The organism is Aeromonas sp. Prich7-2, from assembly GCF_017939255.1.
GTDB classification, from domain to species: Bacteria; Pseudomonadota; Gammaproteobacteria; order Enterobacterales; family Aeromonadaceae; genus Aeromonas; species Aeromonas caviae.
Genome location: NZ_JAGKRI010000117.1, coordinates 1 through 57142, shown reverse-complemented (window position 1 = coordinate 57142; position 57142 = coordinate 1). Strand labels below are relative to the sequence as shown.

At 60.0% G+C, this 57142-nt stretch carries 55 protein-coding genes and 1 tRNA gene (1 of these 56 cut by a window edge); 45 read left to right on the top strand and 11 right to left on the bottom strand.

From position 1 onward, the window contains the following. From J9892_RS16200 to J9892_RS16190, 3 genes are all read left to right on the top strand, one after another. On the top strand, positions 1-705 hold the 3' portion of the coding sequence (locus tag J9892_RS16200) for a phosphoglycerate kinase (RefSeq protein ID WP_010675659.1). 459 nt of this gene lie to the left of the window's left edge; only the last 705 of its 1164 coding nucleotides appear in the window; the start codon falls outside the window, past its left edge; it ends in the stop codon at positions 703-705. A 115-nt stretch (positions 706-820) separates the two neighbouring features. Further along, positions 821-1900, top strand: coding sequence for a class II fructose-bisphosphate aldolase (gene fbaA, locus J9892_RS16195; RefSeq protein WP_161470279.1), 1080 nt, complete (start codon positions 821-823; stop codon positions 1898-1900). A gap of 153 nt (positions 1901-2053) precedes the next feature. After that, positions 2054-3355, top strand: coding sequence for an FAD-binding oxidoreductase (locus J9892_RS16190; protein WP_180907045.1), 1302 nt, complete (start codon positions 2054-2056; stop codon positions 3353-3355). An 18-nt stretch (positions 3356-3373) separates the two neighbouring features. On the opposite strand, the gene J9892_RS16185 is transcribed toward J9892_RS16190, so the two are convergent. From J9892_RS16185 to cutA, 3 genes are all read right to left on the bottom strand, one after another. Then, complete coding sequence (locus tag J9892_RS16185; RefSeq protein WP_124244255.1) at positions 3374-3799, bottom strand: hypothetical protein; 426 nt, start codon at positions 3797-3799, stop codon at positions 3374-3376. A 124-nt stretch (positions 3800-3923) separates the two neighbouring features. Continuing rightward, a complete protein-coding gene (locus J9892_RS16180; RefSeq protein WP_161470277.1) occupies positions 3924-5702 on the bottom strand; it encodes a protein-disulfide reductase DsbD in 1779 nt (592 codons plus the stop codon). Further along, positions 5699-6016, bottom strand: coding sequence for a divalent-cation tolerance protein CutA (cutA, locus tag J9892_RS16175; RefSeq protein ID WP_010675653.1), 318 nt, complete (start codon positions 6014-6016; stop codon positions 5699-5701). Before cutA ends, J9892_RS16180 begins: the two co-directional genes overlap by 4 nt. 183 nt (positions 6017-6199) lie before the next feature. Between cutA and J9892_RS16170 the strand changes: the two genes are divergently transcribed. Then, on the top strand, positions 6200-6541 hold the full coding sequence (locus tag J9892_RS16170; RefSeq protein ID WP_010675652.1) for a hypothetical protein: 342 nt from the start codon (positions 6200-6202) through the stop codon (positions 6539-6541). 70 nt (positions 6542-6611) lie between these two features. Here J9892_RS16170 and J9892_RS16165 read toward each other — a convergent pair whose 3' ends face one another. Further along, positions 6612-7049: a PACE efflux transporter gene (locus J9892_RS16165; RefSeq protein ID WP_210538589.1), complete on the bottom strand. Its 438-nt coding sequence runs from the start codon at positions 7047-7049 to the stop codon at positions 6612-6614. Positions 7050-7173: 124 nt separating this feature from the next. Between J9892_RS16165 and J9892_RS16160 the strand changes: the two genes are divergently transcribed. After that, positions 7174-8055 (top strand): LysR family transcriptional regulator, encoded by an 882-nt coding sequence (locus J9892_RS16160; protein WP_010675650.1) that lies wholly within the window; start codon positions 7174-7176, stop codon positions 8053-8055. A gap of 7 nt (positions 8056-8062) precedes the next feature. On the opposite strand, the gene ygfZ is transcribed toward J9892_RS16160, so the two are convergent. Next, a complete protein-coding gene (ygfZ, locus tag J9892_RS16155; RefSeq protein WP_052815669.1) occupies positions 8063-8974 on the bottom strand; it encodes a tRNA-modifying protein YgfZ in 912 nt (303 codons plus the stop codon). 113 nt (positions 8975-9087) lie between these two features. Between ygfZ and J9892_RS16150 the strand changes: the two genes are divergently transcribed. Both J9892_RS16150 and J9892_RS16145 read left to right on the top strand, forming a co-directional pair. Continuing rightward, positions 9088-9357 carry a succinate dehydrogenase assembly factor 2 gene (locus J9892_RS16150; RefSeq protein ID WP_041213909.1) on the top strand — a complete coding sequence of 90 codons (270 nt, stop codon included), beginning with the start codon at positions 9088-9090 and terminating at the stop codon, positions 9355-9357. Between the two features lie 58 nt (positions 9358-9415). Beyond that, positions 9416-9787, top strand: coding sequence for a protein YgfX (locus J9892_RS16145; RefSeq protein WP_043154867.1), 372 nt, complete (start codon positions 9416-9418; stop codon positions 9785-9787). Between the two features lie 120 nt (positions 9788-9907). Here the strand turns inward: J9892_RS16145 and nadB are convergent, their stop codons facing one another. After that, on the bottom strand, positions 9908-11515 hold the full coding sequence (nadB, locus tag J9892_RS16140; RefSeq protein WP_048208412.1) for an L-aspartate oxidase: 1608 nt from the start codon (positions 11513-11515) through the stop codon (positions 9908-9910). Positions 11516-11696: 181 nt separating this feature from the next. On the opposite strand from nadB, the gene rpoE reads away from it, so the two are divergent. The 10 genes from rpoE (at position 11697) to pdxJ (ending at position 20561) form a co-directional block, all read left to right on the top strand. Next, positions 11697-12278 (top strand): RNA polymerase sigma factor RpoE, encoded by a 582-nt coding sequence (rpoE, locus tag J9892_RS16135; RefSeq protein ID WP_171865323.1) that lies wholly within the window; start codon positions 11697-11699, stop codon positions 12276-12278. A 22-nt stretch (positions 12279-12300) separates the two neighbouring features. Then, positions 12301-12888, top strand: a complete 588-nt coding sequence (locus J9892_RS16130; protein WP_161470275.1) for an RseA family anti-sigma factor — start codon at positions 12301-12303, stop codon at positions 12886-12888. A 21-nt stretch (positions 12889-12909) separates the two neighbouring features. Further along, a complete protein-coding gene (locus J9892_RS16125; RefSeq protein WP_010675643.1) occupies positions 12910-13890 on the top strand; it encodes a MucB/RseB C-terminal domain-containing protein in 981 nt (326 codons plus the stop codon). Positions 13891-13980: 90 nt separating this feature from the next. Further along, entirely contained in the window at positions 13981-14442 is a 462-nt protein-coding gene (locus J9892_RS16120; RefSeq protein ID WP_200164965.1) for a SoxR reducing system RseC family protein, read from the top strand. 159 nt (positions 14443-14601) lie between these two features. Further along, positions 14602-16395, top strand: a complete 1794-nt coding sequence (gene lepA, locus J9892_RS16115; protein ID WP_042016225.1) for a translation elongation factor 4 — start codon at positions 14602-14604, stop codon at positions 16393-16395. Between the two features lie 3 nt (positions 16396-16398). Continuing rightward, on the top strand, positions 16399-17322 hold the full coding sequence (lepB, locus tag J9892_RS16110) for a signal peptidase I (protein WP_010675640.1): 924 nt from the start codon (positions 16399-16401) through the stop codon (positions 17320-17322). Next, positions 17323-17994, top strand: coding sequence for a ribonuclease III (gene rnc, locus J9892_RS16105; RefSeq protein ID WP_010675639.1), 672 nt, complete (start codon positions 17323-17325; stop codon positions 17992-17994). A 61-nt stretch (positions 17995-18055) separates the two neighbouring features. After that, positions 18056-18955, top strand: coding sequence for a GTPase Era (gene era, locus J9892_RS16100; RefSeq protein WP_041211854.1), 900 nt, complete (start codon positions 18056-18058; stop codon positions 18953-18955). Beyond that, positions 18956-19666 (top strand): DNA repair protein RecO, encoded by a 711-nt coding sequence (gene recO, locus J9892_RS16095; RefSeq protein ID WP_039040537.1) that lies wholly within the window; start codon positions 18956-18958, stop codon positions 19664-19666. 157 nt (positions 19667-19823) lie between these two features. After that, positions 19824-20561 carry a pyridoxine 5'-phosphate synthase gene (gene pdxJ, locus J9892_RS16090; RefSeq protein WP_010675636.1) on the top strand — a complete coding sequence of 246 codons (738 nt, stop codon included), beginning with the start codon at positions 19824-19826 and terminating at the stop codon, positions 20559-20561. Positions 20562-20702: 141 nt separating this feature from the next. Here the strand turns inward: pdxJ and J9892_RS16085 are convergent, their stop codons facing one another. From J9892_RS16085 to barA, 3 genes are all read right to left on the bottom strand, one after another. Then, positions 20703-21593, bottom strand: coding sequence for an N-acetylmuramoyl-L-alanine amidase (locus J9892_RS16085; RefSeq protein ID WP_161470273.1), 891 nt, complete (start codon positions 21591-21593; stop codon positions 20703-20705). A gap of 32 nt (positions 21594-21625) precedes the next feature. Continuing rightward, complete coding sequence (locus J9892_RS16080) at positions 21626-22111, bottom strand: DUF1456 family protein (protein ID WP_010675634.1); 486 nt, start codon at positions 22109-22111, stop codon at positions 21626-21628. A gap of 64 nt (positions 22112-22175) precedes the next feature. Beyond that, positions 22176-24896: a two-component sensor histidine kinase BarA gene (gene barA, locus J9892_RS16075; protein ID WP_210538588.1), complete on the bottom strand. Its 2721-nt coding sequence runs from the start codon at positions 24894-24896 to the stop codon at positions 22176-22178. Positions 24897-25165: 269 nt separating this feature from the next. Here barA and rlmD point away from each other — a divergent pair, with 269 nt between their 5' ends. The 14 genes from rlmD to rpoS all read left to right on the top strand — a co-directional run bounded on the left by rlmD (position 25166) and on the right by rpoS (position 40050). Then, positions 25166-26488: a 23S rRNA (uracil(1939)-C(5))-methyltransferase RlmD gene (rlmD, locus tag J9892_RS16070; protein ID WP_128296061.1), complete on the top strand. Its 1323-nt coding sequence runs from the start codon at positions 25166-25168 to the stop codon at positions 26486-26488. A gap of 349 nt (positions 26489-26837) precedes the next feature. After that, entirely contained in the window at positions 26838-29048 is a 2211-nt protein-coding gene (relA, locus tag J9892_RS16065; RefSeq protein ID WP_010675631.1) for a GTP diphosphokinase, read from the top strand. Between the two features lie 171 nt (positions 29049-29219). Then, on the top strand, positions 29220-30017 hold the full coding sequence (mazG, locus tag J9892_RS16060; RefSeq protein WP_161470272.1) for a nucleoside triphosphate pyrophosphohydrolase: 798 nt from the start codon (positions 29220-29222) through the stop codon (positions 30015-30017). Between the two features lie 141 nt (positions 30018-30158). Then, entirely contained in the window at positions 30159-31796 is a 1638-nt protein-coding gene (gene pyrG / locus J9892_RS16055; RefSeq protein ID WP_039041042.1) for a glutamine hydrolyzing CTP synthase, read from the top strand. An 89-nt stretch (positions 31797-31885) separates the two neighbouring features. Beyond that, complete coding sequence (eno, locus tag J9892_RS16050; RefSeq protein WP_043154803.1) at positions 31886-33187, top strand: phosphopyruvate hydratase; 1302 nt, start codon at positions 31886-31888, stop codon at positions 33185-33187. A 177-nt stretch (positions 33188-33364) separates the two neighbouring features. Further along, positions 33365-33682, top strand: coding sequence for a cell division protein FtsB (gene ftsB / locus J9892_RS16045; RefSeq protein WP_010675628.1), 318 nt, complete (start codon positions 33365-33367; stop codon positions 33680-33682). Continuing rightward, on the top strand, positions 33675-34406 hold the full coding sequence (gene ispD, locus J9892_RS16040; protein WP_048208397.1) for a 2-C-methyl-D-erythritol 4-phosphate cytidylyltransferase: 732 nt from the start codon (positions 33675-33677) through the stop codon (positions 34404-34406). Before ftsB ends, ispD begins: the two co-directional genes overlap by 8 nt. A gap of 58 nt (positions 34407-34464) precedes the next feature. Then, positions 34465-34947, top strand: coding sequence for a 2-C-methyl-D-erythritol 2,4-cyclodiphosphate synthase (gene ispF / locus J9892_RS16035; protein WP_143237093.1), 483 nt, complete (start codon positions 34465-34467; stop codon positions 34945-34947). Continuing rightward, positions 34940-35998, top strand: a complete 1059-nt coding sequence (truD, locus tag J9892_RS16030; protein ID WP_182721883.1) for a tRNA pseudouridine(13) synthase TruD — start codon at positions 34940-34942, stop codon at positions 35996-35998. Before ispF ends, truD begins: the two co-directional genes overlap by 8 nt. Next, positions 35979-36740: a 5'/3'-nucleotidase SurE gene (gene surE / locus J9892_RS16025; protein ID WP_041211067.1), complete on the top strand. Its 762-nt coding sequence runs from the start codon at positions 35979-35981 to the stop codon at positions 36738-36740. Before truD ends, surE begins: the two co-directional genes overlap by 20 nt. A 4-nt stretch (positions 36741-36744) precedes the next feature. Further along, positions 36745-37362 (top strand): protein-L-isoaspartate(D-aspartate) O-methyltransferase, encoded by a 618-nt coding sequence (locus J9892_RS16020; RefSeq protein ID WP_010675623.1) that lies wholly within the window; start codon positions 36745-36747, stop codon positions 37360-37362. After that, complete coding sequence (locus J9892_RS16015; RefSeq protein ID WP_010675622.1) at positions 37359-37940, top strand: YqaA family protein; 582 nt, start codon at positions 37359-37361, stop codon at positions 37938-37940. Before J9892_RS16020 ends, J9892_RS16015 begins: the two co-directional genes overlap by 4 nt. Positions 37941-37949: 9 nt before the next feature. After that, positions 37950-39020, top strand: a complete 1071-nt coding sequence (locus tag J9892_RS16010; protein ID WP_010675621.1) for a LysM peptidoglycan-binding domain-containing protein — start codon at positions 37950-37952, stop codon at positions 39018-39020. Between the two features lie 46 nt (positions 39021-39066). Continuing rightward, positions 39067-40050 (top strand): RNA polymerase sigma factor RpoS, encoded by a 984-nt coding sequence (gene rpoS, locus J9892_RS16005; RefSeq protein WP_010675620.1) that lies wholly within the window; start codon positions 39067-39069, stop codon positions 40048-40050. Between the two features lie 73 nt (positions 40051-40123). Here the strand turns inward: rpoS and tsaD are convergent, their stop codons facing one another. Continuing rightward, positions 40124-41137, bottom strand: coding sequence for a tRNA (adenosine(37)-N6)-threonylcarbamoyltransferase complex transferase subunit TsaD (tsaD, locus tag J9892_RS16000; RefSeq protein ID WP_041213897.1), 1014 nt, complete (start codon positions 41135-41137; stop codon positions 40124-40126). A 179-nt stretch (positions 41138-41316) separates the two neighbouring features. Between tsaD and rpsU the strand changes: the two genes are divergently transcribed. The 11 genes from rpsU to J9892_RS15945 all read left to right on the top strand — a co-directional run bounded on the left by rpsU (position 41317) and on the right by J9892_RS15945 (position 53186). After that, complete coding sequence (gene rpsU, locus J9892_RS15995; protein WP_005309452.1) at positions 41317-41532, top strand: 30S ribosomal protein S21; 216 nt, start codon at positions 41317-41319, stop codon at positions 41530-41532. A 15-nt stretch (positions 41533-41547) separates the two neighbouring features. After that, positions 41548-41991 carry a GatB/YqeY domain-containing protein gene (locus J9892_RS15990; RefSeq protein ID WP_010675618.1) on the top strand — a complete coding sequence of 148 codons (444 nt, stop codon included), beginning with the start codon at positions 41548-41550 and terminating at the stop codon, positions 41989-41991. An 89-nt stretch (positions 41992-42080) separates the two neighbouring features. Then, positions 42081-43868, top strand: a complete 1788-nt coding sequence (gene dnaG / locus J9892_RS15985; RefSeq protein ID WP_069784226.1) for a DNA primase — start codon at positions 42081-42083, stop codon at positions 43866-43868. A gap of 183 nt (positions 43869-44051) precedes the next feature. Further along, positions 44052-45947: an RNA polymerase sigma factor RpoD gene (gene rpoD, locus J9892_RS15980; protein WP_263639565.1), complete on the top strand. Its 1896-nt coding sequence runs from the start codon at positions 44052-44054 to the stop codon at positions 45945-45947. 194 nt (positions 45948-46141) lie between these two features. Then, positions 46142-46218: transfer RNA gene (locus J9892_RS15975), tRNA-Ile, on the top strand. A 174-nt stretch (positions 46219-46392) separates the two neighbouring features. Beyond that, entirely contained in the window at positions 46393-47664 is a 1272-nt protein-coding gene (locus tag J9892_RS15970; protein ID WP_201922354.1) for an integrase domain-containing protein, read from the top strand. 105 nt (positions 47665-47769) lie between these two features. Next, positions 47770-48654 (top strand): hypothetical protein, encoded by an 885-nt coding sequence (locus J9892_RS15965; RefSeq protein WP_200164214.1) that lies wholly within the window; start codon positions 47770-47772, stop codon positions 48652-48654. A gap of 99 nt (positions 48655-48753) precedes the next feature. Then, positions 48754-48981 (top strand): AlpA family transcriptional regulator, encoded by a 228-nt coding sequence (locus J9892_RS15960; protein WP_200164213.1) that lies wholly within the window; start codon positions 48754-48756, stop codon positions 48979-48981. Positions 48982-48992: 11 nt separating this feature from the next. After that, positions 48993-49337, top strand: coding sequence for a helix-turn-helix domain-containing protein (locus tag J9892_RS15955; protein WP_200164212.1), 345 nt, complete (start codon positions 48993-48995; stop codon positions 49335-49337). A gap of 166 nt (positions 49338-49503) precedes the next feature. After that, positions 49504-52290, top strand: a complete 2787-nt coding sequence (locus J9892_RS15950) for a DUF927 domain-containing protein (RefSeq protein ID WP_200164211.1) — start codon at positions 49504-49506, stop codon at positions 52288-52290. Positions 52291-52712: 422 nt separating this feature from the next. Further along, complete coding sequence (locus J9892_RS15945; protein WP_210538587.1) at positions 52713-53186, top strand: hypothetical protein; 474 nt, start codon at positions 52713-52715, stop codon at positions 53184-53186. Between the two features lie 80 nt (positions 53187-53266). Here the strand turns inward: J9892_RS15945 and J9892_RS15940 are convergent, their stop codons facing one another. Further along, positions 53267-53422, bottom strand: a complete 156-nt coding sequence (locus J9892_RS15940) for a hypothetical protein (RefSeq protein WP_210538586.1) — start codon at positions 53420-53422, stop codon at positions 53267-53269. Between the two features lie 709 nt (positions 53423-54131). Between J9892_RS15940 and J9892_RS15935 the strand changes: the two genes are divergently transcribed. The 3 genes from J9892_RS15935 (at position 54132) to J9892_RS15925 (ending at position 57051) form a co-directional block, all read left to right on the top strand. After that, a complete protein-coding gene (locus tag J9892_RS15935; RefSeq protein WP_234035417.1) occupies positions 54132-55586 on the top strand; it encodes a type I restriction-modification system subunit M in 1455 nt (484 codons plus the stop codon). After that, positions 55583-56767, top strand: a complete 1185-nt coding sequence (locus J9892_RS15930; protein ID WP_200163807.1) for a restriction endonuclease subunit S — start codon at positions 55583-55585, stop codon at positions 56765-56767. The genes J9892_RS15935 and J9892_RS15930 overlap by 4 nt, the downstream gene beginning before the upstream one ends. Before the next feature lie 95 nt (positions 56768-56862). Continuing rightward, a complete protein-coding gene (locus J9892_RS15925) occupies positions 56863-57051 on the top strand; it encodes a hypothetical protein (RefSeq protein WP_210538585.1) in 189 nt (62 codons plus the stop codon). The last annotated feature ends 91 nt before the right edge of the window (positions 57052-57142 follow it).

Here is a 57142-nt window from a genome sequence, read left to right as displayed (position 1 = left end):
GTGGCCCAGTTCGCGCCGGTTGCCTGTGCAGGCCCCCTGCTGGCCGGTGAACTGGAAGCCCTGGGCAAAGCCATGCTCAAGCCCGAGCGCCCCATGGTTGCCATCGTTGGCGGCTCCAAGGTATCCACCAAGCTGACCGTGCTGGAATCCCTCTCCAAGATCGCTGACCAGCTGGTGGTCGGTGGTGGCATCGCCAACACCTTCATCGCTGCTGCCGGTCACAACGTCGGCAAGTCCCTGTGCGAGCACGACCTGATCGACACCGCCAAGAAACTGGCTGCCGAAACCAACATCCCGGTGACCACCGACGTGGTTGTGGGTAGCGAATTCTCCGAATCCACCCCGGCCACCATCAAGTCCGTGTCCGACGTGACTGACGGCGACATGATCTTCGACATCGGTCCGGATTCCGCCAAGGCCCTAGCCGACATCATCATGAACGCCAAGACCATCCTGTGGAACGGCCCGGTCGGCGTGTTCGAGTTCGACCAGTTCGCTGAAGGCACCAAGGTGATCGCCGAAGCCATCGCCGCTTCCCCGGCCTTCTCCATCGCTGGCGGTGGTGACACCCTGGCTGCCATCGACAAGTTCGGCATCGCCGACAAGGTCTCCTACATCTCCACCGGCGGCGGCGCCTTCCTGGAGTTCGTAGAAGGCAAGGTACTGCCGGCTGTCGCGATTCTCGAAGAGCGCGCCAAAGCCTAATTGACCCGGGACGGGGGGCAAAAGCCTCCCGTTTCGTTTATCATGTGGCCGCTGTGCCGGTTCATGATGAACCCCCCACTTTTTATTAACGGCATACGAGACAGGACGATTAAACATGTCTAAGAAAATTTTCGACTTCGTAAAACCCGGCGTGATCACTGGTGATGACGTTCAGAAAGTGTTCGCCATCGCCAAGGAAAACGGCTTCGCTCTGCCGGCCGTCAACTGCGTCGGTACCGACTCCGTGAACGCCGTGCTGGAAGCTGCTGCCAAGGTCAAAGCCCCGGTTATCGTACAGTTCTCCAACGGTGGTGCCGTGTTCACCGCCGGCAAGGGTCTGAAGCTGGAAGGCCAGCAAGCTGCCATCCTGGGTGCCATCTCCGGTGCCAAGCACGTGCACTCCGTTGCCGAAGCCTACGGTGTGCCGGTGATCCTGCACACCGACCACGCCGCCAAGAAGCTGCTGCCGTGGATCGACGGTCTGCTGGACGCGGGCGAGAAGCACTTTGCCGAAACCGGCAAGCCGCTGTTCTCCTCCCACATGCTGGATCTGTCCGAAGAGTCTCTGGAAGAGAACATCGACATCTGCTGCGAGTACCTGACCCGCATGGCCAAGATGAACATGACTCTGGAGCTGGAACTGGGCTGCACCGGCGGTGAAGAAGACGGCGTGGACAACAGCCACCTGGACCAATCCTCCCTGTACACCCAGCCGGAAGACGTGGCCTACGCCTACGAGCGTCTGTCCAAGATCAGCCCGCGCTTCACCATCGCTGCCTCCTTCGGCAACGTGCACGGTGTGTACAAGCCGGGTAACGTCAAGCTGACTCCGAAGATCCTGGACAACTCCCAGAAGTACGTCTCCGAGAAGTTCGGTCTGCCTGCCAAGTCCCTGGACTTCGTGTTCCACGGTGGCTCCGGCTCTACCCTGGAAGAGATCCGCGAATCCATCTCCTACGGCGTGGTGAAGATGAACATCGACACCGACACCCAGTGGGCGACCTGGGAAGGCGTGCTGAACTTCTACAAGTCCAACGAAGCCTACCTGCAAGGCCAGCTGGGCAACCCAGAAGGTGCCGACAAGCCGAACAAGAAGTTCTACGATCCGCGCGTATGGCTGCGTGCCGGTCAGACTTCCATGATCGCGCGTCTGGAGAAGGCCTTCTCCGACCTGAATGCCATCGACGTACTGTAATTCGCAGCACCTTGATTGCATGAAAAGGCGCCCTTCGGGGCGCCTTTTGCATTTCTGTGATCCTGACGGGCTGGATTGGGGATGGGGGGCTGGGTATTATCGATGACACCCGTTTAATTTAGTAAACGAATGCAACCAGGCAGGATGCTGAGCATGCAGACAGGAAGACAGGGACATCAGGAACACACGGCCTCCTATTACGCGGCCACTCGCAACGACCATCGGCAGTGGCCCGAGCTCAGTGGTGAGCTGGATGCGGACGTCTGCGTCATTGGTGGCGGTTTCACCGGCCTCAACACCGCCATCAACCTGGCCGATGCCGGTTACAAGGTGGTGTTGCTGGAGGCCAACCGTATCGGCTGGGGAGCGTCGGGGCGCAACGGCGGCCAGCTGATCCGCGGCATCGGCCACGATACCAGCCAGTTCGCCCGCTGGATTGGCGAGGTGGGCGTGCGGGAGCTGGATCTGATGGGGATCGAAGCGGTGCAGCTGGTGCGCGAGCGGGTCGAGCGTTTCAATATCGAGTGCGATCTCACCTGGGGCTATTGCGATCTCGCCACCAAGGCGCGTCACCTGAAGGGGTTCGAGGAGGATGCCGAGCACCTGGCGAGCCTGGGTTATCGGCACGCACTGAAAATGGTGGCGCGGGAGGAGATGCACACCGTGGTCGGGTCGGATCGCTATATCGGCGGGATGATCGACATGGGCTCCGGTCACCTGCATCCTCTCAACCTTGCCCTCGGCGAAGCGCGTGCGGCAGCCAGTCTCGGGGTCTCCCTGTTCGAACACTCAAGGGTGATCCACATCGATTACGGCGAGCGGGTCGAGGTGACCACGGCCCACGGCCGGGTCAGCGCGGACTACCTGGTGATCGGCTGCAACGCTTACCTGGGCGACCTCCAGCCCGATCTCGGGGGCAAGGTGCTGCCGGCGGGCTCCTACATTCTCGCCACCCAGGTGCTGGAGAAGCGCCTGCGCCAACGCTTGCTGCCACAGAACATGGCGGTGTGCGATCAGAACGTGGCGCTCGACTACTATCGGCTGTCGGCGGACGGTCGCCTGCTGTTTGGCGGGGCCTGCAACTATTCGGGCCGTGACCCCCGCGATATCAAGGCCTTCATGCTGCCCAAGCTGCTGCGGGTCTTCCCCGAGCTCGCGGGTACCGCCATCGAGTTCCAGTGGGGGGGCATGATAGGCATAGGCGCCAACCGGCTGCCCCAGATAGGCCGCCTCGAGCAGCATCCCAACGTCTTCTATGCCCAGGCCTATTCGGGCCATGGCCTCAATGCCACCCACATGGCGGGCAAGCTGGTGGCGGAGGCGATCAAGGGGGAGAGCCGGGGCTTCGATCTCTTCAGCCGCGTCCCTCACATGACCTTCCCGGGTGGCCCGGCGTTGCGCTCTCCGTTGCTGGCGCTCGGGATGCTCTGGTATCGGCTGAAGGATCTGCTCTAAGGGGAGGGGGGCTCGGGATTATCCCTGCTGGGTCGCGTCTGGCTCGGCCAGGCGCCAGCCCTGCTCCGTCTTCATCATCCAGACCTGGGTCTCCTGCGCCAGGGCCTGGCCTGCCTCGAAGTCGCCATATTTGCGCTCGAGCTCCATCAGCCCCATCTCCTGCTGGAAGGGGCCGACCCTGTCATAGACGAGATCCTCGTCGTGCAGCACCTGCAACTGATCCAGTCCCTGCTTGAAGTGGAGCTGGTAGCTCACCTTGACCAGATAGACCCCCTCCATCCGCTCCTCCTTGCCGAGCACGGCGAAGTCGCTGATCTCGAACAGGGCGGGATCCGTGTCGGCCTGCAACCTGGCGGTGACCTGGCTCTGGATGGTCTCTTCACCGGGACCTGCGTTGCAGCCATAAAGCCAGAGGGCCAGCAGGGGGATGAACCACTTTTTCATCAAAACTCCGGACGAACGAGACGGGAAAGCGCAAATATTGCCACGGCGTCGGTCATATACAAGGGATTGCCGGAAAAATGGCGGTCAAACCGGGGGCCCACACGGTTGCACGGGCCACCCGGTATCAGGGCAGCTTGTCCAGCTGGCCGAGAAATTCGACAGGCCCCATGAAGCCGGTCACCCGCTGGCCGTTCACCTCGTTGCCATCGCGATCGAAGAAGATGAGGGTCGGCAATCCCAGCACGTTGAGGCCGTTGAGCAGATCCACGTCGGCGTCGTCGTTGGCGGTGACGTCCGCCTGCAGCAGCACCATCTCGCTGAAGCGCGCCTGCACATCGGGGTCGCTGAAGGTCTTGTGCTCGAACTCCTTGCAGGCCACGCACCAGTCGGCGTAGAGATCCAGCAGCACCGGCTTGCCGCGGGCGGCGGCAAGCTGCACCTTGAGATCGTCCAGGGTCTTGATGCGAATGAAGCGGGGGGCCTGGGTCTGGGCGGCGGCATTGGCCCCCTCGGGTGGCAGCAGCAGATCCTTGCCCACCACCACAAGGCCCATCATCGCCAGCAGCAGGACGAAGCCGCCGAGGCTCTTGCCCACCGAATGGGCGCGATGCTGGTTGTGGTGATAGAGATAACCGCACAGCACCAGCCCCCAGCCGAGCCAGAGCAGGGTGGCCATCTGATCGCTCAGGAGCCTTGAGAGCAGCAGGATGGGTACCGCCAGCAGCGCAAAACCGAAGAGTTGCTTGATCACATCCATCCAGGCGCCGGCCCTGGGCAGCAGCTTGCCGCCAGAGGTGCCGAGCAAGAGCAGCGGCAGCCCCATGCCCAAGGAGAGGGCATAGAGGGCCGCACCGCCGAGCCAGAGGTCGCCACTCTGGGCCACGTAGATAAGCGCCCCCGAGAGCGGCGCCGTGGTGCAGGGGGAGCAGACCAGTCCCGAGATCATGCCCATGATGGCGACGCCGGCCACGGATCCGCCCTGCTGGCGGTTGGAGAAGCCCGAGAGACGGGTTTGCAGGCTGCTCGGCAGTTGCAGGGTGTAGAGCCCGAACATGGAGAGGGCGAGCAGCACGAACATCACCGAGAGGCCGATGAGCACATAGGGGTGCTGAAGGGCCGCTTGGAATTGCAGGCCCGCCGAGGCGACGACGAGTCCGAGCAGGGTATAGGTGACCGCCATCCCCTGCACATAGACGAAGGAGAGCAGGAAGGCGCGACGGGTGGAGAGGCGATGCCCGGCCCCGGCGATGATCCCGGTCAGGATGGGATACATGGGGAAGACGCAGGGGGTGAAGGCGAGGCCGAGACCCAGGGCGAAGAAGGCGGCGACGCTGATCCAGAACCCCTGGCTGCCGAGGGCGGCCGCCAGCCTGTCCTGCTGGCTGCCCGGCACGTCGGTGCCCTGAAGGGGGGCCGCCGCTTCCGCCCGGGCGGGGGCGGCGAGGGGCTCGACGGCGATCCGCTTGTCGGTCGGTGGGTAGCAGAGTCCCTCGGTGCAGCCCTGGTAACTCAGGGTGAGGCTGGCCGCGTCCCCGACCCGGGTCAGCGCCACGGGGATCTGCACCTCCTGGTAATAGACCCGGCTCTTGCCGAAGAAGTCATCCTCGTGCTCGGTGCCGGGGGGCAGGACGGGCTCGTCAAAGGCGAGGTTCTCTCCCTTCACACGGATGCTGTGGCGATAGAGGTAGTAGCCGTCGGCGATGCGTATCCGGAGCAGCAGCCGATCACCCTGTTGTTCGCTCTCGAGGGCGAAGGCCTGATCCACCTTGAGGAATCTGGGCTGGGTCTCGATGCCGAGGCTGCCGAGCAGATCCTGGCTGCTGGCCCGGGCGGGGGCCGTCGTCAGGACGCAGAGCAGGCCCAGCAGCATCAGCAGGAAGGAGAGGGGGCGAGAGGCGGTCATGAGGTCTCCTGTGTCAACCAGTCGAGATAGGCAGGGTGGCCCTGGCTTGCCGGGAGCGCCAGGATCTCCGGTACCTCGTAGGGATGGTGGGCGAGAATGCACTGGCGCAGGGGCTCGAACAGAGCGGCCCGACTCTTGATGACGAGCTGGATCTCCCGGGTTCGTTCCGTCTTGCCCTGCCAGCGATAGACGGAGGTGACCCCGGGCAGCTGGTTGATGCAGGCGGCGAGGCGCTGGTCGAGCAGTTGCTCGCAGAGGCGGTCTGCACTGGTCTCGTCGGGGCAGGTGCAGAGCACCAGAATGGCGTCGGTCATAGGGATGGACGGTCTCGGCAACGGGGCGCACGGGCCCCCTGGATCAGCCGTTACTATACCGGGCCGGGGGGCAAATAGCACCCGGCCCCCCGCACCCGGAATAAGTCATGCGCCCGAGATGGACGCTGTGAAAAGGACAGGGCAGAATGAGCGGGCTTGTTCCAATTCTACGTAAGGAAATGTATGACCCAACAGAATGAGCAGCAGAGAAACCGCATGTTGAGCCTGTTGCGTGAAGGGGAGCGCCGCATGCTGGTGCAACTGGCCGGTCTGCTGCGTACCAGTGTCGACGAGATCAATGCGGAGCTGGAAAAAGAGGAGCTGTTGTCGGCGTTGGAGCAACCCATCACGGTGGAGTACCTCAACGGCGTGGTGCAGCATCATCTGTTCGAGCGCCTGCACAAGGGGGACATGGTGGCGGCCCAGCGCATGCTGAACCAGTACCAGAGCGACCTCGAAGCCATGATGCGCCAGGAAACTAGGCAGGATGACACCCCGCCGGAAGAGGTCAAGGCCCAGGCCTGACCCCGCGAGGCCCTCTTCAGCACCATCATGCCATCGCATGATGGTGCCTCGCCCTTACCCCTCGAATCGCTTATCCCAGCGCCTTCTGCACCTGTCCCATGGGAATGGGGAACACCTTGTCGTAGCTCCAGTTGTAGACGAAGGCATAGACCAGGTAGAAGAGCACGAAGCCCATATCCAGCACCAGCGCCTCCAGCAGGCCGATGTCGAGCCACCAGGACATCACCGGCAGGGCCACGATCAGCAGGCCCCCCTCGAACCCCAGGGTGTGCAGCACACGCTTCCACAGCGCCTTGTGGGTGTGGCCCTGATAGCGCAGCAGCAGCTTGTCCACCCCGATGTTGTAGACATAGTTCCAGACGGTGGCGACCACCGAGAAGAACAGGGCCAGGGGGCCCATGTGGTTGAGCCCGACGTCGGTCACCCAGCTGGCCAGCGGGGCGGCGATCAGCAGGCCAATCAATTCGAAGCCGATGGCGTGGCGCAGGCGGTCACGGGTCGTACGCATGGTCTGTCTCTCTCTTTGGTCAGGGAATGGCGGCAATGTATCGCCAAAACCGGATAGATTCACGTTGGTATCTATCGCTAAAATAGATAGATGTGACGACACAACAGCACGGCGGAGCAGGCTCATGACCCCTTCACTGGAACACTTCAAGGCATTGCTGGCGACGGCCGAGACCGGGTCGTTCTCGGCGGCGGCGCGCAGGCTGGGCAAGGCTCAGTCGGTGGTGAGTGCCGCCATCGCCAACCTGGAGATCGATCTCGGCCTTGCGCTGTTCGATCGCAGCGGCCGCTATCCCGTGCTGACCGAGGCGGGGGCCCGCATCTGTCAGGAGGCGGGGGTGCTGCTGGCCCAGAGCGAGCGATTGCAGGCCATCGCCGGCGAGCTGGCCAACGGTGTCGAGTCGCGCCTCACCCTGGCCATCGACGATGACTCCCACCTGCCCTGGCTTGGTTCCCTGCTGGAGGAGTTCGCCAGCCGCTACCCGGCGGTGGAGCTGGAGCTGTTGTTCCCGCTGATGGAGGACGTGACCGAGCTGCTCAAGAGCGGCCGTGCCCAGCTCGGCATCAGCTATCAGAAGGCGCACCCCGAGCGGGAGCTGGTCTCCCGCTCCCTGGGGACGGTCACCATGCCCCTGGTGGTCTCTCCGGATCACCCCCTGGCCCACAAGACACCGTTGAAGGAGAGCGACCTGCAAGGAGCTCGCCAGTTGATGGTGACCGGACGGCGGGAGGGGACGGAGCGCCATCGCTTCCGCCTCTCGGCGCAAGTGTGGTGGGTGGAGGGGGATCTCGGGATCCTGGAGCTGGTGAAACTGGGGCTGGGATGGGCGGCGGTGCCCGAGTTTCTGCTGCACCGGCCCCTGGCGCGGGGGGAGCTGGTGGTGCTCAAGCCGGACTTCATCGCCGAGGCGGAACTGGCGCTGGAGTTGCAGTGGTATCGCGCCCGCCCGCTCGGGCAGGCGGGGCGCTGGCTGCAGGAGGCACTGCTGGCGCGGGTGCCTCGCTAGGGGGGCTTCAGTCGATCAACGCATAGGGCAGGGGTTGCAGACCGAGGCTGGAGCCCTCTTCCAGCTTGAGGCGGAAGCGGGCGTCGGCCTCGGTATCCTTGGGCAGCACGGCGGTGAGCCACACCTGACCCTGCTGCTGCCAGGCGTTGAGCACCAGACCGCTGCGGCGCCAGTTGTCACCGAGCTGGATCTCCAGGGTGTCACCGCTGGCTACCTGCGTTGCGGCAGTGCCGCTCAGCACGAAGAGGGCGCGGTTGTTGGCGCCGCGATACTTGGCGCGCGCCACCGTCTCCTGCCCCATGTAGCAGCCCTTGTTGAAGCTGATGCCATCAAGGGCTTGCAGGTTCAGCATCTGGGGGATGTATTCCCCCTGATGGACCGCTTCCAGATGGGGGAGACCGGCTTTGATTTCCAGCCCCCACCAGAGTCCTTCGTCGCCCACCGGCAGGTTCAGGGCCAGCGAAGATGTGCTCGCCAGCAGCCAGCGGTCCGCCTCCACCCTGACTGCCATGCCGCCCTCCACCAGGCCGGTGCCGGTCAGCGCGAAGTGCTGTGCCATCCAGTCGTCCGTCCCCTGACCGGCCAGTCCGGTCAGGCTGCCCTGAAACTCGCCGATCTCGACCTTGGCAAAGATCGCAAACTTCTTGAGTTCCGGCAGCTGGCGGGCCAGCACCGAGGGCTTGGTCAGCATCAGCAGGCTGTCTTCCAGGCAGAGCAGGCGAAAATCGCTCCACAGCTTGCCCTTGGGATCGCAGTGGCCGCCGAGGGTGCTCTGGCCCGGTTGCAGGGCGTTGACGTCGCAGGTGACCTGACCTTGCAGATACTTGGCGCGATCCGGGCCGCCGAGGCGGGTGATGGCCAGGTTGGTCAGGGAAAACAGGGTCGGCTCGGCAGGAAGAAGAGGGGTCGGCAGGCTCACGATGGGATTCCAGAGACAGAAAGTATGTGACCTGCATGGTAAAGACGTAAGGAATGTTTGTCAGCCGGAAAATCCTGCTGCTACCATTCCCCGGTCTTTGTAAGGAGAGTTCCATGTTGAACCCAAGTGAGAAGTCCCGCCTGAAGTGGGCCTGCCGTCGCGGCATGCTCGAGCTGGATGTGATCTTTATGCCCTTCTTTGAGCACGAGTTCGATGGCCTCGGCGAGGCCGAACAGCGCACCTTCATCCGCCTGCTGGAGTGCGAGGATCCCGAGCTGTTCCGCTGGTGCATGGGTCACGGCGTGCCCGAGGATCCCGATTTTGCCGCCATGATCCCCCTGATCCTCGAGCGCAACCAGGCCCGCCACGACAGCCTGCGCTGAGCCCGACTCGCGACCGCCACCCCTCATGGCCAGCCTCGCGTCTCCCCAGCGGGTAGTGATGCCCGTGATCGCCTCCCGCCAGCAGCGTCTGCTGCTGTGCATCCTGTTTCTGTTGCTGCTCTTGCCCGTCGCCAGCCTGATCCAGGGCTGGCAATGGGGGCTGTTCCTCCCTGTCTGGGGGCTGAGTCTGTGGCGCGCGTTGCGCCGCCATCCGGCGGCGAGCGGCGTGCTCGTCTGGGATGGGGAGTGGCTCGAGTGGCAAGGGGCGCGCCATCGGCTGGATCCCCGCAGCCGCATCCTGCCCGGGGTGCTCTGGTTGCGGCTGAAGACGGTGGAGGGCTCCGAGGGGCAGCTCTGGCTCTTCTCCGATGCCCTGGCCCCTGCACACTACCGCGCCCTGGCCCGCGCCATCCACCTCGCTGTCCGCTAGGGGCGTCTCTCTCTACCTGCCACATCTGCCGCTCATAGCAGATGACCCCGCCTGGGCGGGGTCATCTGGGGGAGGGCATACGCCCGAATCGAACGCAACGACCTTATTCCTGATCCGGCGTCATTCCCGATCCGGGGTCAGCACGGTCGGCTTGGAGTCCGGCTGCATGTCCGGATAATCCAGGTTGTAGTGCAGACCGCGAGACTCCTTGCGCTCCAGGGCGCAGTTGACGATGAGCTCGGCCACCTGCAACAGGTTGCGCAGCTCCAGCAGGTTGTTGGAGACCCGGAAGTTGGCGTAGTACTCCTGCACCTCCTGCTTGAGCAGATCGATGCGACGCTTGGCCCGGGCCAGGCGCTTGTTGGTGCGCACTATGCCCACGTAGTCCCACATCATCAGTCGCAGTTCGTGCCAGTTGTGCTGGATCACCACCTGCTCGTCCGAGTCATCCACCTGGCTCTCGTCCCAGGCCGGCAGACTGGGGGGCGCCACGCTGGTGGGCAGCTTGGCCAGGATGTCGGCTCCCGCCTGATGGGCATAGACCACGCATTCGAGCAGGGAGTTGGAGGCCATGCGATTGGCGCCGTGCAACCCGGTATAGGTCACCTCGCCGATGGCATAGAGGCCGGGGATGTCGGTCTGGCCGTTGTTGTCGATCATCACGCCGCCACAGGTGTAGTGGGCCGCCGGGACGATGGGCATCGCCTCCTTGGTGATGTCGATACCGACCGCGAGGCAGCGCTCATAAATGGTCGGGAAGTGCTTGATGATGAAATCCGCCGGCTTGTGGCTGATGTCCAGATACATGCAATCCGCCCCGAGGCGCTTCATCTCGTGGTCGATGGCGCGGGCGACGATGTCCCGCGGGGCCAGCTCGGCCCGCTCGTCAAACTCCGGCATGAAGCGGCTGCCGTCCGGGCGGCGCAGATAGGCCCCCTCGCCACGCAGGGCCTCGGTCAGCAGGAAGTTGGGGTCGTCCGGGTGGAACAGGCTGGTGGGGTGGAACTGGTTGAACTCCAGGTTCGCCACCCGGCAGCCGGCGCGCCATGCCATGGCGATTCCGTCGCCAGAGCTTACATCGGGGTTGGAGGTGTACTGGTACACCTTGGAGGCACCACCGGTGGCCAGCGCCACGAAGCGGGCGCGGATCACCTCGACCTGCTCGGCGTTGCGATTCCAGACATAGGCTCCCAGTACCTTGTTGCCCGGCAGACCCAGCTTGCGGGTGGTGATGAGATCGACCGCGTTGAAGCGCTCCATCAGCTGGATGTTGGGGTGGGCGCGCACCTGGTCGATCAGGGTGAGCTGCACCGCCTTGCCGGTGGCGTCGGCCGCGTGGAAGATGCGGCGATGGCTGTGGCCCCCTTCCCGGGTCAGGTGATAGTGGGATTCCCCCTCGGCATCCTCTTCCTGATCGAAGGGGACTCCCTGCTGAATGAGCCACTGGATGGAGTCGCGGGCGTTGCGGGCGGTGAACTCCACCACTGCCGGGTCGCACAACCCGGCGCCGGCGTTGAGCGTGTCGCTCACGTGGGATTCGATGCTGTCGGTCTCGTCGAACACGGCAGCGATGCCTCCTTGCGCATAGAGAGTGGCCCCCTCACTGATGGGCCCCTTGCTCAGAACCAGGACTTTGGCCTGGTCTGCCAATCGCAACGCGAGGGACAGACCGGCGGCACCGCTGCCAATGATGAGTACGTCGCAAAGGTATTCAACACTTGCTTTCATAAGTATCATTGGCCTGGATTAAGAACTGGCCCCATGGTAGCCCAAGGGGGGTTGTGATGCAGCCCGCATCACATTTTTTTCAATGCAAGCGAACTTTCCCTGATTCCTCCTGTCTGAACTTGTGCGCTTAGAAGGGGCCGGAAAAGAAAAACGATAACCTGATGGGGGTTTTACGGCTCTGATGAGCGACCAGAATCTACTGGACGAACAGCTGGTTGAACGGGTCCAGCGTGGCGATAAAAATGCATTCAACCTGTTGGTACGCAAGTACCAGCACAAGGTGGTCAACCTGGTGGCCAGGTATGTCAACAATCCGGGCGATGTACCGGATGTGGCGCAGGAGGCATTCATCAAGGCCTACCGTGCGTTACCGACATTCCGTGGCGAGAGCGCGTTTTACACCTGGTTGTACCGGATTTCCGTCAACACGGCCAAAAACTACCTGACGTCACAGGGGCGCAGACCGCCCAGCAGTGATGTCGAAGCGGACGAGGCTGAATATTATGGTGGTGGTGAAGCCCTGCAAGAGGTGGCCACCCCGGAAAACCTGGCGCTGACCGACGAGATCAAGCGTACCGTGTTTACCGCCATAGAAGCCTTGCCAGAAGATTTGAGAACGGCGATCACCCTTCGTGAAATGGAAGGGCTGAGCTACGAGGAGATTGCGGAGATCATGGATTGTCCGGTGGGTACGGTGAGATCCCGCATCTTCCGGGCGAGGGAAGCAATCGATAAAAAGCTGCAACCTCTGATCGAGCATTAACTGGGGAAAGACAGGCAAACTTATGGCAAATAAAGAGCAACTTTCAGCCCTGATGGATGGCGACCTTAGCGAAATCGAGGTACTGAACGAGCTGGGAACGGATCCCGCTCTGCAGGATACCTGGTCGCGTTACCATCTGATCGGTGATGCCATGCGGGGTGACCTGCCGGTCAATCTGCAACTGGATCTCAGCGACAGCATCATGCTGGCGCTGGAGGATGAACCCACCATACTGGCGCCCAAGCCGGCACAGCCTGCTGCGCCCCAGGTGCAGCCCGCCGGCAAGGTGATCCCCTTCGTTCGCCGCTTTGGCCAGCAAGTGGGGCAGTATGCCATTGCCGCCTCCGTGGCTGCCGCCGTCATCTTCGGCGTGCAGCAGTACCAGGGCAAGGATGGTGTGCCGACCAGCCCGGTGCTCAATACCATACCCGTGGGTGGCAGTGCTGCGCCGGTGAGCGTGCACTATCCCCAGGATGGCAGCCGGACCGGTGTGCGTCAGCAAGGTCTGAGCGAGCAGCAGATGCAGGAGCAGCGCGAGCGCATCAATGCCTTCCTGCGCGACCATCAACTGCAACAGCGTCTGCTGCAAGACAAGCAGATTCAGGAATAACGCATTTTTAGGGATCAGATCGTGCGCCAGTCCAGCCGTATCCTGCTGGCCTCTCTCCTGTTGATTTGTGCCAAGGCCTCGGCCGACGATCTGTCGGCCGAGGCCTTGTTGCAGCAGATGCAGAGTGCCGTTTCGCAACAAAACTTCGAATTGTCCATGGTCAAGGCCCGCCAGGGGCGCCTCGAGCCTATCCGTTTCAGCCACGGGATCATCGATGGCAAGGAGGTGGCTCACCTGAGCTATCTCGACGGCAAGGCCGTGGAGTTCCTGCAACGCCAGAACGAATACACCTTCTTCGAAAACACCCATGAACCCTACACCCTCAAGGGGGCGCGTTTCCCCGGGGTCTGGTCGAGCCTGGTGAGGATGCCGCTGCCCCGGGTGATGGAGAGCTATGACCCCGTGCTGGCGGGCCGCAGCCGGGTGGCCGGCCTGGTGGCACAAGTGGTGCGGCTGGTGCCCAAGGAGGCGGACAAGTACGGCTTCGTGCTCTGGATTGACGAACAGAGCCATCTGCTGCTGCGGGTGGACATGGTGGATCGAGAGGGCAATCTGGTGGAGCAGGTGCTGGGGGTGGATCTGGACAGGCAATCTGCGCCGGCCCCCTGGCTGGTCACCCTGGCACGCAGCAAGCTGCCGGATGCGCTGGCGCTGGAAGATGCCTATCCCGCTCCCCAGCAGACCCTCAACTGGCACCTGACCTGGTTGCCCGATGGCTTCAAGGTGCTCTCTCAGGATCGGCATCAGCTGGTCAGCACCAGTCTGCCGGTGGATTACATGATGCTCTCCGACGGGCTGGTGGATCTCTCCGTCTACGTCTCCCGGGTCGATCCCAAGCAGGCGGTGCGCCAGCAGTTGATTCGCCAGGGGGCCACCTCGCTAGTGAGCTTCGTCAACGAGGTCGGGGTGGAGATCACCGTGGTGGGCGAGGTGCCCGCCGAAACCGCCAAGCGCATCGCCGAGGCAGTGCAGCCACTGGCCCGCAACGAGGCGGTGCAGTGAGTCTTTGCCGTGAGACTTGCCCTGAGGGTGCCTCCGTGCTGAGATCCGGAGCATCCACCGTCCCCTGTGAGGAGTCATCAGGTGAGTAACATGAGTGAAGAGCTGGCCACAGTAGTGGCCATCGACGGCAATCACGCCTGGGTGGAGTGCGAGCGGCGATCTGCCTGCAGCGGTTGCCACCAACAATCCAGCTGCGGGACCGGCACCGTCGCCAAGGCCTTTCCCATGAAGGCGCAGCGGCTGCGGGTCGCCCTCACCGGCGATGTGGCGGTGGGCCAGCAGATCCGCCTGGGCATCCCTCAGGCCAGCATCCTGCGCGGTGCGGCCCTGGTGTACGTACTGCCGCTCTTCTGTCTGCTGCTGGGCGCCCTGCTCGGCCAGCTCTGGCTGGTGCCGCTCTTGTCGGCGGGAGAGGGGGTGACCATCCTCTGCTGTCTGCTGGGCGGCGCCATCGGATTTTTACTGGTTCGTTACTTTTCTGACCGGCTCGAGCAGGGGGAATACGGTCCCCGCATGCTCGGGGTGGTGCTCAATACCCGTCATTTCTCTTGAGGGGCCGGGTCTGGCGGAGGGCATCCAGGTGCCCAACGCCCGCCAGACAAGGCGCTATTTGTGGGGCCCGCCGACTAAAGATTGGCCGTCGACCGGGTTATCCAGTAAAATCCTGCCCTCATATCCGACCCTAACTTAATTTTGAGTGATTCTTGCTCGATGAAACACATTCGTAACTTTTCGATTATTGCGCACATCGACCACGGTAAGTCGACCCTGTCGGACCGTTTGATCCAGACTTGCGGCGGCCTGTCCGATCGCGAGATGCAGGCCCAGGTGCTGGACTCCATGGATCTGGAGCGCGAGCGCGGCATTACCATCAAGGCACAGAGTGTGACCCTGAACTACCAGGCACAAGACGGTAACACCTATCAGCTGAACTTTATCGACACCCCGGGCCACGTGGATTTCTCCTACGAGGTTTCTCGCTCCCTGGCTGCCTGTGAAGGGGCACTGCTGGTGGTGGATGCCGGTCAGGGGGTTGAGGCACAGACTCTGGCCAACTGCTACACCGCCATGGAAATGGAGCTGGAAGTGGTGCCGGTGCTGAACAAGATTGACCTGCCGGCCGCAGAGCCCGAGCGGGTTGCCGAGGAGATCGAGGACATCGTCGGCATCGATGCGGTGGACGCGGTGCGCTGCTCCGCCAAGACCGGCCTCGGTGTCGATCTGGTGCTGGAAGAGATCGTCGCCAAGATCCCGTCCCCGGAAGGGGATCCGGAGGCGCCGCTGCAGGCGCTGATCATCGACTCCTGGTTCGACTCCTACCTCGGGGTCGTGTCGCTCGTGCGGATCAAGAACGGTTCCCTGAAGAAGAACGACAAGATCAAGGTGATGAGCACCGGTCAGGTGTGGGGTGTGGATCGCATCGGTATCTTCACGCCGAAGCAGGTGGACACCGACGGCCTGGGTTGTGGCGAGGTAGGTTGGGTCGTCTGCGGCATCAAGGACATCCACGGTGCGCCGGTGGGGGATACCCTGACCCTGGCCAAGCACGGTGCCGAGAAGGCGCTGGCCGGCTTCAAGAAGGTGAAGCCCCAGGTTTATGCGGGCCTGTTCCCCATCTCCAGCGATGACTACGAGTCCTTCCGCGATGCGCTGGAGAAGCTCTCCCTCAACGACGCCTCCCTGTTCTACGAACCGGAGAGCTCCACGGCGCTGGGCTTCGGCTTCCGCTGCGGCTTCCTCGGGATGCTGCACATGGAGATCATCCAGGAGCGTCTGGAGCGTGAATACGACCTGGATCTCATCACCACAGCGCCAACCGTGGTCTACGAGATCGAGCTGAACGATGGCTCCACCATCCACATCGACAGCCCGGCCCAGATGCCCGCCATCAACAACATCAAGGAGATGCGCGAGCCCATCGCCGAGTGCCACATCCTGCTGCCGCAGGAGTACATGGGCAACGTCATCACCCTCTGCATCGAGAAGCGCGGCGTACAGACCAACATGGTCTACCACGGCAAGCAGGTGGCGCTGACCTACGAGATCCCGATGGCGGAAGTGGTGCTCGACTTCTTCGACCGTCTGAAGTCCACCAGTCGCGGCTACGCCTCCCTGGACTACGGCTTCAAGCGTTTCGAAACCTCCGACATGGTCCGTCTGGACATCATGATCAACGGCGAGCGGGTCGACGCCCTGGCCATCATCACCCACAAGGAGAACGCCCAGTATCGCGGTCGCCAGGTGGTGGAGAAGATGCGCGAGCTGATCCCGCGCCAGATGTTCGACATCGCCATTCAGGCCGCCATCGGCAACCAGATCATCGCCCGCAGCACCGTCAAGGCATTGCGTAAAGACGTCACCGCCAAGTGCTACGGTGGTGACGTGAGCCGGAAGAAGAAGCTGCTGAACAAGCAGAAAGAAGGCAAGAAGCGGATGAAGTCCCTGGGCCGTGTGGACGTGCCGCAAGAGGCCTTCCTCGCCATTCTCCACGTCGGAAAGGATTAATCGATGGCAAGCACCTTTTCCCTGATCCTCGTCGTCGTCACCCTGCTGACCGGCATCATCTGGACGCTCGACAAGCTGGTCTGGGCCAAGCAGCGGGCGGCCAAGATTGCCGCCGCCCGTGCCAATGCCGGTCCGGATGTGGACGAGAAGACACTGGCCAAGGTGGCCCCCATGCCGGTCTGGATTGAACAGACCGGCGGGGTTTTCCCGGTGATCGCGCTGGTGCTGATCCTGCGCTCCTTCATCTTCGAGCCGTTCCAGATCCCGTCCGGCTCCATGATGCCGACCCTGCTGGTGGGCGACTTCATCCTGGTGGAGAAGTTTGCCTACGGCCTCAAGGACCCGGTGACCAACACCAAGTTCCTCGAGACCGGCGAGCCGAAGCGCGGTGATGTGGTGGTCTTCAAGTATCCGCTGGATACCCGGGTGGACTACATCAAACGGGTGGTCGGCATGCCCGGCGATCGGGTCATCTATCGCAACAAGGAGCTGATGATCCGGCCCAAGTGCGATGAGCAGGAAGGGAAAACGTGCCCCGGCTTCCAGAAGCTGGACGTCAAGTTCGAGCAGCGCGGCGAGTTCAGCCAGATGGGGATCCCGCTGGATCGCTACACCGAACAGTTGGGCGATGTCTCCCACGAGACCTTGCGCAACCCGCTGATGCCGGACTTGGTGGACCGCTACTATCGCCAGCCCGGCACCTACCCCGACGAGTGGGTAGTGCCGGAAGGCCACTATTTCGTGATGGGTGACAACCGCGACAACAGCACCGACAGCCGTTTCTGGGGTTTCGTGCCCGAGCAGAACCTGGTGGGCAAGGCGGTCGCCATCTGGATCAGTTTCGAATTCGAGCGCGAGGAAGGGTCCAGCTTGCCGAGCTGGGTGCCGACCGGTGTGCGCTTCAACCGCATTGGCGGAATCAAGTAAATGAATATCAAGATGAACAGACTGCAGTCCCGTCTCGGGCATGTCTTTCAGGATCCTGAGCTGCTGACCCGAGCACTGACCCATCGCAGCGCAGGGTCCCGTCACAACGAGCGCCTGGAATTTCTGGGGGACTCCATCCTGAGTCTGGTGATTGCCGATGACCTCTTCCACCGCTTCCCGCAGGCGGCGGAAGGGGATCTCAGCCGGATGCGCGCCACCCTGGTGCGCGAGAAGACGCTGGCCGAGCTGGGCCGGGAATTCGACCTCGGGGATCACCTGATCCTGGGGCCGGGGGAGCTGAAAAGCGGCGGTTTTCGCCGCGAGTCCATCCTGGCCGACACCGTCGAGGCGGTGATCGGCGCCATCTATCTGGACACGGATCTGGAGCGGGTGCGCAGCCTCCTGCTCGGCTGGTATGCCAGCCGCCTTGGCGAGATCAAGCCCGGGATCGAACAGAAGGATCCCAAGACCCGTCTGCAAGAGATCCTGCAGGGAAGCCGCAAATCCCTGCCGACCTACACGGTGACCAACGTCAAGGGCGAGGCCCACAACCAGGAGTTCACCGTCCAGTGCGAAGTGGATGGGCTGGATGGCCCCCTGGTCGGGATCGGCTCCAGCCGCCGCAAGGCCGAACAGGCCGCGGCGCAGCAAGCACTGGAACGGCTGTCATGAGCACCATGACGGATCCGGCACTGTGCGCTCTTTTCACTCCATCAGCATTGGGAACGCGGTCATGACAGATACCACTTATTGCGGCTTTGTCGCCATCGTGGGCCGCCCCAACGTGGGCAAGTCCACCCTGCTCAACAAGTTGCTCGGCCAGAAGGTCAGCATCACCTCGAAGAAGCCCCAGACTACCCGTCACCGGATCCTGGGGATCGACACCGAGGAGAACCATCAGACCATCTATGTGGATACCCCGGGTCTGCACATCGAGGAGAAGCGGGCCATCAACCGCCTGATGAACCGCGCCGCCACCAGTTCCCTGGGGGACGTGGCCATGGTGGTGTTCGTGGTGGACGGCACCCACTGGACCAAGGATGACGAGATGGTGCTGGGCAAGCTGCGCCACCTCAAGTGCCCCGTGGTGCTGGCGGTCAACAAGATCGACAACGTCAAGGAGAAAGAGGATCTGCTGCCGCACCTCGAGTGGCTGGGTCAGCAGATGAACTTTGCCCACATCCTGCCCATCAGCGCCGAGAAGGGCACCAACGTGGAGAAGATCCGCGAGTGGGCCAAGGATCTGCTGCCGGAGAACGTCCACTTCTTCCCGGAAGATTACGTGACCGACCGTTCTTCCCGCTTCATGGCCTCCGAGATCATCCGCGAGAAGCTGATGCGCTTCACCGGTGAGGAGCTGCCCTATTCGGTGACGGTGGAGATCGAGCGCTTCAAGGTGGAGGAGACCGGTCTCTACCACATCCACGGGCTCATCCTGGTGGAGCGCGAAGGCCAGAAAAAGATGGTCATCGGCAACAAGGGCGAGAAGATCAAGACCATCGGCACAGAGGCGCGCATCGACATGGAACGGCTGTTCCAGAACAAGGTGCATCTCGAGCTGTGGGTCAAGGTCAAGTCCGGCTGGGCCGACGACGAGCGGGCCCTGCGCAGCCTCGGGTATGGCGACGACTGATTGCTGACCCCGGCTTTCGTCATCCACAGTCGGCCCTATCGGGAGACCAGCCAGCTGGTCGAGGTCTTCACCCAGGATAGCGGTCGATTCACCCTGGTGGCTCGCGGTTCCCGCGGGCCACGCTCCTCTCTGAAGGGGCTGCTTCAGCCCTTCACCCTGCTCACCATTGCCTGGCGCGGCAAGGGGGATCTCAAGAACCTCACCCAGGTGGAGTGCCCGGATCACTCGTTGCGCCTCGGCGGGGATCGTCTCTTCTACGGCCTCTATCTCAACGAGCTGGTCTACTACCTGCTGGAAGCGCACACCCCCTTCCCCGAGGTGTTCGACGCCTATGCCCGTGCCATCATGGCCCTGGCGGACGGCGAGACCCCGGAGCTGCCCCTGCGCCGCTTCGAGTTCCTGCTGCTGCAGGCCCTGGGCTACGCGGTGGACTTCGAATATGCCGCGGACGACGACTCCCCCATCGACCCCACCCTGCTCTACGGCTTCGAGCGGGAGCTCGGCTTTGTCGCTTGCGAGCGGGCGCCGGATCCCCGTACCCTGTTCCTCGGCGCCCACCTGCTGGCCTTCGCCGAGGGGCGTTTTGACACGCCTCCCTTGCTGCAGGCGGCCAAGCGTTTCAGCCGACTGGCGCTGCAGCCCTATCTCGGCAAGCGTCAACTGAAGAGCAGGGAGCTCTTTTTGAAGCGAAAAGGCAGTGTTTCAAGCTGATTTTTATTATCTGGTGATGTTTTGTGTTTATGACATCGCCTTTCATGAACAATAATGCTGTCGCCGCGACCAGAACCGGCCTGCGGCGGCACATGGACAGAGGAGCGGGCTCCACCCGCTCCGGCATTCACAGATGACCTGTATCAAGGAGTAAGCAATGAGCGAGATCTACCTGGGTGTGAACATCGACCATATCGCCACCCTGCGCAACGCCCGCGGCACCCAGTATCCGGATCCGGTACAGGCCGCCTTCGTGGCCGAGCAGGCCGGTGCCGATGGCATCACGGTCCACCTGCGGGAAGATCGCCGCCACATCACCGACCGGGACGTGGAGATCCTGCGCCAGACCATCCAGACCAGGATGAACCTGGAGATGGCGGTGACCGAGGAGATGATCGGCATCGCCTGCCGCATCAAGCCCCACTTCGTCTGCCTGGTGCCGGAGAAGCGCACCGAGGTGACCACCGAGGGTGGTCTGGACGTGGCGGGCCAGCTGGACAAGGTGACCGATGCGGTGACCCGCCTGGCCGCCGTGGGCGCCCAGGTGTCGCTCTTCATCGATGCGGATCCGTTGCAGATCGATGCGGCCGCCGCGAGCGGTGCTCCCTTCATCGAGATCCACACCGGCCGCTACGCCGATGCCACCACGGATGCCGAGCGCAACGCCGAGTTCAAGCGCATCGCAGCCGGAGCTTCCTACGCCGCTGGCAAGGGCTTGAAGGTCAATGCGGGCCACGGCCTGCACTACCACAACGTCAAGGCCATCGCCGCGATCCCCGAGCTCTATGAGCTCAACATCGGTCATGCCATCATCGGTCGCGCCGCCTTCGACGGTCTGGCCAAGGCGGTCAGCGACATGCGTGCGCTGATGCAGGAAGCCCGTCAGGGGATCTGATGCCGCTTCGCAGGTATGAAAACCACAAGGGACGCTTCGGCGTCCCTTGTGGTTTTCAGGAGTGGAAGGCGGGGTGAACCCCGTGCTCATCTGGCATGGGGCCGGGCATCCGTGTGCAGAGGGCGAAAGGGAAGGGGCGTCTCAGCCTGGTTCCGGGAAGTAGCGCTCCAGCAGGGCGGTGAGGATGGCCTGGCACTCGGCATCCGGCTCGCCGGTGACCAGGGCGGGGCGAAAGTGAAGCTGGAAGGCGCGCAGGACGGCGCGACTCTGCTCATCCCAGGCGCCGTGCTGGGGGAGGCCGTAGCCGTAACGGGCAAGCTGCTGCTGCCATTGCAGCGCATCCCAGGGGATGAGCTGCGTCTGGCGCAGCTCGGCCACCCGGGCCTCGTCGGGCCAGGCGCCGACACCGTAGCGCAGGGCGAGCTCGCGCCAGGGGAACCGGGGGCCGGGATCCTGCTTGCGCTCGGGGGCGACGTCGCTGTGGGCCAGCACCTGGGTGGGGGGGATCTGGTAGCGTTCGACCAGATCCCGGGCGAGGGCGCCGAGGGCGGCGATCTGGGCAGGAGGATAGGGTTGCCAGTGTCTCAGATGGGCGGGCAGGGCCGCGTCTTTCTCGTCATACCCGAGATTCACTATCTCGATGCCGAGCGAACTGGCGTTGAGCCCGGCGTAGTGATGCCAGCGACTGCGTCCGGCGTGCCAGGCCCGCTGGCTGTCGGGCACCAGCTGGTAGACCGGGAACGGTTGCTCGTCGGTGTCGCGGGGGATCAGGTAGTGGGCGCTCACCTTGTGCTCCGGTTCGGTCAGCAGGCGTAGGGAGCGGGCATCCTCTTCATCCGTGTAGTGCAGGATGAGAAAGGCGATGCGTTCGTTCTGGCTGGCGCTCTGATGATCCTGGTTGAGACGATAGGGCGCAGGCTGGCAGGCGCCGAGCAGCAGGATGAGGGGCAGTGACCAGCGCCAGCGCGCCGCGAACCGGCACGCGCCGCCGCTCGCCGACGGGCGTGGAGTCAGCAGGCGGCGCCAGCCCATGGTCTAGCCTCGCACCTGGCCGGAGGCGGTCATCAGGGCCCGGGCCTGTATTTGGCGGTGAGGCCAATCAGGAAGTTGCGCAGGATCTGATCCCCGCAATCCTGATAGTGCTTGTGATCCCTGGCACGGAACAGGGCGCTCAGCTCGGACTTGGAGAGGTTGAAGTTCGCGAGCTTGAGGGTGCCCAGCATCTCCTCTTCCTTGTAGTTGAGGCCGATGCGCAGCTTGCGCAGGATCAGGTTGTTGTTGATCCGGTTCGGGATCACCTGGGGCGGGGCATCTTCCCGCACACCGCGGCGCAGGGCGATGAAGCCGTCGAGGAACTGGCTCAGTGCCGAGTCCGGGCAGGCGGCGAAGCCCGCTTCCTGTGCCTCGCCCTCTTCGGCCTCTTTCATCAGCCAGCCGTGCAACTGGGCATGGGTGATGGCCAGATTGCCCTTGGCAAAGATCTCGACCATCTGGTCGTTACTGATGCTGAGGGCATAGCGCAGGCGGCGCAGAATATCGTTGTTGGTCATGTTGACTCCTGTGGAAACGGCGCAGATGTTACCACCTGCCGCCTGTCCAGTCAGAAAAAGCGCCTCAGTCGGTCAGGGCCAGGTAGCGGGGGGCCTCCTGCCTCACCTGCTCCAGGGCATCCTGCAGCTCCAGCAATTCGGGTTCCAGATCGCTCACGGTGACCCCGTCGCGCAGCTGCTGCTCGAGCTGGGAGAGCAGGCGTTGCAGACCCGGCACCCCGGAGTAGGCGCAGCCACCGTTGAGGCGGTGGAGCTGGGCCAGCACGTCTGCATCGTCGGCACTCCCTTCCAGCGCCGCCGCCAGGATGGGCTCCACCTCGTCGAAGCTGGCCAGCAGCATGGTCAGCATCTCCCGGGCGAGGGCTGGCTTGCCGGCGGCCTGACGCACGGCGAGGGGCCAGTCTATCTGCTGATCCCCGTGATTCTGGTGCCGCCGGTGAGCGAAGTCGGTGATGAGCTGCGCCAGCATCCCCTCGTCGATGGGTTTGGCCAGGTAGTCGTCCATGCCCTGGCGAATGAGGCGCTCCCGCTCACCGGGAATGGCATGGGCGGTGACCGCGACGATGGGGGTCTCGGTGTTGAGGGAGTGGTGGCGGATCGCCTGGGTGGCGCTGATGCCGTCCATGATGGGCATCTGGATATCCATGAAGATGATGTCGAACGGCTGGCTCTGGGCCAGGTTGACCGCCTCCTTGCCGTTCTTGCACACCACCACCTCGGTCACCATCTCCTTGAGCATGGCGGCGATGAGCTTGAGGTTGGCGGCGTTGTCATCCACCGCAAGCACCTTGACAGCCTGCACGCTGCGCGGCGTCGGCGCGGGCAGGGGGGCACGGCGTACCGCCTCGGGGGAGAGCAGAGCGTGCAGCAACTTGCGATGGTTGATGGGCTTGGAGAGGCAGTGGACGGCGCCGTGGGCCAGCATGGCGTCGTAGAGGGCCGGCTCGTGGCTGCTGAGCAGCACTATGGTGTTCTGCTGGCCGTCCAGTCCGTCGAGACGGGCAATCACCTGCTGCGGGCTGTGCAGGGTGCTGCTGCCGATGAGCACCATGTCCTGGCTGCTCATCGGGGGCCACTCCTCGTCCACCGTCAGGGAGTGCACATCCAGGTGCCACTCTCCCAGCAGGGCAAGCAGGGAGGCGTGAGTGAAGGGATCCGGCTCCAGCAGCCAGACCCGCTTGCCCTGGATGCGATCCAGCGGAAGCCGCTCGCTCTGGGGCAGGGGCGAGACATCCAGATCCAGGTGGAACGAGAAGACCGACCCCTTGCCGAGTTCGGATTCGAAGCGGATCTGGCCCCCCATCTGCTGCACCAGCTTCTGGGTGATGACGAGCCCGAGCCCGGTGCCCCCATAGCGGCGGGAGATGGAGGAGTCTGCCTGGTTGAAGGCCTGGAACAACTGGCGCTGCTGCTCTTCCGAGATGCCGATGCCGGTATCGCGAATCAGCGCCCGCAGGCGCACCTTGTTGCCGTTCGATTCCCCGGTCTGCTCGACACGCACGTCCACGTTGCCGCGCTCGGTGAACTTGATGGCGTTGCCGGTGAGGTTGGTGAGCACCTGCTGCAGGCGCATGGGGTCGCCGGTGAGGTAGTCCGGCACGGCGGCATCCACCTGGAGGGAGAGTTCGAGCTGCTTGTCGTGGGCGCTCGGCCCCAGCAGGTGCATGGTCTCGTTGAGGGTGTCCCGCAGGCTGAAGGGGATGTGCTCGAGCTGCAGCTTGCCCGCCTCCAGCTTGGAGAAGTCGAGGATGTCGTTGATGATCCCAAGGAGGTTGCGTGCCGACTTCTCGATGGTCTGCATGTAGTCGGTCTGGCTCGGGGTCAGACTGGTCTTGAGCAGTTGGCGGGTGAAGCCGATGACCCCGTTGAGCGGGGTGCGCAGCTCGTGGGACATGTTGGCGAGAAACTCGGACTTGACCCTGGCCGCCTCCTGGGCGCGCTTCTTCGCCATGTCGAGCTCGACGTTCTGGATCTCGATCTGCTCGAGGGTCTCCCGCAGATCCGACGTCGCCTGATCGATGTTCTGCTGCATCTCCTCGTGATATTCGGAGAGCGCCTTGGCCATGGCGTTGATGCCGTTCTTGAGCATGTCCAGCTCGCCGGTGAGCTGGCCGCTGACCCGGGTATCGAGTCGCCCCTCCCTGATCCGGTGCACCGCCTGCACCATGTCGGTGATGGGCTGGGTCACGCTCTTGACCAGACGGAAGCCGAACAGGGCGCTGATGGCCAGCCCGATGAGCACGATGATGACCGCGAAGAAGGCGTCGCGGTACTGCAGGACGATGGCCCTGTCCGTGGCGAGCTGCATGGAGATGTAGCCGATGACCGGCGGCTCCAGATCGCTTGGCAGCGGGAAGCCGTCCAGGCTGGTCTCTGCCTGGATGGGGGTGCGCAGTATGATGTCATCGCCGTTGACGGAGACGCTGGTCAGGGCCGGGATGACGCTGCCGTCCGGCAGACGAAGCTGGCTGAAGTCCCTGTGGTAGTTGGACGTCACGAACAGCTGGTTCTCCTGGGTGAAGACGGCGATGGACTTGATGAAGGGCGAGTTTTTGCGATGGGTGAGCCCGATCAGCCGCTTGAGGGATTCGCGGCTGTGCTGTGTCATGCCGTATTCGCTGGCGATGGCCAGGGGCTCGATGATGTTGATGCCCTGATCGATGAGGTTGTTTTCCAGCTGCTGATAGCGGTGGAAGGTGAAATAGCCGGCGATGAGGCCGCCAATGATGAGGGTCGGCAAGATGGTGAAGGCCAGCACCCGGGCCCTGAGACCGTACTTGGTCATGCCGCCGACCCGCCTTTCGCAAGAGAAGCCATGATCCGGGGCGCATGCAGGCACTGGGGTCGGGCAGGCAATACAGTCATTGTCGCTGTACGGGGTCTCAGGCCGTATCCGGTCATATCAATGGGCCACTTTTGGTCAGAATGGACGATGGGGCGGATGCCGCGGCTGGGGCCCTCAGGCCGTATTTGGTCATACGATTATTCTTGTGGGACAATGGTCTGCCGCAGATTCCACAATCATGACATAGCCACCTATAGGCACCAAGTTTTATGGCCCAGTTTTTCAAGCCCCAAAAGAAATCCACCCAGCCCCAACGTATTGAATTTACGGTAGACAGTCTGGATCACCACTGTGTCGGCGTCGGCCGTCATCAGGGCAAGGCCATCTTCATCGAAGGGGCGCTGCCCGGCGAGGCCATCAAGGCCCGCATCATCGACGACAAGAAGCACTATGCCCACGCCGCCCTGCAACAGGTGGTGACCCCGGCGGCCAACCGGGTCGCCCCCTTCTGCGACCACTATCGCGAGTGTGGCGGTTGCAGTGCCCAGCACCTGGGAGAGGGAGATCAACTGGCGGCCAAGGAGGCGGGACTGGTCAGCCTGTTCGAGCGCCTTGGCAACATCCAGGCGCCTACGCTGGCACCTGCGCTGACGGGGGAGTCCCGCGCCTACCGCCGGGTCTGCCGTCTGGCCATCAAGTTTGACAAGAACGGTCGCTGTACCCGGGTGGGCTTTCGTCGTCGCCAGTCGAACGATCTGGTAGAGATTGCCGGCTGTCCTGTGCTGGCCGAGCCCCTCTCCGCCCTTATCGCCCCTCTGCGCGAATGCCTCAACCGGCTGAAGAGCCAGCGCGAACTGGGCCATGCGGAACTCATTCAGGGGGAGCAGGGCATTCTGATGCTGCTGCGCCACACCGGTCGCCCCACCGAGGCGGACCGGGCGCACTTGACTGAGTTTGCCACCGCCCAGGGGATAGACCTCTATCTGCAGGCGGCGGACGAGCAGATCGAACCTCTGCGTCAACAGTCTCAACCAAGTTACACGCTGGATGGCCTGTCTCTTGCATTCGCTCCCGGCGACTTCATCCAGGTCAACGGGCCCGTCAACCAGCGCATGGTGGAGCAGGCATTGAGCTGGCTCGACGCAGGCAAGGATGACAAGGTGCTGGACCTCTTCTGCGGCATCGGCAACTTCACCCTGCCGCTGGCCCGTCAGGCCCGCGAAGTGGTGGGGGTGGAAGGGGAGTTCGCCATGGTGACGCGTGCACAGGAGAATGCCCGCCGCAACGGTATCAACAACGCCCGCTTTTACAAGGCGGACTTGAGCGGCGACATCGTGGGCATGTCCTGGGCCCGGGAAGGGTTCGATCTGGTACTGCTGGATCCGGCCAGACCCGGGGCGCTGGAGGTGATGAGCCACGTGGCGGCACTTTCCCCCAAACGGGTGGTCTATGTTTCCTGTAACCCGGTCACCCTGGCCCGTGACAGTCAGGTGCTGGTGCAGGGGGGCTACAAGCTGACCCGTCTGGGGATGCTGGACATGTTCCCCCACACCGGTCATCTGGAGTCCATGGCGCTGTTCGAACGGGGCTGAGTCGAGGCGACCGCATTATTCTGGATGAATCAAGATGCGGTCGTGATGATTTTTCGATGTGCATGATGCTGCCAGAGTGAGGTAAAACAGGTGTTTTTCGCTGCCTTCAACGGGCAGGGCAGAATGCGGTTATCTTGGTTTTCCAGCGGCGGCAGCGCTGTTTGAGCGGGAGTGATTAGGGTAATCTAGGTCGTCGATAGTGGATCGGATGCGGGGAAGAGCCCTGTCACCTTGCGCGGTGACATGCCTTGAAAACTCTTTCATGCATCCCCATTTGAGGCAGTCATCAGTTGATGAGGGGATGAGGAGAGCATCGGCTTTCGACCCCACACTTTTAAGGATTGATACCATGGTTGCGGTGCGCGATATTCATTTGAAAGACAATTTCACTCTGGATGAGTGGGTCAGTTCCCTTACCCTGAGTGAAAGTGACAAGAATCAGTTGCGAACCGTCTACCAGTACTGCCTGACCCTGGGTGACGAAGCGCTCACCAACCGCCTGCTGGTGCGCGGGGTCGAGATGGTGGGCATCCTGCTGATGCTCAGCATGGATCTCGCCACCCTCAAGGCAGCCATTCTCTATCCCTTCGTCGAAGCCGGTCTCATCAGCCAGGAAAAGGTGAACGAGGACTTCGGCCCCAAGATCGCCAAGCTGGTGGAAGGGGTGCTGGAGATGGAGGCCATCCGCTCCCTGCAAACCCTTCACCGCAGCGAAACCTCGCCGGAGCAGGTGGACAACGTGCGCCGCATGCTGCTCGCCATGGTCGAGGACGTGCGCGCCGTGGTCATCAAGCTGGCGGAGCGCATCGCCTGCCTGCGTGAGGCGAAGAAAGCGGATGAGGAGACCCGGGTGCTGATGGCCCAGGAGATCACCAACATCTATGCTCCCCTTGCGAACCGCCTCGGTATCGGTCAGCTCAAGTGGGAGCTCGAGGATCTCGCCTTCCGCTACCTGCACCCGGATACCTACAAGCAGATCGCCAAGCAACTGGACGAGAAACGGCTCGACCGCGAGCGCTACATCCGCGAATTCGTGCAGTCCCTGCGCGATGCCCTGGCCGAGGCCGGCGTCGAGGCCGAGGTCTATGGCCGACCGAAACACATCTACAGCATCTGGCGCAAGATGCAGAAGAAGCACCTCGAATTCAACGAGCTGTTCGATGTGCGCGCGGTGCGGGTGATCACCAAGCGGCTGCAGGATTGCTACGCGGCGCTCGGTATCGTTCACACCCATTTCCACCATATTCCCCGCGAATTTGACGACTATGTCGCCAACCCCAAGCCCAATGGCTACCAGTCCATCCACACTGTGGTGGTGGGGGAGGAGGGCAAGACGGTGGAGATCCAGATCCGTACCGAGCAGATGCATCAGGATGCGGAGCTCGGTGTGGCTGCGCACTGGCGCTACAAGGAAGGGGCCCAGGCCGCTGCCAAGACCAGCACCTTCGAAGACAAGATCGAATGGCTGCGCAAACTCCTCGCCTGGCAGGAGGACCTCTCGGAGAGCGGCTCCTTGCTGGACGATCTGCGCAGTCAGGTGTTCGAGGACAGGGTTTATGTCTTCACTCCCAAGGGCGATGTCATCGACCTGCCGGCAGGGGCGACGCCGCTCGACTTCGCCTATCACGTGCACAGCATGATCGGTCACCGCTGCATCGGCACCAAGATCGACGGTCGTATCGTGCCCTTCACCTATACGCTGCAAACCGGCGACCAGGTGGAGGTGATCACCCAGAAGGAGCCGAACCCGAGCCGCGACTGGATGAACCCGAACGCCGGCTTCCTGCGCTCCAGCCGGGCGCGGGCCAAGGTGGCCACCTGGTTCAGAAAGCTGGACCGGGACAAGAACATCGCCGCCGGCAAGGAGCTGCTGGAGAAAGAGCTGGACAGACACAACCTCACCCTCTCCAAGGTGGACAAGGTGGTGCTGGAGCGCTTCCATGCGGAGGAGCTGGAAGATTTGCTGGCCGGTATCGGCAGCGGCGACATCCGCATCAACCAGCTGCTCAACTACCTCGACACCCGCTACAACAAGCCGACGGCGGAAGAAGAAGATCGCCGTCTGCTGGAGAAGCTGGAGCAGAAGGCCAATGTGCCCTTCCGCCCCAAACCCAAGGATCACATCGTGGTGGAAGGGGTGGGCAACCTGATGACTCACATCGCCCGCTGCTGCCAGCCCATCCCGGGGGACGCCATCCAGGGCTTCATCACCATGGGACGGGGGGTTTCCATCCACCGGGAGGATTGCGAGCAGCTCAAGGAGCTGTCGCGTCGCAACCCGGAGCGCCTGATCGATGCGGTCTGGGGGGAGAACTACTCCGGCGGTTACGGTCTCACCATCCGCATTCTCTCCAACGACAGATCCGGCCTGCTGCGCGACATCACCACCGTGCTCGCCAACGAGAAGATCAACGTGATGGGAGTGCGTTCGCGCTCCAACGTGCGCGAGCAGACCGCCGAAATAGACATGGAGCTGGAGATTTACAACATCAACGCCTTCAACCGGGCGTTGGCCAAGCTCAGTCAGCTCAACGACGTGATCAGCGCCAAGCGGCTGTAATGCTCAACCGACCGGCCCCAGTGGCCGGTCTGCATTTTCTCCCTCCTTGCAGAGCATTGAAGACGGATATCACGCGCCCCATCTCCGTCCGCCATGGCTCCACATCATGTGGAACAGTGGCGTGAGCGGATATTGATGAACCCCATTTACCGAATCGAAAGTGAGTTGCCCATGTCCCAACGCTACGACCTTCCCCAACTGCTCGACATCATGGCCAGATTGCGTGACCCGAACGGGGGCTGCCCCTGGGATCTCAAGCAGAGCTTCCAGACCATAGTGCCGCACACCCTGGAGGAGGCCTACGAGGTGGCGGATGCCATCGAGAGCGAAGATTGGCAAGGGCTGAAGGGGGAACTCGGTGATCTGCTGTTCCAGGTCGTGTTCTATGCCCAGCTCGGCAAGGAGCAGGGATTGTTCGATTTTGCCGACATCGTCGATACCGTGAGCGAGAAGCTCATTCGCCGCCACCCCCATGTCTTCTCCGATGCCGACCTCGGTGACGAGCAGGCGGTCAAAGCGAACTGGGAGGCGGAAAAGGCCAAAGAGCGGGCCGCGCTCGACAAGGAGAGCGTGCTGGACGATATCCCCCTCTCCCTGCCTGCCCTGACCCGTGCCGCCAAGATCCAGAAGCGCTGCGCCACCGTCGGTTTCGACTGGAAGACCCTGGGGCCCGTGGTGGACAAGATCCACGAGGAGATCGAGGAGGTGATGGAAGAGGCGCTGATGGTCGACGTGGACGAGGCTCGGGTGAGCGACGAGCTCGGCGATCTGTTGTTTGCCACCGTCAACCTGGTGCGCCATCTGGGCAAGGATCCCGAGCAGGTGCTGCGGGCTGCCAACACCAAGTTTGAGCGTCGTTTTCGTCAGGTTGAACACTTTATTGCCGCAGAAGGTCTGAAAATGACGGATTGCTCCCTGGAGAAGCTGGACGAGGCCTGGAACAAGGCCAAGGAAACCGAGCAAAGTTGATTTGGCGCAAGACGGGGCGGCGGGGAGCCTGATAGATTTTTGTTCATTGTTTGGGAGTGGGGGTTTTGGTATACTGTTTCCCCGTCCTGCTTCATCCCCGAAGCACCCCTTAAAATTCCCTAAACTTCTTTCAGGTTCAGCATGACGACCAAATATATTTTTGTGACTGGTGGCGTTGTTTCATCCCTCGGCAAAGGTATTGCCGCAGCTTCTCTGGCAGCCATTCTGGAAGCCCGTGGTCTGGATGTGACCATCATGAAACTGGACCCGTACATCAACGTGGATCCGGGCACCATGAGCCCGACCCAGCATGGTGAAGTGTTCGTAACCGAGGACGGGGCCGAAACCGATCTGGATTTGGGTCACTACGAGCGTTTCATCCGCACCAAGATGACCCGCCGCAACAACTTCACCACCGGCCGCATCTATGCAGACGTGCTGCGCAAGGAGCGTCGTGGTGACTATCTGGGCGCCACCATCCAGGTGATCCCGCACATCACCAACGCCATCAAGGAGCGGGTGATTGCCGGTGCCGAAGGTCATCAGGTTGCCATCGTCGAAGTGGGCGGTACCGTGGGCGACATCGAGTCCCTGCCGTTCCTTGAAGCCATTCGTCAGCTGGCGGCCATCGTGGGTCGCAACAATGCCATGTTCATGCACCTGACCCTGGTTCCTTACCTGGCCGCCGCCGGCGAGGTGAAGACCAAGCCGACCCAGCACTCCGTGAAGGAGCTGCTCTCCATCGGTATCCAGCCTGATGTGCTGATCTGCCGCTCCGACCGCGCCATTCCGGCCAACGAGCGTGCCAAGATCGCCCTGTTCTGCAACGTGCCCGAGCGCGCCGTCATCTCCATGAAGGATGTCGACTCCATCTACAAGATCCCGGCGCTGCTGAAATCCCAGGGTCTGGACGGCTACATCACCGAGCGCTTCGGCATCGAGTGCAAAGAAGCCGACCTGGCCGAGTGGGAACAGGTCATCTATGAAGAGGCCAACCCGACTGCCGAAGTCACCATCGGCATGGTGGGCAAGTATGTCTCCCTGCCGGATGCCTACAAGTCCGTCAACGAAGCGCTCAAGCACGGTGGCCTGAAGACCCGTCTCTCCGTCAACATCAAGTACATCGACTCCCAGGACATCGAGACCCGTGGCGCCGAGCTGCTGGAAGGTCTGGATGCGATCCTGGTACCGGGTGGCTTCGGCGAGCGCGGTGTGGAAGGCAAGATCCTGGCCGCCAAATATGCCCGCGAGAACAAGATCCCGTACCTCGGTATCTGCCTGGGCATGCAGGTTGCCTTGATCGAATACGCCCGCAACGTGGCGGGCATGGAAGGGGCTCACTCCTCCGAGTTCAAGAAAGACAGCCCTTACCCCGTGGTCGGTCTCATCACCGAGTGGGTGGATGACGAAGGCAACGTCGAGACCCGGACCGAGAAGTCCGATCTGGGCGGTACCATGCGTCTGGGCTCCCAGCTCTGCCACCTGGTGGAAGACTCCAAGGTGCGTCAGATGTACGGCAGCCCGACCATTTACGAGCGCCACCGTCACCGTTATGAAGTGAACAACAAGCTGCTGCCGCAGATTGAAGCGGCAGGTCTGAAGGTGACCGGTCTCTCCGCCGACAAGAAGCTGGTGGAAATCATCGAGATCCCGGATCACCCCTGGTTCGTGGCCGCGCAGTTCCACCCGGAGTTCACCTCGACTCCCCGTGATGGCCACGCCCTGTTCGCCGGTTTTGTGAAGGCGGCGGGCGAGTATCAGAAGCGTAATTTGAAGTAATTGAAAATAAATGCGGTTGGGGCTCTGTGCCACAGCCGCTTTTTTTGGCATATTTTTGTTGTTTTTTTACGAAACCTGAGGAAATACACATGTCCAAGATCGTTAAAGTGATCGGTCGTGAAATCATCGACTCCCGTGGTAACCCGACCGTTGAGGCCGAAGTTCACCTGGAAGGTGGTTTTGTTGGTATGGCAGCCGCTCCGTCTGGCGCGTCCACCGGTTCCCGCGAAGCGCTGGAACTGCGTGACGGCGACAAGAGCCGTTTCCTGGGTAAAGGCGTGCTGAAAGCCATCGAAGCTGTCAACGGCCCGATCGCTCAGGCTCTGCTGGGTAAAGATGCCAAGGACCAGGCCACTGTCGACCAGATCATGATCGACCTCGACGGTACCGAGAACAAATCCAAGTTCGGCGCCAACGCCATCCTGGCTGTTTCCCTGGCCAACGCCAAAGCTGCCGCTGCTGCCAAAGGCATGCCGCTGTACGCCCACATCGCCGAGCTGAATGGCACCCCGGGTGTCTACTCCATGCCGCTGCCCATGATGAACATCATCAACGGTGGTGAGCACGCCGACAACAACGTCGACATCCAGGAGTTCATGATCCAGCCGGTTGGCGCCAAGACCCTGAAAGAAGCCGTTCGCATGGGCGCAGAAGTGTTCCACAACCTGGCCAAAGTGCTGAAGTCCAAGGGCTACAACACTGCCGTCGGTGACGAAGGTGGTTTCGCTCCGAACCTGAAATCCAACGCCGAAGCGCTGGAAGTGATCGCTGAAGCCGTTGCCGCTGCCGGTTACAAACTGGGCACCGACATCACCCTGGCCATGGACTGCGCTGCGTCCGAGTTCTACGACGCAGAGAAGAAAGAGTACAACCTGAAGGGCGAAGGTCGTATCTTCACCTCCAACGGTTTCTCCGACTTCCTGGCTGACCTGACCACCAAGTTCCCGATCGTCTCCATCGAAGATGGCCTGGACGAATCCGACTGGGAAGGCTTCGCCTACCAGACCGCCGAACTGGGCAAGAAAATCCAGATCGTGGGTGACGACCTGTTCGTAACCAACACCAAGATCCTGAAGCGCGGTATCGACAACGGCATCGCCAACTCCATCCTGATCAAGTTCAACCAGATCGGTTCCCTGACCGAAACTCTGGCTGCCATCAAGATGGCCAAAGACGCTGGCTACACTGCCGTCATCTCCCACCGCTCCGGTGAGACCGAAGATGCGACCATCGCCGACCTGGCTGTGGGTACCGCTGCTGGCCAGATCAAGACCGGCTCCATGAGCCGTTCTGACCGTGTTGCCAAGTACAACCAGCTGATCCGTATCGAAGAAGCCCTGGGTGCCAAGGCTCCGTTCCGTGGTCTGAAAGAAGTGAAGAACCAGGCTTAATTTTCGCCTGCGTTCATGCTTCACAAAGCCCCGCCATCTGGCGGGGCTTTTTCGTTCTGCGCTTATGGGCGTGTGCGAACTGCATTTTTTATTCCGACCAACCCATCCGGCACACAGGCTTTCTTTTGTCTTGCCTGCGAATATGGGAAACTAGGCCGCTTGAAGGAGACTCAGTGCATGCGGCTACTCACTCTTATCCTGCTCCTCCTGTTGGGAGGGCTGCAATATGACCTCTGGCTGGGGAAAAACGGCCTCTCCGACTATCGGGAACTCTCCACCGCCATCGAGCGGCAGCAACAGGACAACCTGGTACTCAAGGACCGCAACAGCCTGATTTACCGGGAAATCGACGATCTTACCTCTGGCCTTGAGGCCATCGAGGAGTTGTCGCGCAACGATCTTGGCTACATCAAGCAGGGCGAGACCTTCTACCGAATCATTCCCAAAGAAAAGGATCAGGTGACGGAGCCTGATGGTGCCCCCTACGATGACTGATAGCCTGAGCGGCCTGACCGCCATCGTCCCGGCTGCCGGTATTGGCAGTCGCATGGGGGCCAGTTGCCCCAAGCAGTACCTGTCCCTGGCAGGGAAATGCATTCTGGAGCACACCCTGGAGCGTCTGCTCTCCCATCCCGCCATCGCCCGTGTGATCGTGGCGCTGGCGCCCCACGACCGCTGGTTTGAGACCTTGACCGTGGCCACCGATCCGCGGGTGCTGCGAGTGGAAGGGGGAAGCGAGCGCGCCTTCTCCGTGCTCAATGCGTTGCACGTGGCAGAAGGGGAGTGGGCACTGGTGCATGACGCCGCCCGGCCCTGTCTGACCCACGAGGATCTCGATGCGCTCATTGCTGCCGCCATGGCCTCTGGCGGTGCCATCCTCGGCAGCCGGGTGCGCGATACCATGAAGCGCACCGATGCGGCCGGCAATATCCTCGCCACCGTGGATCGCGAGCAGCTCTGGCATGCCCTGACGCCCCAGATGTTTTTGGTCCGCCCCCTCAAGCGGGCGCTGGAGGAGGGGCTGGCGCTCGGCGCTGCCATCACCGATGAAGCCTCCGCCATGGAACGCGCCGGTTTCCCCGTGCGCATGGTGGAAGGGCGGGCCGACAACATCAAGGTGACCCGGCCGGAAGATCTCTCCCTGGCCGGGCTCTATTTACAGCAACAACGTGCGTGCCGGTCGGCACGACCCGATTCATCCCCAGAGGAGCAGGCATGATCCGCACCGGACATGGTTTTGATGAGACAGATTTCCGTGTATTGAGGAGGGCGCAGGCATGATGCGGATCGGACATGGTTTTGATGTTCACAAGTTTGGCGGGGTCGGTCCCTGCATGCTGGGCGGGGTGGCGGTGCCCTATGAACAGGGCCTGCTGGCCCACTCCGATGGTGACGTGGTGCTGCATGCGGTGAGCGATGCCCTGCTGGGGGCCATCGGCGCTGGCGACATCGGCCGCCACTTCCCCGATACCGCCGCCGAATTCAAGGGCATCGACAGCCGCATCCTGCTGCGGGATGTCTTTGCCCGCGTGCAGCTCGCAGGTTATGCCATCGGCAACCTGGATGTGACCATCATCGCCCAGGCCCCCAAGATGGCCCCCCATATCGACGCCATGTGCGCCGTGCTGGCCGCGGATCTGCAATGTGATTTGAACCGGGTGAACGTCAAGGCGACCACTACCGAACAACTCGGATTCACGGGGCGCAAGGAAGGGATCGCCACCGAAGCCGTCGTCTTGCTGGTGAACAATGATGCTTGAACAACTTGCCTATCTGCACGGGACGCCCACTGCTCGCGGCATCCTCAAGGCCGAGGCCGCCGACTTCGTGGTCAATGAAGATCTCGGGTTCGAACCTTGCGGCGAGGGTGAACACATCTTCGTCCGGGTACGCAAAACCGGCGAGAATACTGCCTGGGTGGCTGGCCTGCTGGCCGATGCGGCCGGGGTTGCCCGCAATGCAGTGACCTGGGCTGGTCTGAAAGATCGCCATGCGGTGACCGAACAGTGGTTCGGCATCCATCTGCCGGGCAAGGGCGAGCCGGATCTCTCGGTCATCGAGAACGACAACATCCGGATCCTTGAGGTGAAGCGCCACAACAAGAAGCTGCGGGTCGGCTATCTCAAGGGCAACCACTTCACCCTGCGTCTCACCGGGCTGGAGCAGGCCGACGGGCTGGAATCCCGTTTGCAGGCGATAGCAACCCAGGGGGTGCCCAACTACTACGGCGAGCAGCGTTTCGGCCGAGGTGGCAACAACCTGGAGGCCGCCAAGGCGATGTTCGCCGGCAAACGGATCAAGGATCGCAACAAGCGCTCCCTCTATCTGTCCGCCGCCCGCAGCATGCTGTTCAATACCATCGTCAGCGCCCGCATCGAGCAGGGACTGGCCCATCAGCTGCTGGCCGGGGACTGCGTGATGCTCAAGGGCAGCCACTCCATCTTCAGCGAAGAGAGCGTGACTCCCGAGCTGGAGGCACGCCTTGCCTCCGGAGACGTGCAGCTGACCGCTCCCCAGTGGGGCCGTGGCCGTCTGGCGAGCCAGGGCGCTGCTGCCGAGTTCGAGCAAGAAGTGCTGGCTCCTTATGGTGACTGGTGCGAAGGACTGGAGAAAGCCGGGCTGGATCAGGACAGGCGCCCGCTGCTGCTCAAGCCGGAGCAGATGAGCTGGCAACGGGAGGACGAGGTGCTGACCCTGTCGTTCTTCCTGCCTGCCGGCGCCTTTGCCACCAGCGTGGTACGAGAGTTAATGCAGGCCGAAGAGGCCGATCACGGTTTCAGGAACTCAACCGATGCGAATTCTGGTCAGTAATGACGATGGGGTACACGCCGAGGGCATTCGCGCCCTCAGCGAGGCGTTGCGTGCCTGTGGCGAGGTCGTGGTGGTGGCACCGGATCGCAACCGCAGCGGTGCCAGCCACTCCCTGACGCTGGAAGTACCGCTGCGGGTCACCCGCCTCGATGCGTCCAGTTTTCACGGCATCAAGAGTTATGCGGTCAAGGGGACGCCGACCGACTGCGTTCATCTGGCGGTCAACGAACTGCTGCGCCCTGAGCCCGACATGGTGGTGGCCGGTATCAATCACGGGGCCAACCTGGGGGATGACGTCATCTACTCGGGGACGGTGGCTGCCGCGACGGAAGGGCGTCATCTGGGTTTCCCCTCCATCGCCGTATCGCTGGTGGGCAAGACTCATTTCGCCAGTGCGGCCCACTACGCCGCCCAGCTGGTGCGGGGGCTGATGGTGCATCCGTTGCCTGCGGATCAGATCCTCAACGTGAATGTGCCGGATCTGCCGCTCGAGCAGATCAAGGGGATCAGGGTGACGCGTCTTGGCAATCGCCACCGGGCGGAGTCGGTGATCCGCACCGAGGATCCCCGTGGTCAGCCCGTTTACTGGATTGGGCCCCCCGGCAACCAGCAGGATGCGGGAGAGGGAACGGACTTTGCCGCCATCGAGCAGGGTTATGTCTCCATCACTCCCCTGACCATCGACATGACGGCCTACGGCAGTCTGTCGACCCTGGGCGCGTGGCTGGATCTGCAGGGATGACGTTGTGATAGTACAGCGCCTGTTGAATCAACTGATTGCCCAGGATGTCCGCGATTTCCGCGTATTGGCGGCGATTGCGAAGGTGCCGCGCCAGCTGTTCGTGGATGAGGCCATGGCCCACAAGGCCTGGGACAATACGGCCCTGCCCATCGGCCATGGGCAGACCATCTCCCAGCCTTACATCGTGGCGCGCATGACCGAGCTGCTGATCCAGAACGATCCGGCCCATGTGCTGGAGATCGGGACGGGATCGGGCTACCAGACGGCGGTACTGGCCCACCTGGTGGAGCATGTCTACACCATGGAGCGGATCAAGTCGCTGCAGTTTCAGGCCCGGCGCAGATTGCGCCAGCTCGATCTGCACAATGTGTCGGCCAAGCACGGCAATGGGTGGCTAGGTTGGCCCAACAAGGGCCCTTTCGACGCCATTCTGGTGACGGCGGCGGCCAGTGAGGTCCCCAAGGCCCTGACCGATCAGCTGGCTGATGGTGGTCGTCTGGTGTTGCCGGTGGGTGATGGCCAGCAGACCCTGCAGCTCATCGAGCGATCGGGCTCCCAGCTCACCAGCCGGATCCTGGAGCCGGTACGTTTCGTTCCCCTGATTGACGGAGATGTCGAGTGAAGTTGTTTTCCCGCCTTTATGTTCTGGTGATGCAGTGGGCACGCCACAAGTATGCCCCCTGGTATCTGGCCATCACCGCCTTTATTGAATCCATCTTCTGGCCCATCCCGGTGGATGTGATGCTGGCGCCCATGGCGCTCGGCAAACCTCATCGCGCCTGGCACTATGCCGCGCTGGCCACTCTCTTTTCGGTGCTGGGCGCCCTGTTTGGTTATCTGCTCGGCTATGCCCTGTGGGAGCCAGTGGTGCAGCCGCTGGTGACCTCGGTTGGCTATGAGGACAAGATTGCCCTGGCCGAGCAGTGGTTCGCGCAGTGGGGCATCTGGGTTATTTTTATTGCCAGCTTCACGCCGATCCCCTACAAGGTGTTTACCGTCACGGCTGGCTTGCTTCACATGGCACTGTTGCCTTTCATCCTGACCTCGCTGATCGGTCGTGGCATGCGCTTCTTCCTGGTTGCAGGTCTGATGCGCTGGGGCGGCGAGAAGATGGAGCGCAAGCTGATGCACTATGTGGATGTGCTGGGCTGGCTCTGTATTGGTTTGGCCGTTGCGGCCTATTTCTGGTTTAGTCGTTAAGGATCCACTATGTGTTCGCGTGTTTGGCAAGGTAGCGGTGTCGTCGTGTTGTCATGGCTGCTGCTTGCCTGTTCCTCCAGCAAGACTGCGGCTCCGGTGCACAGCCTGGGCAATGATCAGGTCGCTTCGACCATCCCCGTGCGTCAAGGTATGACCAAGCCCGGCATTGCAGGCAACGGGTACACCGTGGTCAAAGGAGACACTCTCTACTCCATTGCATTTCGTTCTGGCATGGATGTGGCTTCGCTTATCAGCATCAATGGCATCACTCCCCCCTATAACATTTATCCCGGCCAGCAGCTCAGGCTCGATGGCGCTTCCGCCCCCATGGCGGTGGCAACCGTCGGCAGCCCTGTCAGTCGTGGCAGCGTGACGGGGTCTGGCAGTTACGAGGTGCGCCGTGGCGATACCTTGAGCAGCATCGGTCGCCAGTTCGGTCTCTCCAACCAGGCCTTGGCCCAGCGCAACAACCTTCAGGCTCCTTATGCATTGCACGTGGGTCAGGTGCTCAATGTGGGGGGCGCGGGTTCCTCGGGTGGTCAGATGGTGGCAGCAACCACACCGGTTGTGACCAGCACGGGGCCCAAACCCCTGGCCACGGCTCCGGCAGGTACGACCACACCATTTATTGCTCAGAAAACGATTGCTCCTGCCTCGTCAACAGCATACGCTCAGGCGAAAGAACAAAAAACCGTCAGTTCCTCGTCAACACTCTCCTGGCATTGGCCGACCAAAGGGCGGATCGTTGAAGGCTTCTCCGTTGCGGAACAAGGCAACAAGGGCATCGACATTTCCGGCCAGAAGGGCCAACCCATTTACGCTGCGAGCAGCGGCAAAGTGGTCTATGCGGGCAGTGCACTGCGAGGTTATGGCAAGCTGATAATTCTCAAGCACAACGATGACTACCTCTCCGCCTACGCTCACAACGATGAGTTGAGGGTCAAGGAGGGAGACACCGTGAAGGGCGGAGCGGTTATCGCCAATATGGGTAGCACGGATGCGCCGGATGTGCGCTTGCACTTTGAAATCCGGTACAAAGGCAAGTCGATCAACCCGATGGGCTATTTGCCAAAGCGTTAACTCAGAGAGCTGAGTCTTACTCTGGTGTAGGTCAGGGAGAGATATCATGAGCCAAGAACAACTGGTAATGCAGGATGCAGAGTTAGAGTTCGACGAGGAGCTGGAGGTTCAGGAGGAAGAAGAGGTTCAGGAAGTGGCGGCCGAAGCCGAAGAAACCATTTCCGATGAACTGATGGCGCCCGAGCTGAACAAGGTAATGGACGCCACCCAGCTCTATCTGGGGGAGATAGGCTTCTCCCCCTTGCTCACAGCTGAAGAGGAAGTCTATTACGCCCGCCGTGCCCTGCGTGGCGACAAAGCGGCGCGCAAGCGCATGATCGAATCCAACCTGCGCCTGGTGGTCAAGATTGCCCGGCGCTACAACAACCGCGGCCTGGTGCTGCTGGATCTCATCGAAGAGGGCAACCTCGGCCTTATCCGCGCCGTCGAGAAGTTCGACCCCGAGCGAGGCTTCCGTTTCTCTACCTATGCCACCTGGTGGATCCGCCAGACCATAGAGCGGGCCATCATGAACCAGACCCGCACCATTCGTCTGCCCATCCATGTGGTCAAGGAGCTGAACGTCTATCTGCGCACTGCGCGCGAGCTTTCTCATCGTCTCGACCATGAGCCGACCGCCGAGGATATCGCCTCTGCACTGGATCGCTCTGTGGACGATGTGAATCGCATGCTCAAGCTCAACGAGAAGATCACCTCGGTGGATACTCCCATTGGTGGCGATCGCGACAAGGCGTTGCTGGATGTGCTTTCCGACGAGCGCGGCATGGGGCCCGAGCTGGAGTCCCAGGAAGATGACATGCGCAGCAGCATAGTGCACTGGCTGGAGGAGCTGAATCCCAAGCAGCGCGAAGTGCTGGCCCGCCGTTTCGGTCTGCTCGGCTATGAACCGGCCACCCTGGAAGACGTGGGCGCCGAGATTGGTTTGACCCGCGAGCGGGTGCGCCAGATCCAGGTGGAAGGGTTGCGCCGTCTGCGGGAAATCCTGCTGGGGCAGGGGCTCTCCATTGAGGCGCTGTTCCGCACCAATTAAACGGGTATGAATACCGTCATCAAGATGAAAAAGGGGCCGCAGGCCCCTTTCTTTTTGTCGTGGATCGTCAGGATCACACCGGATCCAGAGTGTCCAGCGGCCAGCGCGGCACGGCCTTGACGACGAGGGGTTCGAAGACTCCCGCCTTCAGGCGTTGCATGCCGGCATAAGCGATCATGGCGCCGTTGTCGGTGCAGTATTCGGTGCGCGGGTAGAAGACTTCACCTTTGAGGCTCTCCATCAGCTCGGCCAGCTGGGCGCGCAGATGACGGTTGGCGCTGACGCCGCCTGCCACGACCAGACGATTGAGACCGGTCTCTTTCAGGGCACGGCGGCACTTGATGGCCAGGGTGTCGACCACCGCATCCTCAAACGCCCGGGCGATGTCGGCACGGGTCTGCTCGTCGTCGCCATTGGCTGCTATGGTATTGGCGGCAAAGGTCTTGAGGCCGGAGAAGCTCATGTCGAGCCCGGGACGGTCGGTCATGGGACGCGGGAAGGTAAAGCGTCCAGTGGTGCCCTTTTCTGCCAGCCGGGAGAGCAGCGGACCACCGGGGTAGTCCAGACCCATCAGCTTGGCGGTCTTGTCGAACGCCTCACCGGCGGCATCGTCGATCGATTCGCCCAGCAGCTGATAGCTGCCGATACCGTCGACCCGGACCAGCATGGAGTGGCCGCCGGAAACCAAGAGCGCCACGAAGGGGAACTCGGGGGCCTTCTCTTCCAGCATGGGGGCCAGCAGGTGGCCTTCCATGTGGTGTACGGCGATGGCCGGCTTGTCCCATGCCATGGCCAACGAGCGGCCTATGGTCGCCCCCACCAGGATGGCACCAACCAGACCTGGCCCCGCGGTATAGGCGATGCCATCGATGTCATCCTTGCCAAGTCCAGCCTCTTTCAAGGCGGCCTGGATCAAGGGGATCGTCTTGCGTACATGGTCCCGGCTGGCGAGCTCGGGAACGACGCCGCCGTAGTCCGCATGCAGCTTGACCTGGCTGTACAACTGGTGGGAAAGGATCCCTTTTTGATCATCGAAGATCGCGATCCCGGTTTCGTCACAGGATGTCTCTATGCCCAATACACGCATTGCTAAAAAATTTCACTGCTAAAATGAGACGGCTATGGTAACCTTCGCGGGTTTTTTAAACCAGAGCGATCTCTGCGGGTTTACTTTCATTCCCTGTCCAGAGTATAATTTCGCACCATTTTAAGACATGCTGATCGATTGAAGGTCAGCTAACAATTTATCACTGAGGTGAAAGGCACATGCCAGTAATCAAAGTCCGTGAAAATGAGCCGTTTGACGTTGCTCTGCGTCGCTTCAAGCGTTCTTGCGAAAAGGCCGGTATCCTGTCCGAAGTTCGTAGCCGTGAGTTCTACGAGAAGCCGACTACCATTCGCAAGCGCGCCAAAGCGTCCGCTGTCAAGCGTCACGCCAAGAAGCTGTCCCGCGAAAACGCACGTCGTATCCGCCTGTACTAATCAAGGGATCATGCCGTGTCTCTGAAGGATCAACTCAAGGATCAGCAAAAGCTCGCCATGCTTGCCAAAGACAAGCCTCGGTTGGGTGCTATCCGCTTGTTGATGGCAGAAATCAAGCAGCGTGAAGTCGATACCCGTGTCGAGCTCAATGATGAAGAGATCCTCGCTGTCGTGACCAAAATGGTCAAACAGCGTCGCGATTCCATCAGCCAGTTTGAAGCTGCCGGTCGCCAGGATCTCGCCGACAAAGAGTCCGCCGAGATCGTTGTGCTGCAGGAGTTCCTGCCACAACAGCTGACCGCAGACGAAATTGCCGCCCTGATCGAGCAAGCCATCACTGAAAGTGGTGCTGCCGTCATGGCTGACATGGGTAAAGTCATGGCTGTCTTGAAGCCAAAAATTCAGGGGCGTGCCGATGTCGGCGCCGTCAGTGCTCAGGTGAAAACCCGCTTGGCGTAACAGGCAACTCTCTTGTTTGGTCGAAGAAGCCGTGCTTCCCATTGGAATGCGCGGCTTTTTTATTTCCTATGCAATGAAACAGGACGGTTATGGCTGGCAGGATCCCGCAATCCTTTATCGATGATCTGCTCGTACGCACGGACATAGTCGAGTTGATCGACTCCCGTGTGCGGTTGAAGAAAGCCGGTAAGAACTACCAGGCTTGCTGCCCTTTTCATAACGAAAAAAGCCCCTCCTTTACCGTCAGCCAGGAGAAGCAGTTCTATCACTGTTTCGGTTGTGGTGCCCACGGCAATGCCATCGGCTTTGTCATGGAGTACGACGGCCTGGAATTCCCCGATGCCATCGAAGAGCTGGCAAGCCTGCACGGCATGCAGGTCCCCCGTGAGCAAACGGCGGGTGGATCAAGCCATAGCCAACCTGCCGTCAGCAAGGATCTGTTCGAGCTGATGAACCAGATTGCGCGCTTCTACGAGAGCAATCTCAAGAACGCGCCTCAGGCGGTGGAGTATCTGAAAGGCCGGGGCCTGACTGGCGAGGTGGTCAAGCGCTTCAACATCGGTTATGCCCCTGGGGACTGGGATCAGGTGCGTCGCCGCTTTGGCGCCAGTCGGGATCACGAACAACTGCTGATTTCGGGCGGTATGCTGATACCCCGTGACAGCGGCCCGGGCAGCTACGATCGTTTCCGCGATCGCATCATGTTTCCGATCAGGGACAAACGCGGCCGGGTCATCGGCTTCGGTGGCCGAGTGCTGGGGGATGGCACGCCCAAGTACCTGAACTCCCCCGAAACCCCCATCTTCCACAAGGGGCGAGAGCTGTTCGGCCTTTATGAGGTCAAGCAGGCACACAAGGATCCGCGCCGGATCCTTGTGGTGGAAGGCTACATGGATGTGGTGGCGCTCGGCCAGTACGACATCGACTATGCGGTGGCGGCACTGGGGACTGCGACCACCAGCGATCACATCCACACCCTGTTCCGTACCACGGCAGAGGTGGTCTGTTGCTACGATGGCGACAACGCCGGTCGGGAAGCTGCCTGGCGGGCGCTGGATAACGCGCTCTCCCACCTGCAGGACGGCCGTGAACTCAAGTTCGTCTTTTTGCCGGATGGCGAGGATCCCGACTCGCTGGTACGCCAGATCGGCAAGGAGGGGTTCGAAGCGCTGCTCGACAAGGCCCAGTCGTTTGCGGATTTCATGTTCGAACGCCTCGGGCGCGATGCGGCTCTTTCCGGTGAGGCAGGCAAGTTTGAAGTGGCCAACAAGGCCGCCGAGCTGATTCGTCGGGTACCGGAAGGTTTCACTCGCGAGGGGTTGATTACCCGACTTTCCAGCATGATGCGTTGGGGAGAAAACAAGCAGCGGATTGCCGAGCTGTTTGCCCGCAACAGCCAGCCCAAGGTGGAAGTCAACAAACCCAAGGCGACCAAACTGACGCCGATCCGCAGGGCTCTGGCCCTGATGGTGCAGTATCCGGCGATCACCGCCGAGCTGCCGGCCATGCCCGAGTTGGCCGGGCTGCGCCTGCAGGGGATCCCTTTCCTGCTGCAACTGCACCAGCAGATCCTGATCCAGCCGGGAGTGACAACGGGTATCCTGCTGGAGCATTGGCGTGGCACAAAAGAGGGAGAAATACTTGCCCAACTGGCGATGCATGACCTGTTTGAAGAGGTAAAGCTCGATCAGGAGCCCGATATTCTGGGAGAATTACAAGATACCTTTGTCGGTTTCATCAACCTTTTCCTGAAGCAACGGATCGAAGAATTGCAGGCCAAGGTGGCGCAGGAAGGGCTAAGCTCTGAGGAAACTCAGGAGCTGATGATGCTGATCAGAGAGGTGCAGATTGAGAAAAGAAATGAGAGTGGGGCTTGATATTTGAGTGAGCAGTCCCAATATGAATAGCGTTGCCCGAATCGACGGGATTGAAAGCAAACACTTTATAACCACCTGGCCCCGACAACACTGCGGGCAGGGGTTTCTCATGACCGACGCCGCAACCAGACATAGCATGTCTGGCGGTTTTCTATTAGAATTGGCTATTTGCGCAGCAGCGCACTGTACGCGCAACCTAGCAACACCAACCGGATGAGTTCTATGGAGCAAACCCCGCAGTCTCAGCTTAAACTCCTCGTTGCCAAAGGTAAAGAACAGGGCTACCTGACCTATGCCGAGGTGAACGATCACCTCCCGCAAGACATTGTCGATTCAGACCAGATCGAAGACATCATCCAGATGATCAACGATATGGGCATTCAAGTGGTTGAAAACGCTCCGGATGCCGATGACCTTATCATGGCTGAAGGTGGTACCGCCGATGAGGACGCTGCCGAAGCAGCGGCCCAGGCTCTGGCATCTGTTGAATCTGAGATTGGTCGCACGACCGATCCCGTCCGCATGTACATGCGGGAAATGGGTACCGTCGAACTGCTGACCCGCGAAGGCGAAATCGACATCGCCAAGCGGATTGAAGACGGTATCAACCAGGTACAAAGCTCCGTCGCCGAGTACCCTGAAGCCATCACCTATCTGCTCGAACAGTATGACAAGTACGAAGCCGAGCAGCTTCGCCTGTCCGACATCATCTCCGGCTTCATCGATCCGAACGAAGTGGATGACGTGGCACCGACCGCCACTCATATCGGCTCCGAGCTCAGCGAGGACGACCTCGCCGACGAAGACGAAGACGAAGATGAGGACGAAGACGAAGACGGTGACAACTCCGACGATGACGGCGATGGTGGCCCGGATCCGGAAGTCGCTCGCGAGAAATTCGGCGAACTGCGTGCCCAGTACGAGGTGACTCGTCTCTCCATTCAGCAGAATGGTCGTGCCCACGACGACACCCAGAATGCCATCGCCCAGCTGGCCGATGTCTTCCGTCAATTCCGCCTGATGCCCAAGCAGTTCGATCGCCTGGTCAACAACATGCGGGAGATGATGGAGCGTGTCCGCGTGCAGGAACGCATCATCATGAAGCTCTGCGTTGAGCAGGCCAAGATGCCGAAGAAGACCTTCGTCGCGGCCTTCACCAACAACGAGTGCGAAACTGCCTGGTTCGAATACCAGAAGCAGGCCGGCAAGGCGTGGTCTCCCCGTCTGCTCGAGATGGACGAAGAAGTACTGCGTTCCATCGGCAAGCTGCAGCAGATCGAAGAAGAGACCGGTCTGTCCATCGCCCAGATCAAGGATATCAACCGCCGCATGAGCATTGGTGAGGCCAAAGCCCGCCGTGCGAAGAAAGAGATGGTTGAGGCCAACCTGCGTCTGGTTATCTCCATCGCCAAGAAGTACACCAACCGCGGTCTGCAGTTCCTGGATCTGATCCAGGAGGGCAACATCGGTCTGATGAAGGCGGTCGACAAGTTCGAATATCGTCGCGGCTACAAGTTCTCGACCTATGCCACCTGGTGGATCCGTCAGGCCATTACCCGCTCCATCGCGGATCAGGCCCGTACTATCCGTATCCCGGTGCACATGATCGAGACCATCAACAAGCTCAACCGCATCTCCCGCCAGATGCTGCAGGAGATGGGTCGTGAACCGAACCCGGAAGAGCTGGCCATGCGCATGGGCATGCCGGAAGACAAGATCCGCAAGGTACTGAAAATCGCCAAGGAGCCCATCTCCATGGAGACGCCCATCGGTGATGACGAAGACTCCCACTTGGGCGACTTCATCGAAGATACCACCCTGGCTCTGCCAGCGGATGCGGCCACCAGCGAGAGCCTGCGCAACGCGACCCGCGAAGTGCTGGCCGGGCTGACCGCACGGGAAGCCAAGGTACTGCGCATGCGCTTCGGTATCGACATGAACACCGACCACACCCTCGAGGAAGTGGGCAAGCAGTTCGACGTCACCCGTGAGCGTATCCGTCAGATCGAAGCCAAGGCCCTGCGCAAACTGCGCCATCCGAGCCGCTCGGAAGTGCTGCGCAGCTTCCTGGACGAGTAGTCCCGGGTTTTGTCAGCCTGACATAGCAACAAAAAGCCCCGCCATGCGGGGCTTTGTTTTATCCGTGCAGGCATGGGCGTGAAGAGGGGTCATGGAACCGCTTGAATATGGATGAAATCTCGCCAAGTGGTTGATCTGACTATGGACGGGGTATCCGCCATCCCCTATAATCCACGCCGCTAACCAGCATCAATGGCCCCTTAGCTCAGTTGGTCAGAGCAGTCGACTCATAATCGATTGGTCGTGGGTTCAAGTCCCCCAGGGGCCACCAAATTAAGTTCCGATCAGGAACGACAAAGTACAGAAACCCGCACAGCGTAAGGCTTTGCGGGTTTTTTGTTGTCCGTAATAGTCCGATGGCGTCGTCAGAAACCAGTTAATTTAGTACCATCATTAGTACCACAAGCGTTGTGGTACTCAATTCAGTGGTACTAGGGGACATTGGATGGACAAGAAGACGCGCAGGACAGGGGCAAACTGGCTAACTGACCCCAAAGTGAAAAGTGCCAAGGCAGACGCCCAGGAAATCACCCTGTCTGATGGCGAAGGACTGGAGTTAAGGGTTAAACCGAACGGTGGGAAGCGCTGGGTCTTCAAGTATCAGAGGCCTTCCGACAAAAAACGCACCAACATTGGCTTTGGCACCTACCCGGAAGTATCCCTTGCGGCGGCCCGTGAACTACGGCGAGAAGCCCGCGCCCTGCTGGCTGAAGGGATCGACCCCAAAATCCACAAAGAAGAGCAGGCGGCGATTGCTCATGCGAAGCAAGAGGCTACTGCCAACACCTTTGAGCGCATGGCGCGTCAGCTGATGGAGCTAAAGAGCCATCGGGTAAAGCCCAAGACAGCCCAAAAAGATTGGCGCATGCTTGAAATGTATGTGCTGCCCTTTATCGGCGAGATGCCCATTGACCAGATCCGCGCCCCCAAGGTGATCGAGATACTGCGCCCAGTGGAAGCATACGGCATTCTTGATACCCTTCACCGCCTTTGCCGCCATATCAACGAGATCATGAGCTATTGCGTGAATCATGGTCTGCTGGAAGCAAATCCTTGCACTGATATCCGCAAAGTATTCAAAACCCCCACCAAAACGAACATGCTGACTCTTCAACCGCATGAACTACCGCTTTTGATGGCTGATATCGCAAATGGCCGTATAGAGCACACCACTCGATGCCAGATTGAATGGAGCCTTCATACTCTGGTTCGGCCCGGTGAGTCTGCAGGTGCTCGCTGGGATGAAATAGACCTTGAGGCCAAAGTCTGGAATATCCCTGCCGACCGCATGAAGATGGATCGCCCCCATCGGGTGCCACTGACCCCGCAAGCAATCGCCCTGCTAGAACATATGAGGCCAATCAGCGGCCACCGCCCTTTTGTCTTCCCCGGCCTTCGGAATCCAATGACCCATATCAACGATCAGACCGCCAACGCGGCCTTAAGGCGGTTGGGGTATGGCGGGAGGCTGGTGGCTCACGGCCTGCGCTCACTGGGCAGCACCACCCTGAACGAACAGGGTTTTAACCCAGATGCCATCGAGGCAGCACTGTCTCACGCCGATGAAAACGAGATCCGCCGCGCCTATAACCGCTCTGACTACTTCAAACAACGGCAGATCATGATGGAGTGGTGGAGCAACCACATAGAACAGGCTAGCCAAGGCAACCTATCTCTGACTAGCGGCTTGAAGGCATTGAAGGTCGTGGGCGAGTAACCCATAACTGACAATTGCCGAGCATGCATAATGCCATCACCCAAACGGGCCCCCTGCTCAGAGGGCCCAGTATGCTAATCAAGCAAAGAACGGAAAAGCCCTTCAGTGACAACTACAGCAAAATCTAAGGAAAAAACAGATCTGTCCATCCCCCCTTTGCTTCCTTTGGAATATTGCCGACCAGAGCGAGCTGCCAAGCTACTGAAATGCGAGATAGAGGATCTTTTCCACTGGGCTGCAATCGGTGCGATTAAAATCTATGTCAATGCTGCGAGGGCATTGGATGGGATCAATACTGTAGGCATACGTCTCCCCAAGGAGGTGTCGCCCGAGTTTGTAATTAACCCCGACCCCATGGAGGGTGCGTTTAAATTTGGGGCGGGATTCAATTTTATACGAGTCGGAAAAATGGGCTCACCCGGCTATGAAATGAGCAATGACGGTTATTGTCACTTTAAAGTTTCAAAACTCTATGGTTTCTGGGCCATTGCTCCTCTGCATTTTTGGCATTGGGAACAAGATGGGGGGATTTCAAACAGCGATGAGTATTACCTAGCCCTTCTTTCAAGCTTTGACCTTAGTGCATCGGCATATGCCTTTGATGTGCCTGATATAGATATAACAGTAAAAGTTGCGGCATCATTCCCAAGCCTCAAAGATAACCTTTGGTTAATGCGTGAAGATTTGGAACAACTTCATCTACACATTCACACTGGGCAGCCTTTTCCTATCTGGAGCCATGACAAAGAACAATGTGCGATGGCGCAAATGCTTGCCACCACCAGAGAATCACCAAGCCGGACAACCGCAAACCAAAGTCGTGTCATTGTAGAATTACTAACCGCTCTTGGATTCACAGATGAGGATTACCAAGGAAGCATTGCTGACTTGCAAAGAAAAATCTCACGACAAGGTGTATCAGGAACGCTAACTGACGTAGACAGGAGCACAGTGAAAAACTGGCTACAAAGGGCTGGAGTTAGGGCGTGAGTTTCCATAACTCACTGTGAGTTTTCCATAACTCCCCCAAATACCCCAGTCCCTGTGTTTCCATAACCTCCTCGAAAACAACGACCGTAGAGGACAGTTATGGAAGCACATACCCCATCCACTCCCCCGCAGTTTCGCCTCATCCGCATGAAGGAAGTGATCCAAAAAACCGGCTTGAGCAAGAGCAGCATTTACGACCTGATCGCTCGTGACCAACTGCCAAGACCGGTTCGTTTATCACCAGCCGGGGGGCGCTCTGTCGCTTTTGTCGAATCCGAGATCGACACTTGGATTGCGGAGCGCATTGCCGCTCGCCACGGGAAATAAAGAGGCCAAACATGAAGAAAAAAAAGGCCGCCCCGCAGAACGGCACGACCCAGTTTGAACGCCTAAAGAATTCCACCTTATGTGCTTGCCCAACAGTCACCGGGCAACTCGCACAAGTACTGGTCATCCTTCGAGAGGGGCCGACCTCCAGCTTGGAGTTCATACATGAACACAATATCTTGAGGGCTCAAGCTCGGATTTTGGAACTGCGGCAAAAGGGGTTCAACATCACGACCCATATTCAGGCACACGTACTGTATCGTGGTCACAGATACAAGAGCATGGCGACCTATGTGCTAGGACTCCCCGAATGGTCAGCCCCCTCCCAGCCTGACAGCAACCCGACCACCAGCTAACGCCGCTAGAAACCAACACTATGACGATGCAAATCAATGGGCATAACGCTCAGGGCGAAGCCTTGCCAAAAATCGGAAGACACAGCCTCAGAGACCTCCAGATAAGGGCGAGTTTTGATGCCCGAGCCAGCAATGCGCTGGTGGCAATTCAGACCAGGAGTGAGAGATGAACAAAGCAAGATTCGTCTCGGATGTGGCCGCTGCGGCTACGGGGCACTGGCCCGATCTGCTGGCGGCGGTGGGGATCGATACCCCGCGAGGTGGTAAGCATGGCCCCTGCCCTACCTGTGGTGGCAAAGATAGGTTTCGACTCGATAACAAGGGAGGGCGTGGCACTTGGATTTGTAATCAGTGCGGTGCCGGGGATGGGCTAGCGCTGGTTGGCTTGGTGACTGGCAAGCCGATCAAGGAGGCGGCTGAGCTGATAGCCCCACTGGTAGGAGTGTCTGCTGGTGGCCTAGATGCAACTGAACGGGAACGCATCCACCAGCAGCAACAGACCAGAGCCGGGCAGGACGAGCTACGCCGCCACAAGGCAGCCCGCCGCGCCGCTGCAATCATGCAAGACAGTGAGCAGGCCCATGCGCCCTATTTGGCCCGCAAGAACTTAGGCGTGTTCCTGTGCGCCGTGAACCGCATCCTGATCCGCGATGCTGGTGAAAAATTCCCACCTGCTAGCCTGATCGTTCCCCTCTATAACGAGGCCAACGAACTGGTGAACGTTCAACTGATCCGGGAGGACGGCACCAAGCGCTATCTTGCCGGTGGCCAGAAACAGCAAGCTTTTCACCGCCTCAACGGTGGGGAGCTGGTGGCTGTGGTAGAGGGATATGCAACCGGGTTATCTGTTCACCTAGCTACAGGGGCGACCGTCTATTGCGCAATGGATAGTGGCAACCTGTTAAACGTGGCGAAGATAGCCCGCCGCCAGCACCCAACCGCCAAGATCATCATCTGCGGCGATTACGACTTAGACGAGGCTGGCCACCGCAACGAGATCACTCAACACCAAACTGATGGCGCGGCCCTAGCCGTGGGGGCTGTGGTTGCCCTGCCGCCCATTCAGGGGGACTGGAACGATTACCATCAAGCCCACGGACTGACCAAAACACAAGAGGCCATTATGAGCGCCTGCGCCACCCCACTCACTAATCGCCCCCAAGACCCTGGCCAGAGAAAAGAGGGGGCAATTGTCACGCTTCATCCACTTCACCACAACGAGGAAGAGGCTAAGGAACAGATGCTACCGGCTGGGTTCGAGATCAAGGGGAATCGCCTTTGTGTGTGGGAGCTAGTGGGGCGGGGAGACAATGCCCGGCAAGAGTTGGTGCCCATATCAAGCCCGGTGCAAGTATTGGCTGAAACCAGTGATGAACATGGTCGGGGCTATGGCCGTCTGCTGGAATGGCAAGATAGCGCCGGACGGACGCGCCGGTGGGCAATGCCTGTCCGCTCTCTGGTGCCGCGCAATGGTGAAGAGGTGTTTACAGCACTACTAGATGCGGGCTTGCCGTTTATCGAGTTGGGCCACAAACGCAAGCTAGCCGAGTACCTGATGGCTTGCCAGCCAGAGAGACGGATCACCTGTGTAGAGCGTACCGGTTGGCATGGTCATGCCTATGTGATGCCACAAGGGGCGATAGGGCCAGATGCCGAGGGAGTAATCCTGCAAACGGCTGGATACGCTGCCAGTGACGTTACCGAGTGTGGCACCTTGGCTGGGTGGCAACAGGGGGTAGCAACGCTGGCAGTGGGCAACTCCCGCCTCTGCTTTGCCCTCTCTTTGGCCTTTGCCGCTCCCCTGCTTGCCCTAGTCGGCATGGAAGGGGGAGGCTTCCACCTCAAAGGTGAGAGTACAGACGGCAAGACCACCATCATGAAGGCCGCTGCCAGTGTCTACGGCCACCCTGACCGCTATAGCCAAACTTGGCGAGCGACCGGAAACGCCATCGAGGGGATCGCCGGGCGGCGCAATGATGCCCTGCTCTGCCTAGATGAGCTGGGTGAACTGGATGGCCGCGAAGCCGGACAGGTGGCCTACATGCTGGCGAATGGGCAAGGCAAAGGCCGTAGCAAGCAGGATGGTGAGTTGCGCGAGCGTAAGGCGTGGCGACTATTGTTCCTGTCTACCGGTGAGCTGAGTCTTGAAGATCATGCCGCCAGTGCTGGAAAGAGCACCCAGGCGGGAATGGAGGTGCGTACTATCCAGATCCCGAGCGACACAGGGCACCATGGGGCATTTGAGTGGCTTCACGACATGGAAAGCGGGCGTATCTTCGCCGACAGCTTGAAGGCCAACGCAGTGCGCCAGCATGGCACCGCCTTTCGCGCCTTAGTGGAAGCCCTGGCTGGTGACATGGATACACACTGCGAACACTTACTGAGTGAGATCAAGCGACTTGCCGGTGAGCTAACTCCGAAGGGTGCAGGTAATCAAGTTGGGCGAGCCATCAACCGGTTCGCGCTGGTGGCCGCTGCCGGTGAGCTGGCAACTCGATTGGGGATCTCGGGCTGGCCCGAAGGAGAAGCGGTCAAAGCGGTAAGGGTCTGCCTCAAGGCATGGCTGGCGGAGCGGGGCCACCTTGGCAATAAGGAAGATGCCGCCACCCTGGAGCAAGTACGCGGGTTCGTTACTGCCCACCAATACACCCGCTTTGCTGACTGGCTCGACGCCAATCATCGACCTGCCAATATGGTGGGTTATCGTAAGACCGGGTCTGATGGGGTGAGCTTCTTTGTGTTGCCGCCCGGCTGGGGCGAGATCACTAAAGGACGCGATCCAAAGCGAGCAGCGCAACTGTGCATGGATGCAGGCTATCTACTGGCAAGCAAAGATAGGAGGCGTTTACAACGACAAGTCCGATTGCCAGGCATGGGTAACCGGGTATGGGTGTACATGCTGACAGAACGAGTATTAGCCGATGAGGCATGCGACCCGGAGGATAGCGATTAGGGCTAGCCAGAGGTAAGTGGTAGCCAAGTTTTTCCCCTTTTTGGGCACTCAGGTACTCGCAAATAAGCAACGCAAACACCTTGGTGACACTGATGACGCTACCACCAAACAGCGCTGTAAGCCCTATGAATAAAGGGATAGTGCTGTCACCACCTTAATCGATTGATGGTGGTGACAACGTGGTGACAGTGATGACGCTCACTGTCTGTCACCACCAGTCACCATTCGATCTACTACTGGATGGTGACAGACAAACTCAGTAGTGGCGCGGATTTGTGAGCGTTGTAACCGTGTCACCACTGTCACCATCTTTTTCATATATAGAGTGAAATAAAACAGCCGATCAGTTCGATAGACAGCTAGAGGCGCGGGATGCACACCACAACATGGAGAAGAAACGAATGCTCTCGGAGAATCATAAGATGTTCGCCAAGGAGCTGGCGAAAGAGGAAAAACTGCGGCAGCAGGAGCAAAAAAGAGCCGAAAGACAACGCAAAATTCTGCATAAAATTTGCAACCCCGCCCCTAGTGTTGCGCTCATCACTCCATTCTGGGAAACCTGGTCACGAAAAACCGGGCAGCATAACCGGCGCAGCTTGGAACGTGCAGAAAGAAACCAGGCCATTGCCAAACTGGGGCCGATTAATCACTTGGCACACCTCGTCTGTGCAATGGAATGGCACCCCCACCATGCCCACATTCTGATCGTGGCTACAGACCCTGGTGTTAGCAATGAGGAACTGACAGATTTCTACAACTTGGATCACTCAAACCACAGAATGGTTTTTCGCCGTTTGAATACTGTATTGAAACCGGTGGGTTGGTGTTTCGCCTCATCCCCTAGGGGAGCTCTAAATGAACCATGGGGTTGGGTGTTGGAAAAAATCCCTGAGTGATCATATCTAAAAGGATCACTTGATCTGTTACAAGCGATCCTAATTACAGAATGTGACCGTTTTTTCTCACAACCCAATGATTACGAGGGCCGTAGCCCTATCTGTGCTTCAAAATGCGACAAAACGATCATTATTTGCCATTTCTCCCCTGGTGCCAAAATAGGATCGTTTTTCTCATGTTTCATCGGCGCCAAACCCACATCAGGCAAGGAATCACCTACAAAAACGATCGTCATGGGGATGATCACTTTTTCTCTCCACTAAGCGATCGTTTTTCTGAACTAGAAGAAGTGTTTTGATGTGACCGCCAATCTGCTCATAAGCAGCAAACCCAACTGTAGCAAGGGATTGAACAGTGGGGGCCTAGTACCCACACCAGCAACCCAGACACAAAAACACAAAATCCTTTGTCCCGTTACAAGCGATCATTTCGGTTGCTCGATGATCGACCGTTAAAATTAGTGTTGGCCTGCAACGACCATTATCATCTTGTATCCGTATGCAACCATGCAGGCACACAATGCAAAAAGAGCGTTTTACGATTGGTTTTCCATTCGAGATACACACTACGCTGGAGAGGTTTTCCCCAGCCCTAAAGGCAAACGTCGCCTCAGATTTCCCCACCGCAGACGACATGTGGCTCGAATTTTGGCCGTGCCTCGACCCACAACCAAAGCGAGCGGAGTTACTGGCGATTAAGGCCCAGTTTATGGCAGCTATCGACGCTTATCTCATCTAGCTAATCTACCCCGTACCACTGGCTTGTCAGTCAAGAACGAGCCAGCAAAGCTCTCGTCCTTGATCTTCATCCCATATCGCTCCAAAAGCATCCATAACGGTTTATGGCATCCGGGCAAGGCGGTAGAATGGCCACCAACTCAATCCATTAGCAATAAGCGCACCTGTGACCGGCGCTTATGCCCATGCTTTACCCGGATGCCTTTCATGTTTGATCAAGCCTTCAAGAATATCGACGACGCCCTGCACAAAGAGTCGGGCTGCAGCTCAGAGCTGGATTACACCGAGCAGACCTCCTGGCTGCTGTTTCTCAAGTACCTCGACGCGCTGGAGCAAGACAAAGAGAGCGAAGCGCTGCTGGAAGGCAAGCCCTATACCCCGATCCTGCTGCCTCGCTATCGCTGGTCGAGCTGGGCCGCCCCTAAGGGTGCCGATGGCAAGATTGACCACAACGTGGCCATGACCGGTGACGATCTGGTTGAGTTTGTCGATAAAGATTTGTTCGCATATCTGGAAGGGTTCAAGCAGCGGGCGAGCGGGCCGGATACCATCGAATACAAAATTGGCGAGATCTTCGGCGAGATTAAGAACAAGATCCGCAGCGGCTACACCCTGCGCGATATCATCGACTATATCGACGAGCTGCGCTTTCGCTCCCAGGTTGAGAAACACGAGCTCTCGGCCCTCTACGAAGAAAAGATCAAGCGGATGGGCAACGCCGGGCGCAATGGCGGCGAATACTACACCCCTCGCCCCTTAATCCGCGCCATGATTGCGGTGACCAAGCCGCGCATAGGCGAGCGGATCTATGATGGTGCCTGTGGCTCGGCTGGCTTCTTGTGTGAAGCCCACGATTACCTGAGCGCCACGCCGGGTCTGACTACCGACGATCTGGCCACCCTGCAGACCCGCACCTTCTACGGCAAAGAGAAGAAGAGCCTCGCCTACGTCATCGCCATCATGAACCTCATTCTGCATGGCATCGAAGCGCCCAATATCCAGCACACCAACACCCTGGCCGAGAACTTGAGCGATATTCAGGACAAAGACAGGATGGAGGTGATCCTTGCCAACCCGCCGTTTGGCGGCAAAGAGCGCAAAGAGGTACAACAGAACTTCCCCATTCGCACCGGCGAGACAGCGTTTCTGTTTATGCAGCACTTTATCAAAATGCTGAAAGTGGGCGGTCGTGCTGCCATCGTTATCAAGAACACCTTCCTCTCCAACACCGATAATGCCTCGGTGGCGCTGCGTAAATTGCTGCTGGAGAGCTGCAACCTGCACACCGTACTGGATTGCCCGGGTGGCACCTTCCAGGGGGCCGGTGTTAAAACAGTGGTGTTGTTCTTTACCAAGGGCGAACCTACCCGCAAGGTGTGGTTCTACCAACTCGATCCGGGCCGTAACCTCGGTAAAACCAACCCGCTCAATGACGACGATCTGCAAGAGTTTGTCGCGCTGCAAGCGAGCTTTGCCGACTCGGATAAGAGCTGGAGCCTGGACGTTGCCGATATCGACATCAGCAGCTATGACCTGTCGGTGAAAAATCCTAACGGCGGTGAAGAAGTGGTACATCGCAGCCCAAACGACATCATGGACGAGATTGCCGCACTGGATGCCGAAAGCGCTGAACTATTGGCCACGATTCGGGGGCTGGTATGAAGGCAGGGTGGGCAAAAACAACTATTGGAGCCACATTTACAACAGTTACTGGGGGCACTCCTTCGAAGAGTAACGAAGGCTTTTACGGGGATTTCATACCTTTAGTAAAGCCGCCGGAATTGCGTGGTTCTGAGCTTGATTCAGCAGAAGATGGATTGTCAGAGGCGGGAGCCGCTGTTGCTAGAATAGCACCACGACACTCGATCCTTGTGTCCTGTATTGGCAATTTGGGAAAGGTCGGATTAAACACAATCCCCGTTGCATTCAATCAACAAATCAATGCGATTTTTCCAGATGGGGATAAGGCACTGCCTTCGTTCATGCTCTACCAAGTGCTGTCTTGCTCTTTCAAAGAACAGCTCGAATCTCAAGCATCAGGTACGACTGTACCGATAGTGAACAAATCGAAATTCAATAGCATTGAAATTGTTTTGCCACCCCTCTCAGAGCAGCAACGCATCGTGGCCATCCTCGATGAGGCCTTTGAAGCAATCGCGGCAGCCCGAGCCAATGCCGAACAGAACCGCCAGAATTCACGAGCCCTGTTTGAAAGCTATCTCCAGTCGGTGTTTAGCCAGCGCGGTAAGGGGTGGGTGGACACGACTATCGGTGCGGATGTCAAATTCATTGACTATCGAGGGAAAACGCCGGTAAAGACCGAATGCGGTGTCAGATTAATTACGGCCAAAAATGTGAAAATGGGTTATATCCAAGAAACCCCGATGGAATTTATTGCCTCCGAGGGGTACTCCAATTGGATGACTCGCGGCATACCTAAAAAAGGCGATGTGCTCTTCACAACCGAGGCGCCACTCGCCAATGTAGCGCAGCTTGATACAGATGAACCGGTTGCATTTGCACAGCGAGTTATCATTATGCAGCCCAACGCTACCAAGCTAAATAGCACTTTCTTGAAATACCTTCTCCTTTCCCAACCGATACAACAGCGTATTCGCACCAAAGGGACTGGGGCAACAGTGCAAGGCATTAAAGCAAGCCTGCTTAAGCAGATTGACATATCGTTTCCACCGTCACTTTCCGAGCAACAGCAGATTGTTGAGCAGTTAGACTCCCTTCGAGACAAAACCCTGCGCCTCGAATCTCTCTACCAGCGCAAGATTGCCGCACTGGATGAACTAAGGCAGTCGCTATTGCAGCAAGCCTTTAGCGGCCAGTTATAAGGTGCCGTGGTTGATAAGCAACGCAACTTAACAGATGACTGGGCAGCAACCACAAAGAATTGCTCGGCAGTTGGCCACATAGACAGGAAGAGAACGTGAAGAACGAAGCAGAGACCCGCAGCGACCATATCGACCCCATGCTGGTGGCCGCTGGCTGGGGCGTCACCCCGGGTAGCCGCATTCGCCGAGAGTACCCCATCACTCTGGGGCGGCTGGAGGGCAATGGCAAGGTATCTATTCACCAGGACGGGGTTGACGGCATCAGTTCTGCCGGGATGGGATAATCTGTCTTCTCGATGCACGCCCTGACCACGGCCCTCAACCACTCCTGTGGGCAGCGGCCCAATCGCTTGCCGGTCTCCACCAACGACAGGA

Bases quoted from the DNA above. Each gene is read 5' to 3' on its own strand.
- J9892_RS16150 (WP_041213909.1), top strand. From the start codon at position 9,088: ATGTTGAACCCAAGTGAGAAGTCCCGCCTGAAGTGGGCCTGCCGTCGC.
- J9892_RS16170 (WP_010675652.1), top strand. From the start codon at position 6,200: ATGACCCAACAGAATGAGCAGCAGAGAAACCGCATGTTGAGCCTGTTG.
- eno (WP_043154803.1), top strand. From the start codon at position 31,886: ATGTCCAAGATCGTTAAAGTGATCGGTCGTGAAATCATCGACTCCCGT.
- cutA (WP_010675653.1), bottom strand. From the start codon at position 6,016: ATGACCGACGCCATTCTGGTGCTCTGCACCTGCCCCGACGAGACCAGT.
- rpsU (WP_005309452.1), top strand. From the start codon at position 41,317: ATGCCAGTAATCAAAGTCCGTGAAAATGAGCCGTTTGACGTTGCTCTG.
- J9892_RS16120 (WP_200164965.1), top strand. From the start codon at position 13,981: ATGAGTGAAGAGCTGGCCACAGTAGTGGCCATCGACGGCAATCACGCC.
- J9892_RS16145 (WP_043154867.1), top strand. From the start codon at position 9,416: ATGCCCGTGATCGCCTCCCGCCAGCAGCGTCTGCTGCTGTGCATCCTG.
- pdxJ (WP_010675636.1), top strand. From the start codon at position 19,824: ATGAGCGAGATCTACCTGGGTGTGAACATCGACCATATCGCCACCCTG.
- tsaD (WP_041213897.1), bottom strand. From the start codon at position 41,137: ATGCGTGTATTGGGCATAGAGACATCCTGTGACGAAACCGGGATCGCG.
- J9892_RS15940 (WP_210538586.1), bottom strand. From the start codon at position 53,422: ATGACGATCGTTTTTGTAGGTGATTCCTTGCCTGATGTGGGTTTGGCG.
- J9892_RS15945 (WP_210538587.1), top strand. From the start codon at position 52,713: ATGTTCGCCAAGGAGCTGGCGAAAGAGGAAAAACTGCGGCAGCAGGAG.
- dnaG (WP_069784226.1), top strand. From the start codon at position 42,081: ATGGCTGGCAGGATCCCGCAATCCTTTATCGATGATCTGCTCGTACGC.
- ftsB (WP_010675628.1), top strand. From the start codon at position 33,365: ATGCGGCTACTCACTCTTATCCTGCTCCTCCTGTTGGGAGGGCTGCAA.
- mazG (WP_161470272.1), top strand. From the start codon at position 29,220: ATGTCCCAACGCTACGACCTTCCCCAACTGCTCGACATCATGGCCAGA.
- pyrG (WP_039041042.1), top strand. From the start codon at position 30,159: ATGACGACCAAATATATTTTTGTGACTGGTGGCGTTGTTTCATCCCTC.
- surE (WP_041211067.1), top strand. From the start codon at position 35,979: ATGCGAATTCTGGTCAGTAATGACGATGGGGTACACGCCGAGGGCATT.
- rpoS (WP_010675620.1), top strand. From the start codon at position 39,067: ATGAGCCAAGAACAACTGGTAATGCAGGATGCAGAGTTAGAGTTCGAC.
- J9892_RS15960 (WP_200164213.1), top strand. From the start codon at position 48,754: ATGGAAGCACATACCCCATCCACTCCCCCGCAGTTTCGCCTCATCCGC.
- J9892_RS15930 (WP_200163807.1), top strand. From the start codon at position 55,583: ATGAAGGCAGGGTGGGCAAAAACAACTATTGGAGCCACATTTACAACA.
- J9892_RS16080 (WP_010675634.1), bottom strand. From the start codon at position 22,111: ATGACCAACAACGATATTCTGCGCCGCCTGCGCTATGCCCTCAGCATC.
- fbaA (WP_161470279.1), top strand. From the start codon at position 821: ATGTCTAAGAAAATTTTCGACTTCGTAAAACCCGGCGTGATCACTGGT.
- J9892_RS15935 (WP_234035417.1), top strand. From the start codon at position 54,132: ATGTTTGATCAAGCCTTCAAGAATATCGACGACGCCCTGCACAAAGAG.
- J9892_RS16185 (WP_124244255.1), bottom strand. From the start codon at position 3,799: ATGAAAAAGTGGTTCATCCCCCTGCTGGCCCTCTGGCTTTATGGCTGC.
- J9892_RS15950 (WP_200164211.1), top strand. From the start codon at position 49,504: ATGAACAAAGCAAGATTCGTCTCGGATGTGGCCGCTGCGGCTACGGGG.
- barA (WP_210538588.1), bottom strand. From the start codon at position 24,896: ATGACCAAGTACGGTCTCAGGGCCCGGGTGCTGGCCTTCACCATCTTG.
- era (WP_041211854.1), top strand. From the start codon at position 18,056: ATGACAGATACCACTTATTGCGGCTTTGTCGCCATCGTGGGCCGCCCC.
- J9892_RS16085 (WP_161470273.1), bottom strand. From the start codon at position 21,593: ATGGGCTGGCGCCGCCTGCTGACTCCACGCCCGTCGGCGAGCGGCGGC.
- J9892_RS16130 (WP_161470275.1), top strand. From the start codon at position 12,301: ATGGCAAATAAAGAGCAACTTTCAGCCCTGATGGATGGCGACCTTAGC.
- relA (WP_010675631.1), top strand. From the start codon at position 26,838: ATGGTTGCGGTGCGCGATATTCATTTGAAAGACAATTTCACTCTGGAT.
- ispD (WP_048208397.1), top strand. From the start codon at position 33,675: ATGACTGATAGCCTGAGCGGCCTGACCGCCATCGTCCCGGCTGCCGGT.
- ispF (WP_143237093.1), top strand. From the start codon at position 34,465: ATGATGCGGATCGGACATGGTTTTGATGTTCACAAGTTTGGCGGGGTC.
- J9892_RS15970 (WP_201922354.1), top strand. From the start codon at position 46,393: ATGGACAAGAAGACGCGCAGGACAGGGGCAAACTGGCTAACTGACCCC.
- J9892_RS16160 (WP_010675650.1), top strand. From the start codon at position 7,174: ATGACCCCTTCACTGGAACACTTCAAGGCATTGCTGGCGACGGCCGAG.
- lepA (WP_042016225.1), top strand. From the start codon at position 14,602: ATGAAACACATTCGTAACTTTTCGATTATTGCGCACATCGACCACGGT.
- lepB (WP_010675640.1), top strand. From the start codon at position 16,399: ATGGCAAGCACCTTTTCCCTGATCCTCGTCGTCGTCACCCTGCTGACC.
- truD (WP_182721883.1), top strand. From the start codon at position 34,940: ATGCTTGAACAACTTGCCTATCTGCACGGGACGCCCACTGCTCGCGGC.
- J9892_RS15955 (WP_200164212.1), top strand. From the start codon at position 48,993: ATGAAGAAAAAAAAGGCCGCCCCGCAGAACGGCACGACCCAGTTTGAA.
- J9892_RS16190 (WP_180907045.1), top strand. From the start codon at position 2,054: ATGCAGACAGGAAGACAGGGACATCAGGAACACACGGCCTCCTATTAC.
- J9892_RS16165 (WP_210538589.1), bottom strand. From the start codon at position 7,049: ATGCGTACGACCCGTGACCGCCTGCGCCACGCCATCGGCTTCGAATTG.
- rpoE (WP_171865323.1), top strand. From the start codon at position 11,697: ATGAGCGACCAGAATCTACTGGACGAACAGCTGGTTGAACGGGTCCAG.
- rlmD (WP_128296061.1), top strand. From the start codon at position 25,166: ATGGCCCAGTTTTTCAAGCCCCAAAAGAAATCCACCCAGCCCCAACGT.
- J9892_RS16010 (WP_010675621.1), top strand. From the start codon at position 37,950: ATGTGTTCGCGTGTTTGGCAAGGTAGCGGTGTCGTCGTGTTGTCATGG.
- rnc (WP_010675639.1), top strand. From the start codon at position 17,323: ATGAATATCAAGATGAACAGACTGCAGTCCCGTCTCGGGCATGTCTTT.
- J9892_RS16180 (WP_161470277.1), bottom strand. From the start codon at position 5,702: ATGACCGCCTCTCGCCCCCTCTCCTTCCTGCTGATGCTGCTGGGCCTG.
- nadB (WP_048208412.1), bottom strand. From the start codon at position 11,515: ATGAAAGCAAGTGTTGAATACCTTTGCGACGTACTCATCATTGGCAGC.